Raw genomic sequence first — 54,476 nt, 5'->3', positions numbered from 1 at the left:
AGCTGGAACGAACTTCTCCTCGCCCGCGTCCTCACCGGCGTGGTGGCAGGCACCGCACCCGTGTTCCTCACGGGCTTCGTCTCAGGCCAGGGCCTGTTCCTCGCCCAGGTCTGCGCTGCCGCCGTGGTCATCTCCCTGCCGGTGCTGTTCGCCGGGTTCGCCGCCCAGGACAAGCTCGTCCAGGGACTCTCCCTCGGCGCAGTCAAGTAACGCAGCCCAATATCCCGGCCCCCGATTTCCCCAAAGGAGTACTTCGATGACAACGTCAACCACCCAGTCCCGCGTCCCGGGACACCCCGAACTGCCCACCACCATGCGCGCCAACATCCTCAAGAGCCAGGGCGACATGGCGATGGAGACCCTGCCCCTCCCGCAGCTCGATGCCGACCAGGTCCTGGTGCAGGTAGCCGCCGTCGGTGTGTGCGGCAGTGATGTCCACTACTACGAGCACGGCCGGATCGGCCCGTACGTGGTGGACCACCCGCTGATCCTGGGCCACGAACTCTCAGGCCGGATCGCCGCCGTCGGAAGCGCCGTCGACCCCGCCCGCGTCGGCAAGCGGGTCGCCGTCGAACCTCAACGGCCCTGCCGCAAGTGCAAGCAGTGCAAGGCCGGCCGCTATAACCTCTGCCCGGACATCGAGTTCTACGCCACCCCGCCGATCGACGGCGCGTTCGCCGAATACGTCACCATCCAGTCCGATTTCGCCTACGACATCCCGGACAGCGTCAGCGATGAGGCAGCCGCACTGATCGAACCGCTCTCCGTGGGGCTGTGGGCCTGCGAACGCGCCGGGATCAAACCCGGCAGCCGCGTCCTCATCGCAGGCGCCGGCCCCATCGGCATCATCGCCGCCCAGGCCGCCCGGGCCTTCGGCGCTACCGAAATCTACATCAGTGACATCGCCGAGGACCGGCTCGCGTTCGCCCTGGAACACGGGGCGACGCACGCGTTGAACGCGAAGACGGACAGCGTGGAAGGGCTCGACGTCGACGCGTTCATTGACGCTTCCGGCGCACCGCAGGCGGTCCGTTCCGGGATCAAGGCCGTGGGGCCGGCCGGCCGCGTGATCTTGGTCGGGCTGGGAGCGGACGACGTCGAACTGCCCGTCTCTTTCATCCAGAACCGCGAAATCTGGCTCTCCGGCGTGTTCCGCTACACGAACACCTGGCCGCTGGCGATCCAGCTGATCGCCGACGGCAAAGTGGACCTGGACATCCTGGTCACCGGCAAGTTCACCCTCGCCGAATCCGAGGAAGCGCTCAAAGCAGGCAAGCAGCCCGGCCAGCTCAAAGCCGTGGTTTACCCGGGCCGATGACCGCAATCACCGTGATCGGCGAATCCCTCGTCGACATCATCAGCGACTCGCGGCAGACCGGCCCCGCCCGGACCGGGACAGTCAAGTCGCACCCCGGCGGCAGCCCCCTCAATGTGGCAGTGGGGGCTGCCCGGCTGGGCCTTGAGACCAGCCTGGTGACCCACTTCGCGGACGACAGGTTCGGCCGGATGATTGAGGAGCACCTGCAGGCCAACGGCGTCGCCGTGATCGCAGGCGGCAGCGCGCCCACGTCAACGGCAACCGCCACGCTCGGCCCGGACGGGGCCGCCACGTATGACTTCGGGATCAGCTGGGACTTCAACGGCGCATCCCTGCCCGCCCTGTCCGCCGTCGAAGGTTCCACCCACGTCCACACCGGTTCCATCGCTTCCATGCTCGCCCCGGGGGACAAGGCCACCCTGGCGCTGGTGAACGCAGCTCGGGAATTCGCAACTGTCAGCTACGACCCGAACTGCCGGCCCGCCATCAGCCCGGACCTCGCCGCAGCCCGGACGAAGGTTGAACTGTTCGTGGCGGCCAGCGACATCGTCAAAGCCAGCGACGAGGACCTGTCCTGGCTCTACCCGGACCGGACTCCCGTGCAAACCCTGGCAGCATGGCTGGAGCTTGGCCCGGCCCTGGTGGCGCTGACGCGCGGCGCCTCCGGTCCTGTGGTTCTGACCCGGCGGGGGAGGGTGGAAATGCCCGCCGAAGACATCACCCTGATGGACACCGTAGGCGCCGGCGACTCGTTTATGGCCGCGCTCATCTCCGGCCTGGCCCAACTCCAAGCGCTAGGACGCGGCGGAAGGAAACGGCTCGAAGTCCTGGACCGGGAAGAACTGCATGCCCTCGTCGCCTACGCCAACCACGCCGCGGCCATCACCTGTTCCCGGCCGGGGGCCAACCCGCCGCACTCAGCGGAACTGGGTTCCTTGACCGGTTCCCTCACCGCACCGGAAGGTTAGACAATGCCTGCACTCGAATCCAGCGCACTTTCCACGCTCTCCTCATCCGTGGCGGTACCCGCCTATGACCGCTCCGGGTTGACGGCCGGCATCGTGCATTTCGGCGTGGGCGGTTTCCACCGCGCCCACCAGGCCATGTACCTGGACCGGCTGATGAACGCCGGCAAGGCACTCGACTGGGCCATCTGCGGAGTGGGTGTCCTGCCCGGCGATGCCCGCATGAAGCAGGTCATGGACAGTCAGGACTGCCTCTACACCCTGGTGGTGAAGAACCCGGACGGAACCCGGGAAGGAAGGGTCATCGGTTCTATCGTCGAGTACCTGTTCGCCCCCGAAGACCCTGAAGCCGTCATCGAGAAGATGGCTTCGGAGGCCATCCGGATTGTCTCGCTCACCGTCACCGAGGGAGGCTACAACTTTCACCACGTCACCGGGGAGTTCGACGCCGGCAACCCCGACGTCGTCCATGACCTCCAGCCCGGGAACCCTCCCCGGACGACATTCGGGCTGGTCACCGAAGCACTGGCACGGCGTCGTGAGCGGGGACTCGCCCCGTTCACCGTGATGTCCTGCGACAACATCCAGGGCAATGGCGACGTGGCCCGCAGGATGTTCACTGCCTTCGCAAACCTCAAGGACCCCGGGCTCGGCGCCTGGGTTGAGGAAAACGTGCCTTTCCCCAACAGCATGGTGGACCGCATCACCCCGGTGACCACCGACGCCGACCGAGGGGCCATCACCGAAGAATTCGGAATCGAGGACGCCTGGCCGGTGGTGTGCGAGCCCTTTGAACAGTGGGTCCTGGAAGACCACTTCAGCCTGGGCAGGCCGCCGTTCGAGGAGGCAGGCGTGCAACTGGTGGCAGACGTTGAACCGTACGAACTGATGAAGCTGCGCCTGCTCAACGCCAGCCACCAGGGCATGTGCTACTTCGGCTACCTCGCCGGGTACCGCTACGCCCACGAGGTGGCCCAGGACGAATTGTTCGCGCAGTTCCTGCTGGGCTACATGGACAAGGAAGCCACGCCCACGCTCCACCCCGTCCCCGGCATCGACCTCAATGCCTACAAACGGACCCTGATCGAGCGGTTCTCGAACGAACACGTAAGGGATACCCTGGCCCGGCTGTGCGCCGAAAGCTCCGACCGGATCCCCAAATGGCTGGTCCCGGTCATCCGCATCAATCTCGAACACGGGGGAGAGGTCCAACGCTCCGCCGCGATCGTGGCCAGCTGGGCACGCTATGACGAAGGCGTCGATGAACAGGGAAACCCGATCGACGTCGTCGACCGGCTGAAAGAGCCGCTGATGGCAGCCGCTGCACGGCAGCACGAGGATCCCCTCGCCTTCATTTCCAACCGGGACGTGTTCGGTGACCTGATCGACAGCCCGGTTTTCGTGGCCGCGTACACCAACGCGTTGATCGATCTGCACAGCAAAGGGGCCCGGGCTGCCCTCGAAGCGCTGAGGACCTGAAAGCAAAAACAGCAAAGGAAAGGGTGCCACCCCGCTTCGGGTGGCACCCTTCCTTTTGGTGAAGCTAAAGCCGACTAGTCCTTCTTGAAGGCGTCCTTGACCTTCTCGCCGGCCTGCTTCAGATCCGCTTTGCTCTGATCGGCTTTACCCTCTGCCTCCAGATTCGGATCGTCGCCTGCCCGTCCGGCAGCTTCCTTGCCCTTGCCGCCAAGCTTCTCGGCAGCATTCTCAATCTTGTCATCCAGACCCACGGTGACACTCCCTCCGATTGGTTGCCGCGGGCATCCGCCCGCCGCTTACCCTTTCATCGTAAACCGGAATCGGGCTAAATGGTAAGCATGCTGACTTAATCATTCGACGGCGGGAGGTCCCGCCGTCGTCCGCAGGCCGTAGTGGGTGCGGGGACCGGCTTGTTATGATTCCGACGACGGCAGTTGAGCCCCGAAGGAGGTCTCCAATGGCGAAGGGAAGCAGTATTCCCTGGACTCCTGCTGACCAGTCGTGGGTCAGGGAAAACCTTCGTGAGGCCATAGACCAGCTGGTGGAACTGGGCTACAGCGTGCGCGGCGGGGAGGGCGAGGACCCGGAACTCATTGATCCCGGCGGCTCGGCAGTGGAGACGTGGCGGGAGGACTACCCGTACGAGCAGCGGATGTCCCGCGAGGAGTACGAACTCGAGAAATACCGCCTGCAGGTGGAACTGCTGAAGTTCCAATATTGGGGCCAGGACCATGGCCTCAAGAACGTGATCGTCTTCGAGGGACGCGATGCCGCCGGCAAGGGCGGGACCATCAAGCGCTTCACCGAGCACCTCAATCCCCGCTCGGCCCGGACTGTGGCCTTGAGCAAACCCTCGGACCGCGAGCAGGGCCAATGGTACTTCCAGCGGTACGTCCAACACCTGCCCTCCGCGGGCGAGATCGTGCTGTTCGACCGTTCCTGGTACAACCGGGCGAACGTGGAACGGGTGATGGGCTTCTGCACCGAGGCCGAGTATGAAACATTCATGGGCGAGGCGCCGCTATTCGAGAAGATGCTGGTGGACTCCGGCATTCACCTCCATAAGTTCTGGTTCTCCGTGACCCGTCATGAGCAGCGCACCCGCTTCGCCATCCGCCAGATCGACCCGGTGCGGCGCTGGAAGCTTTCGCCGATGGACCTGGCTTCCCTGGACCGCTGGGAGGCCTACACGCAGGCCAAGGAGCAGACCTTCCTGCGCACAGACACCGACCACGCGCCGTGGATCACCATCAAGTCCAACGACAAGAAGCGCGGGCGGATCAATGCCATGCGCTGGTTCCTCAACCAGTTCGAGTACGACCACAAGGACACGTCCGTGGTCCATGACCCGGACCCGCTCATCGTGCGGCGCGGCCGCGAAGCCGTGGGCGACTGAGTCCGGCCGGCTACTGGGAAGCCGCCCGCAGCGGGCGTACGATCGGCCCATGATGGACGCCGAAGAAGCCGACCTGACGAGACGCCTCGCCCCGCTGGAACCGTTCCTGCGGGAACTCGGACAGCGGACGCTGCAAACCTACGAACATGCAGGGATCCTCGACGCCATCCCCGGCACTGTCTACCCGGTGGCGGACGCCCTTTTCACCCGGGATGGCGAGACCCTCACTTTTCATCCGCACGGTGCCGTCTACCTGAACGTCACTACCGGGGGAGACCTCCAGCTGGCCCTCCCCAGCGGAGCCGTTCCGCTGCAGGAGGGCATCATCAAGTACCTGCAGTTGGCCCATGAGCCGGACCTTGAGGATGCCAGGCCGGCGGAGGGAGCGACCGAATGGTTCCCGCCTCCGCGTTTTGTCCTGGTGGCCGAAACCTCCCGGCTGTACATCGCATCGGCAGGCTCCATCGTGCGCGCGAAAAACACCACCGGTTTAGTGCCCCTGGAACAGTACGTCAGCGAGAGGGCCCAACTGTTCGTCGAAGGCTTCCGGGCAGCAATTTGAATACTCGCGGCAGTGAATGCCCAGCCGCGTCCCCCAGCCTGAAATTCATCGGGAGTTCATTCGCCCGCGCGGTCGAATTACGCAGCGGCCGCCATGCGGAGCCCGCGGCGGCCGGCAGGATCCCGGTGCGTTAGGTCAATGGCGTTGCCGACGACGGACGCCAGCCCGCCGTGCGCAAAGGCCTGGCGTTGCAGGGTGGAACCCGTGCCGTGGCTGAGGATTCTCTGCAGTGATTCAGTGACGTAACCGGTGTCTCCGGCTTCATCCAGGGCGTCCCGAACGTGGTCGATGAGAGCAGTGAGGACAGTCCGCGCCGTCAGGGGCCGGTGTGTTGCCGGATGGAGCAACTGCCCCTGCACGCCAAAGCGGCTGGCCAGCCACGCCCCTTGGCGCAGTATTGCTGCGGGAACCATATCCGGCTGCTTCCCTGCCTGCCATTCCCTCGCCGCAGTCTCTACCAGTGCCCGCACCAAGGCAGCGATCATGACGGCGTCCCGTGCATCCAGGCACACATCGGACACCCGGATCTCCACTGTGGGGTGACGGGCTGAAAGGCGGGCATCGAAGTCCGGGTTGGCAACAACCCCGGTGACCGCGAGCTGTTGCACCAGCGAGTGGTAGGCGCTGGCCGAACCGAACACCTCAGCGGGTCCTGCGCTGGACCAGCGGTTCCAAGCCTGGGTACGGAAACTGGCATAGCCGCTGTCAGTGCCGTTCCAAAAAGGCGAATTGGAGCTCAGTGCCGTGAGCGAAGGCAGCCAGGCCCTGATCCGGTCAAGAACAGCGACGCCTTCCTCGTCCGAGCTGACGGACACATGGACGTGGTATCCGCAGGTCAGCTGCTCCCGGGCGGTCAAGGCAAACTTGTCCATGAGTGCGTCGTAGCGGTGGTTCCTCGTGGCTTGAGGGATGGTGGGCAGCGGTGACGTGGCCAGTGCCGCCAGCCTGGCTCCGATGCCTTGGGCCAGCAAGTCCGCATAGCTCCGGCCCGTCCTGATCTCTTCCGCAAGTTCACCCAGGCTGCTGTGGGGGCGGGTGATGACTTCGAGTTGTTCCTGCTGGAGTTCTGCAGCAAGTTCGGGAACACGTGAGGAGTTTCCGGCGGAGTGTTCGCCGGGATCGTGGAGGCTCAACAGCTCCCCGGCGAGCGGCAGGGCCCGGCCGCTTGCCGGGTCAACGATCAGGAATTCTTCTTCAACACCGAATGTACGCACGTGCTAAGTGTGTGGGACCGGAATGGGGCCAAAAGACCTGTTCATGTGCCGTCTACCTTGGAACCGCACCGTTGCCCAGCGCGACAGTGTTCACTGCGGCGCAACCTGCGCGTGGGCACGCGTTGGTCCGCGGCAGAAAGTCTGTTCACGCACCCTCCACACGTTAGGAATCCCCATGCGCCTGAACAGATTCAAGACCGCCACAGCCGTGGCCCTCATCGCAGCCGGCGTTGGCACCGCGGTCCTGCCCGCGAATGCTGCCGAAAACAACCCCGCCGCCTGTCCGGCCTTTACCTTCGGGGTCATCGGCGACATCCCCTACGGCGCAGCGGAGATCGCCAAGTTCCCCGCCCGCATCCAGGACATCAATGCAGACAGCGAGCTGAAATTTGTCGCCCACGTTGGCGATATCAAGAACGGGTCTTCAGCTGTTCTGACGAATACTTCGAACACATCCGCTCCGAGTTCGGCACCTTCGAGCACCCGCTGATCTTCACTCCCGGTGACAACGAGTGGGTGGACTGCCACCGGACAAACAACGGCGCCTACAACCCGTTGGAGCGCTTGGCCAAGCTGCGCGAAGTCTTCTTCAACGCACCCGGCAAGACCCTTGGCCAGACCATGCCGGTCAAGACCCAGGAAAACCTGGGACTGCCGGAGAACGTCCGCTTCACCCAGAACCGGGTGGCCTTCTCCGTGGTGAACGTCCAGGGCAGCAACAACTCGCTGCAGCCCTGGTCCGGCCTCGGTGAAACGGCCGCCACACCCGAGCAGTTGGCTGAAGTGGAGCACCGGACCGAGGCAGTTCTGGCCCAGGTGCGCGAAACCTTCTCCCATGCCACCCGCCGGAATGACAGGGCTGTGGTGCTGATGACCCAGGCCGACATGTTCGACCCGGCACTGCTCGACGCTGCCTTGGCCAACCCCGAGACCATGTCCGGATTCAGGGAGATCGTCCAGGCCGTCATTGACGAGACCAACCGCTTTGACGGTCCCGTGTACCTCATCAACGGCGACAGCCACGTCTTCGCCGAAAACCAGCCGCTGGCCGAAGGTTCACCCTGGCTTGAGGTCTACGGCGGCGGCGCCGGCGCTGATGACCTGCAGCGCATCACGGTGGACGGCTCCAATAACGCCACCAACTACGTCAGGTTCACCGTGGCCGGCAACAGCGCCGACGGTAGCGAGGCCCTGTCCTGGGACAAGGTCGCCTTCAGCGGCTGACAACAGATGGTAAGCGGACGACGGCGGCACGCGCCCGCCGTCGTCCGTCCACCTCGGGAATGGATCCCGACGCTTGAACGTTCAACTACTCATGGACTTTGGTATCTTCACTTTCGGCGAACTTTCCCGCAACGTCACCACGGGCAGCGCCCTGTCACCCCAGCAGCGGCTCAAAGAAGTGATCGAGCTGGCCAAGCTGGCGGACCAGGCAGGCCTCAGCTTCCTGGGGCTCGGCGAGCACCACCGGCGCGACTTCGCCGTCTCGGCTCCGGAAATCGTGCTGGCAGCCATCGCCCGGGAGACCACCAACCTCAGGCTCAGCACCGCCGTCACGGTGCTGTCCACGCAGGACCCCGTCCGGCTGTTTGAACAGTTCGCCACCCTTGACCTGATCAGTGACGGACGCGCCGAGATCATTGCCGGCCGCGGGGCCTTCATCGAGTCCTACCCGCTGTTCGGCCACAGCACCGAAGACTACGACGGCCTGTTCGACGAGAAACTGCGGATGCTCCTGGAACTGCGCGACAACGCCACGCTGACCTGGAACGGGGACCTCACCCAGAGCATTCCGGGCATGGACATCGCGCCGCGTCCGGTGCAGGACAAGCTGCCCGTGTGGGTTGGAGTGGGCGGAACCCCGGCAAGCTTCGCCCGGGCCGGACGGCTTGGCCTTCCCCTGTTCGTTGCGCTGCTTTCCGGACCGGAAAGGTTCCGCCGCCTCGCAGAGCTGTACCGGCACAGAGCGGACGAGGCAGGCCATGATTCCGCAGCCCTGCAAATAGGCGTGGGCGGCCATTTTTACGCCGCAGCCACCTCGCAGCAGGCGCGGGACACCTTCTACCCGCACTACCGCGCCTACTTCGAGCAGAACATGCCCCGGCCCGTGGACCACTTTCCGCGCTCCACCTTTGATGACTGGAGCGAACCGGGCGGTGGCCTGCTGGTGGGAAGCCCGCAACAGATTACCGAGAAGCTCCTCGAAATCCACCAGACCCTGGGCAACAGCCGGTACATGGCACAGATCGGCCTGGGCGGGCTGCCGTTCGCTGAGACCGCCCGGTCCATCGAACTGCTCGCCACCGAAATCATGCCGGCTGTGAACCGCGGAATCGGCGCTGCCTGAGACAAGCAAGTGCCGGAGCCCGGGTCTGGTCTGACGCGCCTGCCGGTCCTACAATCGGGGATGGACGCAGCCGGCCCAGGCACCCCCGGATACGCCCTTCGGGGGAGCTGTTGACCATGCCCCAGAGGTGCCGGCAAAGGATGCGAAAATGACTGATATCCAAGGGCTTATCAACTCCCTGGCGCCTGAAGTCCTGGCAAGACTCCAGGAGCGCGGGCCGGACCAGCACCTGGATCCGGACACACTCGATGCTTTTGACCGGGCAGCCGGTGGCCCCGGGGAGGGCCGCGGCTACTACGTTGTCCGCGGCAGCCTGACGCCTTTGGAACGCCGTGAATACCACCTGCGCGATGACGTGGCGGCGGCAATTTTTGCTCCCTCATCCCTCGAAGGCGTCAACGGAGTGGACGCCTAAGAACAGGGTCGCTGCCGCCATGCGTCCGCCGCGCACATGACGGCGGCGGCCGTAGGCTGGTACCGATATGACGGTGATTGGGGAGGAAGACATGGCCGAGACCACAACGGCAGGGCTGCTGGACGAAGTGATGGCCGAGCTTGCCACGCTCGAAGACCCGAAAATGCGCGAAGCCAATGAGAAGCGCGGCGACGACCACGGGGTGAACCTGTCCAAGCTCCGCGCTGTGGCCAAGCGGCTGAAGACCCAGCAGGATCTCGCCCTTGCCCTCTGGGCGACGGACAACACCGCGGCGAGGCTGCTTGCGCTGCTGGTCTGCCGGCCCAAAGCCTTCGAGCGTGGCCAGCTTAACACCATGCTGCGCGAGTCGCGGGCCCCGAAGGTGCACGACTGGCTGGTGAACTACGTGGTGAAGAACAGCCCGCACGCTGAAGAGCTGCGCGTTTCCTGGACGGTGGACCCGGATCCGGTGGTCGCGAGCGCCGGTTGGGCACTCACCAGCGAGCGGGTTGCCAAGAAGCCCGAAGGGCTCGACCTCCCGGCTCTGCTGAACACTATCGAGGCGGAGATGAAGGACGCTCCGGACCGGCTGCAGTGGGCGATGAACCACACTTTGGCCTTCATTGGGATCGAGCACGCGGGCTACCGGGCCCGCGCGCTCGATATCGGAGAGCGCCTGGAGGTCCTCAAGGACTATCCGACGCCGCCGAACTGCACCTCGCCGTTTGCGCCGAGCTGGATCAATGAAATGGTGAGCCGCCAGGAAAACGGCACCGGCAGCCGCCGCAGCTAGCAGTTACCCGCGGACGCTGACAGTGAAGGTGTTGGGGCCGCTGCAGTGGACTGCGATATGGCCCTTGGGTGTGTTGGACCTGACGGAGAGATCGTTCACAATGCCCTCGAGAGTGTGGTCGATGGCGGACCGGTCCCAGATTTTCAGCGTTACGGAGTTCGTGTTTTCAAACGTCATTGTCGGTACTTTCGCTCATGCAGTTGACGGCCCCCTGTTCGTCGTTGAAGGAGCCGCATCCTCGTCGGTGAGGATTGCTGATTTCGGTAGTGCGGGAGTGACCCCTAGATCATGGTTCAGGGTGGCCGCCGGAGTTGGCAACCAAAACGGCCAAAGTGTGAGCGAATACACGTCCCTTCGGCCCGGGGCGCAGTTACATTACGGCGGCCGCGTAAAGGTTCCGGCGGACCGAAAACCAGGCCGTTGACAACCGTGGCCGACCGGCATAATCTACAACCAAATGGTTGCAGATCAGCTCAGTGATGCCGACGTCGACCGCCTCTTCCAGGCGCTGGCGGACGCCACACGGCGGGACATTGTCCGGCGGGTGACCGGGGACGGGTATTCCGTCTCGGGCCTTGCTGCCCTGTACACCATGAGCTTCGCCGCCGTCCAGAAACACGTGGCGGTGCTGGAGCGTGCTTCCCTGGTGACCAAGGAGAAGCACGGACGGGAGCAGATCGTGCGGGGAAACCACGAAGGACTGGAGAAGGCCCGGCGGCTGCTCGACGAGTATGAAGCGATCTGGCGGCAGCGCGCTGAGCGGATCGCTGACATTCTGGCTGAAGAATAGGAAGGTTGCGCAATGCCTGTTATCAGTTCCACCAAGAATCTCGAGGCACTCAGCTTCACCCTCGTGGCGGAGTTCGACGCCGGCGTCGAACGCGTCTGGCAGATCTGGGAGGATCCCCGCCAGCTGGAGCGCTGGTGGGGTCCGCCCAACTATCCGGCCACGTTTGACCGGTTCGACTTCCAGCCCGGCGGACAAGCGGACTATTACATGACTACACCTGAGGGGGACAAGCCCCGCGGCTGGTGGCGGTTCACCGCAATCGAGGCGCCGCGGAAGCTTGAGTTCGACGATGGCTTCTCCGATGCTGACGGCGCCCCGCAGAACGAATTGGGCAGCTCTCATGCCACCGTGAACCTGGAAGACCTCGGCGGCCGCACCAGGATGACCATCCTGTCCACATTCGAATCCGAAGAGCAGATGGAGGAGATGGTCCAGATGGGCATGGAGGAAGGCATGAAGGAAGCTGTCGGCCAGATCGACGCGATCCTCGCCGAACACGCCCATCAGGTTGGCTAACAGGCCTGATTGAGCGCCGGGCCGCCCGGAATGGACGTCACGGAGTGCAGGAAGGAAGTCGTCGGAGGCTGGGGGCATCGGCGTAGAGTTCAGCTGTGAGCACCACAGACCTTGAATCCGCGACGCCGTTCGACGTCGTCGTGATGGGGGAGATCCTCGTGGAGGTGGCCACCGACGTCGCCTTCGCCCACGGCGTGCCGGCCCAGCTCGGCATTTCCGGCGACGCCCTGAACGTGGCCGCCGCAGCGGCGGCAGCCGGCGCCCGCGTCGGCCTGCTGTCAGTATTGACCGACGACGACCTTGGCCAGGCGATCGCCGCCCGGATCGCGGAACTCGGCATCTCCACCCGCCTCGTGAAGTTCCGGACCGGGCAGCAGGGCGTGTACCTGGTGCACTCCGATCCGGAAGGCCAGCGCGAGTTCTCCTACGCCCGCAGCGGCAGCGTCGGATCCAGCCTCGGCCCCGACGACGTCGATCCCGCAGTGTTCGCGGCCGCCGGCGCCGTGGTGGCCGGCGGGATCGCGTGCGCCATTTCCGAATCGTCCCGCGCTGCGGTCCTCAAGGCCGCCGCGGTGTCCAAACGCTTTGTGTTCGATCCCAACTTCCGCCCCCGGCTCACCTCCGTGGAAGACGCGACGGCGGCGCTCCTGCAACTCGCGCCGCGGAGCTACCTGGTGACACCGTCCTTTCCCGGCGAAACATCAGCCCTCCTGGGCACCTCCACGCCGGCGGAGGCGGCTGCAAAGCTCCTGGGCCTCGGCGCAGGGAACGTTGCCGTGACCTGCGGGGCAGAAGGGATCCAGCTCGACGGCGAAGGCCTGGACAGCACCTGGATCAGCTCCATCCCTGCCCCAGCTGTGGTGGACCAGACCGGCGCGGGCGACGCCTTCGTCGGAACCCTCACCGCCCGGATGGTCCTCGGCGACACGCTCCCCGTGGCTGCACGGTACGGTGCCGCCGCAGCGTCCCTGGTAGTGGGTGGCAAGGGCGGAACCGGTTTCATCCCCACCTTCGAACAGACCAGCGCGCACCTGAGAAATGAGATCAACCATGGCTGACGCCACCAGCGTCCTGAACGTTTCGCCCGTCATCCCCGTGGTGACCATCGATGACCCGCGGCACGCTGTTCCGGTGGCCAGGGCACTGGCCGACGGCGGCGTCCGCATCATCGAGCTCACGCTCCGCACCAAGAGCGCACTGACGTCGCTGAAGCTTATTGCTGAAGAAGTCCCTGAGATCCTGGTCGGGGCCGGAACCGTGCTGACTCCGGCCCAGGCAGACGCCGTTGTGGCCGCGGGGGCGCAGTTCATCGTCAGCCCGGGGGTCACTCCGGCCCTGCTGGACCACCTGCTGACCGTCGGTGTGCCGGTACTTCCCGGCGTTGCCACGGTGGGGGAGGTCATGCAGGTCCTGGAACGGGGCCTGACCGCCATGAAGTTCTTCCCGGCCGGGCCGGCTGGCGGGCCGGACTACCTTGCCGCGATCGGGGCGCCCATCCCGCAGGTGCAGTTCTGCCCGACAGGAGGGGTCAGCATCGCCACGGCACCCAAGTACCTGGCACTGCCGAACGTCTCCTGCGTCGGCGGCAGCTGGCTTACCCCGCGTGCAGCCTTCGAGAACGAGGACTGGCGCGAAATCACCCAGCTCGCGCGGCTCACAGCCTCACTGGCGACCAACTGAGGGGTCCCGGAGGCAGATGACCATGGCAGCCGGCCGGGAAATACCGGCGGGCGGCTTACCTGTTCTTAGTCCTTCGGCTGGTGGGCCGGTGTCTCGTGGTCATTGGGGTCAGGCTCTTCCTCAACGTGACCGTCGTGGACCCGTCGCAGGGAAGCGCCCTCAACATCCGCGGGGACGGGAGGATCCTTCTCGTCATCAGCTGTCATGGGACCAAGTGTAGTGTCGCGAGGCCTCGGGGAGGGGCCCCACAATTCTCGCTTCAGGCACCAGCACAAGTTCGCTCAGCTGTTGGATCGCGAGATCAGCCCGGCCGTCGAGCAGCGCCAATGCCGTGGGTCTGGCGTCAATTATGGTGGCCTTTGCCTTCACCTGTCCGGCGATCCCCAGGCCGGGGCGCTGCCAGGACGCCGGCCGAGACCAGATCCGCCAGTGAACCGGTGATGCCCGCCATGACATCCGGCCGGGCGCCTGACTCGATCCTCGTCAGCAGCCGGAAGGTGGGCTCATAGAATTTATGAAGCGAGGGCAATAGCCCACCCCTGGGTAGCGTCCTGCCCTTCCCGGCACGCCCCTATGCTGGGGGGATGAACTCTCCCGACCAGCAGCCCGACGCCGAAAAGTCCCGTGGCCTGGCCGTGGCCATCCTGAACATTTCCTTCGAAGTGCGCCGCAAATCCCACGAGGGCACCGGCGTCCTGCCGCTCTCCAGCGGGCTGCTGGACATCGTCAGGGTGGTGGAGAGGTACCCCGGTATCACGGTGGCTGATCTGGCCGCCCGCCTGGGCCGCCAGCTCAGCAACGTCAGCGCGCAACTCCGCGAACTCGTGGCCCTGGGGCTGGTCACGCGCACGCGCGACGCTTCGGACAAGCGCTATGTGGTGCTGCATCCCACGCCGGAGGCTATGCGGATCAGGACCGTTCTCGAAGGGGCTTGGGCCGAGGCGCTGGCATCGGCCGGTGACAGGCTGCTGCCGGGGGAGCGGGCCCAGCTTGCGGCCAGCCTGCCCGCACTGGAACGGCTGGCCGACATCCTCGCCGAACCCGAATAACCAAAAGCCCCGCCCCCAACCCAACCCAACCCGCGAGAGTGGAGGGTGGCGTTCACGAAAGTAGTTATACTTGTATAAGTATTACTACTTCAAGAAGGTTGGAAACGCGTGGCGACACAGTTGGCGAGTGCGGACTCGAAGCAGGAGATATCGGCAAAAGGCCGGTGGTGGGCACTGGTCTTCCTCGCCCTGGCCCAGTTCATGGTGGTGCTGGATGGCACCATCGTGAACCTGGCCCTGCCGCGCCTCCAAGTTGAAATGGGTATCAGCGACTCCACGCGGTCCTGGGTTGTCACGGCCTACGCCCTCACGTTCGGGGCTCTCCTCCTGCTCGGCGGGCGCATCGCGGATTTCTGGGGCCGCAAGCGCACCTTCGTCGTCGCGGCTGCTAGCTTCGCCGTGGCATCGCTGATCGGCGGCATCGCGCAGGAGGCCTGGGAACTGATCGGCGCACGCGCCCTCCAGGGTCTATTCGCCGCGCTCCTTGCCCCTGCGGCACTGGCACTGCTGACCGTTTCCTTCCCGGGCGGCAAGGACCGCGGCACGGCCTTCGCCATCTTCGGTTCCATCAGCGGCGTGGGTGCCGCGGCGGGCGTACTGCTGGGCGGCTTCCTCACCGACTACGTGTCCTGGCGCTGGTGCTTCTTCGTGAACGTACCCATCGCCATCCTCGCCATGGTTGGCGTCATGGCCAAGGTGCGCGAAAGCAAAGCTGAGGGCCCCTCCAAATACGACTGGCCCGGCGTCGTGCTCGCAGCGCTTGGCCTGGGCTCGCTGGTGTACGGCTTCACCAATGCCGAACACGGCTGGGATGCACCGGAGGCGTGGGGCTTCATCGCCGCCGGCGTGGTGATGATGGTGCTGTTCGTCGCGGTCGAAAAGCGGGTCCAGCACCCGCTTCTTCCACTGCGCGTGGCCACCGAACGCAACCGTGCAGCCGCGTTCCTGGCGTCATTCCTGGCCGGCGCCGTGCTGATCGGCGGCATCCTGCTCATCAACTACTACATCCAGATTGTGCTGGGCTTCGCGCCGTTCATCGCCGGGATCGCCTCCCTGCCCATGACCGTCGTCCTGATCGTGACTGCGGCTGTGGTGGCCAAGAACCTGCCCAAACTCGGCGCGAAGATCCCCACCGCCGTCGGGCCGGTCTTTATGGCTGCCGCCATGCTGTGGCTGACACAGGTCAGCGCTGACGGCACCTACGCCCTGAACATGCTGCCTGCGCTCATCCTGATGGGCGTGGGCCTGGGCATGGTGTTTGTGCCCATGCAGAACCTGGCGCTGTTCGGCATTGACGAGCACGACGCCGGCGTGGCCAGCGCGCTGGTGAACGCAACCCAGCAGATCGGCGGCTCCCTGGGCATCGCCCTCTTCAGCACCATTGCGGCCGCGGCCACCGCTGCCGCCGGCGGAAGCACCATGGCGGCGCTTTCCACCGGATACTCCGCGGTGTTTCTGTGGGCAGCCGGCGTGGCCATCCTGATCACGCCCCTGGCGCTCCTGCTGATCACCATCACCAAAAAGACATTCAGCGGCACCGACGAACACCAGCCCATCCACCTGGGCTGAGCCGCCCCTGCGGTGACGCACAAATGCAGAAAGACGCCGACGGCGGGGACCTCCCGCCGTCGGCGTCTTGCTGTTTAGCCCCGGGGCTGCCCGGGTGTCAGTGCGTCAGGTCCTTGCCCTTCGTCTCAGGGATGGTGAAGACAAACGCGATGCTGATGAACAGCAGGAGCACGGCATAGACGTTGAACAGGTTCGCCTGTCCGATCGAGCCGAGCCAGGCCTGCAGGTACGGTGCGGTGCCGCCGAAGGCCGCAACGCAGATGGAGTAGGGGATGCCGACTCCGACTGTGCGGATCTTGGTGGGGAACAGTTCCGCGTACACAGCCGGGACGATCGCGGCGCTTCCGGCGATGAAGAACAGCATCACGGACATGGTGACCGCGAGCTGCCACGGGGAATCCTTCAGCAGCCAGGTCATGGGGAAGTGGAACAGTGCTGCACCCGCGGCGCTCATGATCATGACGGGCTTGCGGCCGATCCGGTCCGAGAGCCGGCCCCAGAACGGGAGAGCGGCAATGAACAGGATATTGGCGATGACGCTGGCCCAGAGGGCTTCGCCGCGGTCCATCTTCAGCACTGATGCGGCGTAGCTTGGCGTCACGACGCCCCAGATGTAGTAGCTCACAGTCAGGCCGACGGTCAGGCCGATTACCTGCAGCGCCTGCTTGCGGTGCTTGTAGATCTGCGGCCACAGCGGATCGTGCTTTTCCTTGGGCGATTCTGCCTCGAACGCAGCGGTTTCCTTCATCCGGGCCCGCATAAAGAGAGCGTAGAGGCCCATGGCCCCGCCGATCAGGAAGGGAATGCGCCAGCCCCAGGCGTTCATGTCGCCCTTGCTGAGGACGTTGGACAGGACGGCTCCGAGTATGGTTCCTGCGAGGATGCCGACGGTGCCGGAGGTGTAGATGAGCGTTGCCCAGAAGCCGCGCTTTTCCTTGGGTGCCATTTCCGAGAGGTAGGTCTGCGACGACGGCAGCTCACCGCCATGGGCGAGGCCCTGGATCAGGCGTGCCACCAGCAGCAGGACCGAGGCAAAGGCTCCGACAGCCTCGAAGGTGGGCGCGATGCCGATCAGCAGGCTGCCCAGCGCAGCCAGCCCCACCGCGAAGGTCATCGATGTTTTGCGGCCAATCCGGTCCCCGATCCAGCCGAACACAAAGCCACCGAACGGGCGGGCCACGAAGCCGACGGCGAAGATGGCCAGGGTGGCCAGGAACGCCGACGCCGGGTCTTCCTTGCTGAACAGGGCGCTCGCGATGAAGGGCGAGAACGTTGCGTAGATGGCCCAGTCGTACCACTCAACGGCGTTGCCGATCCCGGTGCCGATGAGGGTGCGCATGTGGGACTTGTGGACCTGGACTTCGGCTGGGACGCCTGCTGTTGTGGTCATGATGTTCTCCAGTGGTGAAAGGAAATCAGTTGGCGGCCGAGGCCAGGGCTGCGATGCGGGAGACGGCCAGCTCTGTGTAGAGGGCTGTTCCGTCGGACAGGACGCCGTCGTCGAACAGGGCGTACGGGGAGTGGTTGAAAGCCGTGGTGGTGTGGTCGGCGCCCGGGGCCACGGCACTGAGGCCGATGAAGGTCCCGGGTACTTCGGCCAGAACCCTGGAGAAGTCCTCGGAGCCGCTGAGCGGGGTGGCCCAGCGGGAGAGGCGCGAGCTTCCAAAGAGGCCCTCGATTGTCTTCTCGGCGGTCCGTGTTTCATCCTCGTCATTGATGGTGGCTGGATACTCGTGGCGGTAGTCGACATCCACCTCCAGGCCGTGTGCCGCGGCGATGCCTTTGAGCAGCATGGGAACGGCGGCCATCATCCGCTCCCGGGCAGACTCCGAGAATGTGCGGACGGTGGCTTCGATGCGTGCAGATTCCGGGATGATGTTGCGCTTTGTGCCGGCCTGAAGGACGCCCACAGTCAGGACCACCGGATCGAACACGTTGAACTGGCGGGTGATCATGACCTGCAGGGCGGTGACCATTTCCGCGGCCGCAGTGACAGGATCCTTGGCCACATGCGGGGCGGAGCCGTGGCCGCCTGCGCCAAGGACGGTGACGGTCAGTGCATCCGAGGCGCTGAGCATCACACCAGATTTGGTAGCGAAGCGGCCGTGCGGCTCCAGGGCGGAAAACACGTGCATTCCGTAGGCGGCATCGGCCCGGCGTCCGGCCGCGTCCAGCACACCCTCGCGGATCATGTGTGATGCGCCGTCCCAGCCTTCCTCGCCCGGCTGGAACATCAGGACGACGTCGCCGGCCAGCTGGTCCCGGCGCTCGGCCAGGAGGGTAGCGGCTCCGGCCAGCATCGCGGTGTGGAGGTCATGGCCGCAGGCATGCATGGCGCCGTCGGTCTTCGATGAAAACACTGCGCCGGTGCGCTCCTGGACGGGCAGGCCGTCCATGTCCGCGCGGAGGAGGACAGTGGGCTTGGCCGCCGAAGCGTGCGGCGCGCTGCCGCGCAGGACCGCAGTAACCGACGTCGTGCTCTTGCCCAGGGCTATTTCGAACGGGAGGCCTTCGAGCGCCTTGAGAACCTTTTCCTGGGTCCGGGGCAGCTGGAGTCCGATCTCCGGATCCTGGTGCAGCTCGTGGCGCAGCCGGACAATATCGTCCTGCAGTTCCCTGGCGTCGGCGGTGATTGACATCTGCGCTCCCTCTGGACCGTGGGTCCGTTGATGGTCTGCTGTCCATTGTGGGGTGACCTGCTTCACAGCTCGTGAAGGTGCTGGAAAAAATCAAAAGTATGCTTAGAAACGCAGGAATCATTCACTGTCAGGAAGGCGGGACCGAAGTGATGCTCAGCGAAGACGACCTGGCCCTGATCAACGTGATGCAGGTTTCGCCGCGGATCAGCTGGGCGGACGCTGCGGAGGTGCTGGGGGTGCACGCCACCACGCTGGCGGCCCGCTGGGACAGGCTGAGATCGGCGGGTGCGGCCTGGACAACGGCGCATCTGATCGGCGACCCCAAACAGATGTGCCTGGCGCTGGTGGATGTGGACTGTGAGATGCGCCTACGCGCCGAGGTCACCGCCGGGCTTGCCGCCATCCCGGACGTGGTTACCGTTGAGGAGGCTGCCAGCAACAGGGACCTCATGCTGACGGTCATTTCGCCCACCCTGGAACAGTTCACGGATCACGTGCTGCCGCGGTTCAAGGAAATCCCGGGGTTGCTCAAGTACCGGACGTCGCTGGGAACCCGCCTGCATTCCGCCGGCCATACGTGGCGGCTCAACGCCCTGGACAACGCGCAGCAAAACGCCCTGCGGGCCCTTGTTGGCCAGGAAAGCGCCGGTTCGGCAGGGCCACGGACTGGGGCTCCCTTGCCGCCGAGCCATCTGGACCTGATTCCGTTCCTGGCGCGCGATGGGCGGGCCAGTGCCGCTGACATTGCCCGGAGCCTGGGCCGCAGTCCGGCCACCGTCCAGCGGCAGCTGAACCGGGTGGTTTCCAGCGGCCTGCTGACGTTCCGCTGTGACATTGCGCAGAACCTGTCCGGCTACCCGGTGAGCTGCCAGTGGTTCGCCAATGTGCCGCCGGGCCAGCATGAGGCTGCCGCCGCGGAGCTCCGCGGCCTGCGGACTGTCCGGCTCAATGCGTCCACCAGCGGGAGGACAAATTTCGTGATCCTGATGTGGCTGAAGTCCCTGGCCGATGTGATGACTGCTGAACTGGCCCTCCAGCAGCGCATTCCTGAGATCGAGCTCGTGGAAAGCGCCGTGATCCTGAGCAGGGCCAAGCGGATGGGCTGGATGCTGAACCCGGACTCGACCGCCACCGGGGAAGTGGTGGTAGCGGACACCGGGGTTCCGTCGCTGGCGCTTGGCTGAGTTAGCAGGCACCCGACGGCACCCCGTTGAAACCCGGAGTGTGGTTCTGAATACTGGAAGACAGGCTCGAATTCAGACTCGGAGGCGGTGGTTGGCAAATGGGAGGGGCAGGCGAGTTCAAGCGGCGCATGGAGCGGGCAGCGGAAATCCGCTCCTACCGGGGAGCCGGGATCAGCGCCGCGGAAGAGGCGGAGCTCGACGCCGCCGAGGAAAACGAGCGGCAGAAGCGCCGGAAAGTGGACGACGCCAAAAGGGCCGAGTACCTGATCCGCGACGCCATGGCGCAGGGCAAATTCGACAACCTCAAGTACGCCGGAAAACCCATCCCCGGCCTTGGGGAGGCCTTCGATCCTGACTGGTGGGTCAAAGGGCTGATCCAGCGGGAAAACATCAGCGGTCTCGGTCCCAAAGCCATCCTGCTCCGCACCGAGGACGCCGAACTTGACGCGCGCCTTGATGCCCAGTTCACCGAGAAGCAGGTCCGCGACATCCTCGCGGACTTCAATAACCGGGTGATCGACGCCCGTCGGCAGCTCCAGGGCGGCCCGCCGGTCATCACCAAGACCCGCGACGTCGAAGCCGAAGTGGCACTGTGGCAGGAACGCCGTGCTGCGGGGCGGAAGGCCGAGGCGCCGCAACCGGAACCGGAGACCCGGCGGAGGTGGTGGCAACGGGTGTGGCGCGGCACCGCTTAGGCGCGGCACCGCTTAGGCGCGGCACCACTTAGGTGAATCACTCACTTAGGCGAACCAGCACTTAGGCGTGCCATGACACAGGCGGGCGGACGACGGCGGACGCGTCCCGCCGTCGTACCTCACCGCCTGCCCGGCGGGGAGCCGTTCTGCGGCGGAATGCCTGGAATCTCCGGTGGTGACGGCGGCTCGGGCTCGGGTTCAGGCTCGGGCTCGGGCTCGGGAGCAGGTGGCTCAGGCGGCGGCGGAGGAGGAGGGGCCGGCGCCGGCGGAGGTTCCGGTGCAGGAGCAGGTGGGGGAACAGGGGCCGGCGCAGGCGCTGGGGCAGGCCTGGGCACGGGTGGACCAACGGACCTCGGCGCCGCCGGTGTGGGGGTTGGGCTCGGTGCCGACATGGACGGGGGCGGCGGCGGGAACGGGTTGGCCGGATACAGTTTCGCCACCTGCACCATGTAATTGGCCCACTGAGGCCCGGCAATCATGTAGCCGTCCAGCCGTGGATAGAACGTTCCGTTGATGGTGACGTTCTGGCCCGGGCGTTTCTGCCCTTCCAGGGCATCACCGAAGAATGAAGCCGTGGCCAGGCCCGAGGTGTACCCGGCCACCCAGGTGGCGCCGTTGTTGTTGGACGTGCCGGTCTTGGCGGCCACGGGCACCAAGGTGTGGACCTTGGGGTTGATCCAGACACCGGATCCCACCTTCATGACGTCCTGAAGGACCGCGTTGACCCCGCGCGCCACGTCCGGTTTCACGGCGTCACGGCACTCCGGGGCCTGCGCAGGAAGGGTCCCGCCGTTGACGTCCTTGACCTCCAGCAGGGCAATCGGTGTGCAGTAGCGGCCATCGTTGGCGAAGGTTGCAAAGGCATTGGCCAGATGCAGCGGAGCCACCCCGATAGCGCCCAGGAGGTTGCCCAGTTGGTGCATGTTGATCTGGGCGCCGTCCAGCCCGCTGTGCAGGCCCACGGCGTCCACCATCTTCTGGATGCCGCAGAAGTCCAGCTGTGCGGCCGAGGCGAAGGTGGCCGTGTTGATGGAGTTGTAGAGTCCGTAGTTCACCGGCATGGGCCGGTAGTAACCTTCATCGGCGTTCTGCAGGTCATCGGCGGCGCCCAGTTCCGGGTTGTTCTGCGCCGTGCTGTAGGCGCCCAGGACCTTCCCGCAGCTGGACCGCCACGGGAATCCCAGCGGGTAGACCCGGCGGGAGGCGTCCACCACGGCGGTCATCGATTTACCTTCGTTCAGCCACTCCGCAAAGGTGAACGGCTTCATGGTGGACCCGGGCTGGAATCCTCCCGCGCCGTTGAGATCATTGCCCTGCGGGTCCCTGGCATCCACATTGAAGTTCAGCTGGGTATCGAATTTCCCCTCCTCAGGGAGGAACACGGTGTTCTGTGCCATCGCCAGGATCCGGCCGGTTCCGGGCTGCACTGTCACCAGCGCGGCAGCCCACTTGTCAGGATTCGCTCCCGCGGTGCCGTCAACCTGTGCCTGCGCCGCACCCTGCAGCCGGCTGTCCAGCGTGGTCTTGATGGTCAGGCCGCCGCGGTAGAGGAGGCGTTCCCGGTCGATCAGGCTGCTCCCGAAGGCCGGGTTATTCAGGATGAGGTGTGAGATGTAATCGCAGAAGTACGGTGCCATGGCCGCGTTGGCACAGCCCTGCCTTGCCGGGTTGAGTTTGAGCTCAATGGGCGTCGCCACGGCCTCATCGTGCTGGGCCTGGGTGATGTTGCGCAGGGCGAGCATTTCCCCGAGGACCTGGTTCCGGCGGGCCATCGATTTCTCCGGGTTGACGGCCGGGTTATAGAAGCTGGGGCTGTTCACCAGTCCTGCCAGCAGGGCCGCCTGCGGCAACGTGAGGTCCTTGGCAGTTGAGCTAAAGAAGTACCGGGAGGCCGCCTCAATGCCGTAGGCGTCCCGGTTGAAGAAGACGATGTTCAGGTAGCCCTCAAGGATCTGGTCCTTGCTGAACTGTTTCTCCAACGCGATGGCCAGCTTCATTTCGCGGAGTTTGTCGCCCACGCTCTTCTGGCCGCTGAGAATCACCTCATCCGGACGGTCCTTGGACACGAAGGATTCGTTGATCACGTTGGTGACGTACTGCTGGGTGATGGTGGACGCACCCTGGCGCCCGCTGGTGGTCAGGTTGGAGATGGCCGCCCGGAGGATACCCTGCGGATCGATGCCGGCGTGCTCGTAGTAACGGCTGTCCTCGATGGCCACGATGGCATCGCGGACGTAGGGGGACATCTGGTCCAGCGGCACCTTTACACGGTTTTCCGCAAAGAACGTGGCGATGAGTTGGTCGTCCGAGGTCAGGACTTTCGTAGATTGCGACGGCGGCGCCACCGTGAGTTCCTCCGGCAGTTTGTCGAAGAAAGTGATGGAGTTGGTCACCCCGTACCCCACTGCCGCAACCGCCGGCGCAATCAGGGTGGCCGCCAATACGCCACATAGTGCGCTCGCAGTGAAGTACCCCAGCACCCTTCCCAGGGCCGCTGTCACGCGGTGGCCGCGCTTCCTCTTCGTTTTCTGCGCCATGTTCCAGCCCTTAGCTAGCGACGTGTGAACAGGATACGCCGCGGGACCTGCTTCCTCCAGATGCTGGATCAAGTGATGCCAAGCCGAGATTCTCCCGGGCAAATTACCGGTTTCCTCTTGTCGAACGATACTTACCGATATATCGTTAAGTATCGGTGAAGATGTCACCGACAGGATTCAGAAGGTTGAATCCGTCCCGTGTGAAAGGAAAATGCACCATGAAGGGCATTCACGACGAAAAGAATTTGGAACCTGAGTTCGGGCGCGGACGTTTCGGCCGCGGCCGGGGGCACCGCGGACCGCACGGTCACCGCGGCGGAGGCCTCGGTCCAGGCTTTGGACCCGGCGGCTTCGGCCCGGGGTTTGGTCCCGGAGGCGGCTTTGGTCCCGGCTTCGGACCAGGGCCGCGGCGGGCCAGCAGGGGCGATGTCAGGTGGGCGATCCTCTCGCTCCTGGCCGAAGCTCCGTCCAACGGGTATGGCCTGATCAAGACCATCGCGGAAAAGACCTCGGGGGCATGGCGGCCCAGTCCGGGCTCCATTTACCCAACGCTCCAGCAGTTGGTGGATGAGGAACTGATCGAACCGATCGGCGAGGGCCGGCGGACCGACTTCACCCTCACTGATGCCGGCACGGCGTACGTCGCCGAGCATGCCGAGCAGCTGGAGAACGCATGGAACACCGAGGCGGAGGGGTCCGGACCGGCGTTTCACCAGAGCGTCGGGAAGCTGATGGGCGTCCTGCATCAGTTCCGGACGGCCGCTACCGAAGAGCAGAGGGCCGCCGCAGTGGAGAAGCTGGACGAGACGCGCCGTGCGCTTTACCGGATACTGGCCGACTGAGCCTGGCGTTGCCGGACAGCCGCACTGTGGCCGGCAGGAGTCACCAGGGTGCTGATCCAGCAATGGACTCCTGACGGCACCCAACCACCGGTAGCATCTTGACCATGCCCACTGTGTTCGACATGGCAGGTCCCATCCTGGAAATGCTGACCTGGCTGACCCTGCCTGCGGGGCTTGCCCTGCTCTTTTACGCGGGCATCCTCCGGCGGTTTGTGCACCCGTGGACTGTTGCTGAGGCGGTGGTCTACGCGGACGCCAGCGGGACGGGCTTCCGCTGGTTTGACCGCAAGTTCCAGGTGCACCACGCGCCGATGTCTCCCCACGACATCAAGAACCTTGCCGTTGGCGATACCCTGCCCATTTACTACCACCCCAAGCGCCCCACCCAGTGGCAGACCGCAGCGCCCGAAACGGCGGGGCGCACCGCCGTCGTGCTTGGCCGTGTCCTCACGGGGATCGGTGCGGTGGCGCTGATCGCAGGCTTCTTCCTGCCGATGTTCTGACCGCCGATGTCCGTGCTTCCGGGTAGGGCCATCCGGCACTATCGCTGAGCAGGGCCCCTCCCTAGCGTGAGGCCCATGGCTGCTGGACCCAACGCGGGGTTAGACGGACCCGCCTCTGACGCAATGCTGAAGCTGGGCCGTTTTTTCACGAAATGGGACCAGACCGACGACGGCAGGGCGGTGTTCAGGGAAGGTGGCCGCAAAGGCGATATCTTCTACCGCGACCGCTGGAGCCATGACAAGGTGGTCCGGTCCACGCACGGAGTGAACTGCACCGGCTCCTGCTCCTGGAAGGTGTACGTCAAGGACGGCATCATCACCTGGGAATCCCAGCAGACGGATTACCCGTCGGTGGGCCCGGACAGTCCTGAATACGAACCACGGGGCTGTCCACGCGGGGCAGCCTTTTCCTGGTATACCTACTCACCCACCCGCGTCCGATTCCCCTACGCCCGCGGCGTCCTGGTGGAGATGTACCGCGAGGCGAAGGCCCGGCTGGGGGATCCGGTGCTCGCTTTCGCCGAGATCGCAGCGGACCCGGAGCGGCGGCGCCGCTACCAGCAGGCCCGCGGCAAAGGCGGACTGGTCCGTGTCTCGTGGCAGGAGGCGATCGAGATTGCTGCCGCCGCCCACGTGAACACCATCAAGACCTACGGGCCGGACCGCTGCGCAGGCTTCTCCCCGATCCCGGCAATGTCCATGGTTTCGCACGCCGTGGGCACCCGTTTCATCCAGCTGATCGGCGGGGTGATGACGTCCTTCTACGACTGGTATGCGGACCTGCCCGTTGCGAGCCCGCAGGTTTTCGGGGACCAGACCGACGTCCCGGAATCGGGGGACTGGTGGGATGCGCGCTATCTGATGATGTGGGGCTCCAACGTCCCCGTCACCCGGACCCCGGACGCGCACTGGATGGCCGAGGTCCGGTACCGCGGCACCAAGGTGGTCACGGTAAGCCCGGACTACGCGGACAACACCAAGTTCGCCGACGAATGGCTCCCCGCCCAGGCCGGCACCGACGCCGCGCTCGCCATGGCCATGGGCCACGTCATGCTCAAGGAATTCTTCGTCGACCGCGAGGTGCCGTTCTTCACCGACTACGTCCGCCAGTACACGGACCTGCCGTTCCTGGTCAGGCTGGTGAAGACCGACGACGGCGCGCTGACGCCGTCGAAATTCCTCACCGCGGTTGATCTCCCGGCAGAGTCCGGGGCTGAGGACGCGGCGTTCCGCACCGTGCTGTTCGACAAAAAATCGGGGCGTCCCGCTGTCCCGAACGGGTCCATGGGGTTCCGTTATTCGGGCAGCGGCGAGGGGAAGTGGAACCTGGACCTTGAGGGGATCGATCCCGCACTGTCCCTGCGGGAAGTATCCGGCCAGAGCGCGGAGATCCTGCTCCCGTGCTTCGAGCAGGCTGACGGCACCGGCAGTGTGCTCCGCCGTGGTGTGCCTGTCCTTGAGGTGGAGGGACAGTTGGTCACCACGGTTTTTGACCTGATGCTGGCCCAGTACGGCGTGGGCCGCGAGGGGCTGCCGGGGGAGTGGGCAGCCGGCTACGAGGACGCCGCCACGCCCTACACCCCGGCCTGGCAGGAGGAAATCACGTCCGTTCCCGCGCAGGCCTGCATCCGGGTGGCGCGCGAATTTGCCCGGAACGCCGAGCAGTCCAAGGGCCGGTCCATGATCATCATGGGCGCCGGCATCTGCCAGTGGTTCCACGGCGATACCACCTACCGGGCCGTGCTGGCGCTGGTGATGCTGACGGGCTGCATGGGCCGCAACGGAGGCGGTTGGGCGCATTACGTGGGGCAGGAAAAGACCAGGCCGGTCACCGGCTGGCTCTCGCTGGCCAATGCGCTGGACTGGTCACGGCCGCCGCGGACCATGATCGGCACCGGTTACTGGTACATGCACACGGACCAGTGGCGGCAGGACGGCTACTCCGCCGACGCCCTCAAATCCCCGCTCTCCACCGGCGCGCTTGACGGCCTGCACACCGCGGACGCGCTGGCACAGTCCGCGCGGCTGGGCTGGATGCCGTTCTATCCCCAGTTCGACCGCAACCCGCTGGACCTCGCAGATGAGGCGGAGGCCGCCGTCGCCGCCGGGACCGCCAAGGACACGCCAAGCTACATCGCGGACGCGCTCAAGAACCGCACCCTGAACCCGGCCATCGAGGACGTGGACGCCCCGGAGAACTGGCCGCGGACCCTGGTGCTCTGGCGCTCCAACCTGTTCGGGTCCTCCGCGAAAGGCAACGAGTACTTCCTCCGGAACCTCCTTGGCACCCACAACAACGTCCTGGGCAAGGACCATGCCGAGGGGCTCAAGCCAACCAATGTGAAGTGGCATGAGCAGGCGCCGGAAGGAAAGCTGGACCTGCTGGTCTCCGCCGACTTCCGGATGACGTCCACCACGCTGCTCTCCGACGTCGTGTTCCCCGCGGCCACCTGGTACGAGAAGCACGATCTGTCCTCCACCGACATGCACCCGTTTGTGCACGCCTTCAGCCCGGCGATCGACCCGCCGTGGGAGACCAAAACGGACTTCGACACCTTCCACCTGCTGGCTCGCGAATTCTCCCGACTCGCCAAAACCCATCTGGGCGTCAGACGGGACCTGGTCAGCGTGCCTCTGCAGCATGACACTCCGGGCCAGCTCGCCCAGCCCGGCGGTGTGGTGCGCGACTGGCGGGAGACGGACATCGCCGGCGTCCCCGGCCAGAACATGCCCATCTTTTCGGTGGTGGAGCGGGACTACACGGCCATCGCGGACAAACTCGCCGCCGTCGGACCGCTGGCAGACAAACTCGGCTTCACCGTCAAGAACGTCACCTACAAACTCGCCGGCCCGCTGGACCGGCTCAGCCGCTCCAACGGTGTGATGCTCGGCGGCGCAGCGGACGGACGGCCCGCGATGGACACCGACGCGAAAATGGCGGAGGCCATCCTGGCGTTCTCCGGGACCACCAACGGCGCGCTGTCCGTGCAGGGCTTCAAGGACCTGGAAGTCCGGACCGGCCGGAAACTCGCCGACCTGTCCGAAGGCTCCGAGGAAAAGTTCATCACCTTCGCCCAGACCCAGGCCGGCCCGGTCCCCGTCATCACGTCGCCGGAATGGTCAGGATCTGAGACAGGCGGCCGCCGCTACGCCCCGTTCACCATCAACATCGAACGGCTCAAGCCTTTCCACACCCTGACCGGCCGGATGCATTTCTTCCTCGACCACGACTGGATGACCGACATCGGCGAGGGGCTGCCGATCTACCGGCCGCCCCTGGACATGCACCGGCTCTTCGGCGAGCCCAAACTTGGCCGGGACGGGCAGCTGGAGGTGGTGGTCCGCTACCTGACGCCGCACTCCAAGTGGTCCATCCACTCCGAATACCAGGACAACCTGCTGATGCTTTCGCTCTCCCGCGGCGGGCCGACAGTCTGGATGAGCCCCGCCGACGCCGAGTCCATCAAGGTCAGGGACAACGACTGGGTGGAATGCCTGAACATCAACGGCGTCCTGGTGGCCCGGGCGATCGTCAGCCACCGGATGCCGGCGGGCATTGTCTACGTCCACCACGCCCAGGAACGCACCATTGACGTGCCGAAGTCCGAGGCCACCGGACGGCGCGGCGGCATCCACAACTCCGTGACCCGGCTACTGGTCAAACCCTCGCACCTGATCGGCGGCTATGCCCAACAGGCCTACGCGTTCAACTACCTTGGCCCCACCGGGAACCAGCGCGACATGGTTGCCACCGTCCGCCGTCGTTCCCAGGAGGTGCAGTACTGATGCGTGTTATGGCTCAAATGGGCATGGTCATGAATCTGGACAAATGCATCGGCTGCCACACCTGTTCGGTGACCTGCAAGCAGGCCTGGACCAACCGTGCCGGCACCGAATATGTCTGGTTCAACAACGTGGAAACCCGCCCCGGCCAGGGGTACCCGCGCCGCTACGAGGACCAGGAAAAGTGGCAGGGCGGCTGGGTGCTGAACAAGCGCGGCAAGCTGGTGCTGAAGGCCGGTGGCCGGGTGAAAAAGCTGTTCGGGATCTTCGCCAGCCCGGTCCAGCCTGAGCTCAAGGACTACTACGAGCCGTGGACCTACGATTACAAAACCCTCGTGGACGCCCCGCTGGGCGACGACTTCCCGGTGGCCCGGCCCAAGTCCCTGATCACCGGCGAGGACACCAAGATCACCTGGTCCGCGAACTGGGACGATGACCTGGGCGGTTCCACCGAGTACGGCCACCTGGACCCGATCGTGGAGAAGGTCAGGCGGGAATCCGAGGACAAGATCAAGTTCGCCTACGAGCAGACCTTCATGTTCTACCTGCCGCGGATCTGCGAACACTGCCTGAACCCGTCCTGCATGGCATCCTGCCCCTCCGGCGCCATCTACAAGCGGGTGGAGGACGGCATTGTGCTGGTGGACCAGGACAAATGCCGCGGCTGGCGGCAGTGCGTCACCGGCTGCCCTTACAAGAAGATCTACTTCAACCACAAGACCGGCAAGGCCGAGAAGTGCACGTTCTGCTACCCACGGGTGGAGGTGGGCCTGCCAACGGTCTGTTCGGAGACCTGCGTGGGCAGGCTTCGGTACCTGGGGCTGTTTCTGTACGACGCCGACGCCGTCACCGCGGCAGCCTCGGTCACCGACCCGCAGGAACTCTACGACGCCCAGATGGACGTGCTGCTGGATCCGAACGATCCGGAAGTCCAGGCCGAAGCCCGGGCCCAGAACATCCCCGAGGACTGGATCGACGCCGCCCAGCGTTCCCCGGTCTACGCCCTCGCCAAGGTCTACAAGGTGGCGCTGCCGCTGCACCCCGAATACCGGACCATGCCCATGGTCTGGTACGTGCCGCCGCTCTCACCGGTGGTGGATCTGCTCCGGGACCAGGGGCACGACGGCGAGGACCACGGCAACCTCTTCGGCGCCATCGACGCACTCCGGATCCCGGTGGAATACCTCGCGGAACTGTTCACCGCCGGGGATGCGGACAGGGTCACTGCCGTGCTGAAGAAGCTCGCGGCGATGCGCTCCTTCATGCGCGGCATCAGCCTCGGCAACGACCCCGACGACTCCATCCCGGAGGCGGTGGGGATGGACAGCCAGACCATGTACGAGATGTACCGCCTGATGGCCATCGCCAAATACGACGAACGCTACGTGATCCCCAAGGCCCACGTGGAACAGGCCCACGACCTCGAGGAAATGGGTTGCTCACTGGATTTCGACGGCGGGCCGGGCATGCAGGATTCCTCGCCCTTTGGTGAAGCCAGCGGCAGGCCCGTCCCGGTTGCGGTGGAGACGTTCAACGCGCTCAAGGACAGGCAGACCTCCGGCACGGCACCCGGCGAGACGTCCCTGCGCGGCAGGGTGAACCTGCTGAACTGGGACGGCACCGGGGCTCCGGCGGGGCTGTTTCCGGAAAAGACGCTCTTCCCGGACAAGGGGCCCGAACCGGGCACCCTGGCGGCGGCCGAGGACCAGCCGTGAGCCGCCGCCAACAGGTCCTCTACCTCGCCGCCGCCTGGTGCCTGTCCTACCCGGATGAAGAACTGATCGGCCGGGTCCCGCTGATGCGTGCTTCGCTGGCTGAGTTCCCGGGTGCAGTCCGTGACTTCGACGGCGTCCTGGACCTTCTCGAGTCTTCGGAACCAATGGACATTCAGGCCTATTACGTGCGCGAGTTCGATCTTGGCCGCCGCCACGCACTGCACCTGAGCTACTGGACGGACGGGGACACCCGGCGCCGCGGCGAAGTCCTGGGCAGCTTCAAAAAGACCTACCGGCAGAGCGACATCCTGGTGGACACCCACGGCGAACTGCCGGACTACCTGCCGATGGTCCTGGAGTACGCCGCCCTGGTGGACATGAAGGCCGGCCGTGAGCTCCTGATCCGGTACCGGGCGAGCCTTGAAATGCTCAGGTTCGGACTGCTCCGTGACGATCTTCCGCATGCCCGGATCCTGCAGGCCATCTGCGACACCCTGCCCGGGAAATCGCCGGCTGATGAACAGGCCGTCATGCGGATGGCCGGCTACGGCCCACCCACCGAAGCGGTGGGGCTGGACCCCTACGATCCGCGCCTGCTGCCCGTGAAGGGGGCCTGATAATGCTGACCTTCGAGACAGAGCCCGGCGCCGCCGTCGAACTTACCGCCTGGGACACCATCCTCTGGGGTGTCCTGCCGTACGTCATGGTGGTGGTGCTGGTGGGTGGCCTCATCTGGCGGTACAGATACGACCAGTTCGGCTGGACCACCAGGTCCTCGCAGCTTTACGAATCCCGGCTGCTGCGAATCGCCTCGCCGCTGTTCCACTTCGGCCTTCTGGCCGTGATCGCCGGGCACTTCTTCGGGCTGGTCATCCCCATGGCGTGGACTCAGGCCGTGGGAATGAGCCAGGACCTTTACCACTTCAACGCCCTGTTCGTGGGCGGGATTGCCGGGGTAGGCACTTTGGGCGGCATCCTCCTGCTGATCTACCGCCGCCGCACCACCGGGCCGGTCTTTATGGCCACCACGAAGAACGACAAGGCGATGTACGTGGTGCTGACCGCCGCCATCGTGTTCGGGCTCTGGACCACCCTGGCCAGCGTCTTTGAGGGCGAGCACGGACACAACTACCGCGAGACCGTGGCGCCCTGGTTCCGGTCCCTGTTCGTTTTCCAGCCGGACATCGCTGCAATGGCCGCAGCACCGTTCTCTTTCCACCTGCACACCCTGGTGGGCATGGCGCTGTTCGTTATCTGGCCGTTCACCCGGCTGGTCCATGCCTTCACCGCGCCGCTGCATTACCTGTTCCGGCCGTACATCGTTTACCGCTCCCGGGACCGGGACCAGGCGCGCGGGCGGGTGCCCACGCGGCGCAAAGAGGGAGCCTCCGCGGGCCGCACTACCGGTACAGCTGCGCGCCGCGGCTGGTCGGCCGTCGGCACGCGGGACAAAGACACGCGGAACCGCTGACCACCATGCCCGCGGACAGGGAGAACCCGGACGGGGAGAACCCGGACAGAGAAAAGAGGATTACCGTGGCCGGATCCGCCGCCGCAGCATCGTCTGCTCCAGCCCCTCCGGTACCTGCGGGCCGGACGCTGAATCTTGTACTCGCCACGTCAGCGTCAGTTGTGGGGTTCTGGGCCTGGAATTCGGTGGCGACGCTGGGTTCGTTTTACACGCAGAACCTCCAGCTCAACCCGGCTGCCACAGGCGTGCTGGTGGCCATGCCGGTGTTCGTCGGCTCGCTGGGCCGGATCGTCGTCGGCACCCTGACCGACAGGTACGGCGGCCGGGCGATGTTCACGTTCGTGCTGCTCGCCTCCATCCTGCCGATCCTGCTGGTGTCCGTTGGCGGTCTTCTGAACTCCTTCGCGCTGGTGCTGGCCGCCGGCCTGGTGCTCGGGGTCGCGGGGACCGTCTTCGCCGTCGGGATTCCCTTCGTCAGCGCCTGGTATGAGCCGTCCCGGCGCGGGTTCGCCACCGGCGTCTTCGGTGCAGGGATGGGCGGAACGGCGCTGGCCGCGTTCCTGAACCCCCGGCTGGTGGCATGGATCGGATACTTCCCCACGCACCTGCTGATCGCCGGAATCCTTGCCGGGATGGCGGCCCTGGTCTGGTTCCTGATGAAGGAATCGCCGGGCTGGACCCGCAGCAACGCCCCGGTTTTGCCCAAGCTCCTGGATGCCGCCAAAACACCCGTCACCTGGAAAATGTGCTTCCTCTACGCCGTGGTCTTCGGTGGCTTCGTTTCCTTCGCCACGTACCTGCCCACCTACCTGCGCGATGTCTACAGCTTCGATCCCAGCGGCGCCGGCGCACGCACTGCAGGCTTTGCACTTGCTGCCGTGCTGGCCCGGCCGCTGGGCGGTGTCCTGGCGGACAAATTCGGTTCCAAGCCCGTGGTGCTGGCGTCACTGACGGGGGTTGCCGTGCTCGCCTGGGTGGTCAACCTGCAGCCCGACGGCGAGGTCCCCGCCGGCCTGACGTTCGTGGCCATGGCGGCGGCGCTGGGGTTGGGCGCCGGAGGGGTGTTCGCCTGGGTGGGGGTGCTCGCGCCTCCCGGCAAGGTGGGCAGCATCAGCGGCGTGGTCAGCGCCGCGGGCGGCCTGGGCGGCTACTTCCCGCCGCTGGTGATGGGTGCCACGTACGACGCCGCCACCCACAGCTACTCCATCGGCCTGTTGCTCCTGGTTGCCACCGCTCTGGTGGCTTTGGTCTTCACCGCCGTGGTCCTGCGGGGTCCGTCGAAGACCGTCCACGTTGCCAAGGCATGACGCGGTGACGGCCTAACCGGCCAGCACCACAGCGATCCCCAGCGCCCCCAACGCAATTCCGGCAAAGGCGGTCCACAGCACTGCGGAGGTATCGGCGTCGGCCTTTTCCTCCCTGATTCCCCGTGCGCTGGCCCGGTACCGGCGCCGCTGCGTCAGGTAAATAGCGGCGGCAGCGCCGGCCGACACGGCAAAGAGGAACAGGATCGGCAGGCCGTGGTGGGGGAGCCAGCGCAGGAAAATGGCGCTGACGGTGACAAGGGCCAGCATGGTGCGGCCCCAGGCCAGCGTGGTCCGTTCCGGCTGGAGGCCGGGATCGCCGTGGGCGGCAGTGGTGGACACGTCTCAGCGCCAGAGGATGGACACGACCACGACGGCGGCGGCCAGTGCCCCCGCACCGGCCAGCAGCGGCACAATCAGCGGCAGCGGCAACGGCGTGCTGTTCCGCATGCTCCGCTCAACGCGGATCCAGCGCACCGCCGCTCCGCCGCTCAGCAGCATGCCGAGCAGAAGCAGCAGCACTGCCAGGACCTTGCGGACCGGCTCCGCAAACAGGTCCGAGGTGAAGGCTTCAATGGCGATGCCTCCCGCGAGGAGCGCCAGCGAGGTGCGGATCCAGGCGAGGAACGTGCGTTCGTTGGCGAGGGTGAAGCGCGGGTCCGGTTCCGTCCCGCCGGGCAGCAGCCGTTCGGCAAGTTTCCCGCGCGACGGCGGTGTGGGGCCTTCGGGCGGAGTCTGGTTGCTGGGCACGGGGCCAGCTTAGCCGCTGGGGCTACGCGGCCCGGTTCAGCGCAGCCTTGGCGGCCAGGTGTTCGCCGATGGGCAGGGCGGCGGTGGCGGCGGGGGAGGGCGCGTTCAGCACGTGGATCATCCGGTCCGTCTCCACCAGCAGGAAATCATGGATCAGGGTCCCGTCCCGGCGGACAGCTTGGGCGCGGATGCCTGCCTCGTAGGGGAGGAGGTCCGCTTTGGCCAGGCCCGGGGCGTACTTCTGGCACTCCTTCAGGTAGCTGCCCTTGACCAGCGAGTTCCGGACTTCGCGGACCGCGGTGGCGGCGTGGGCGCGGGCCACCCGCCACAGACCCGGGAAGCGCACGTATTGCGCCACGTCCCGGACATTCACTGAGAATTTCGGGTAGCCCTCGCGGGAGAGGCCCAGCACTGCGTTGGGCCCCACGGTGATGGTGCCGGCCACGGTGGGGGTGAGGTGGACGCCCAGGAAGGGGAGGGCAGGATCGGGCACGGGATAGATCAGGTGCCTGACGTAATCGGACTTGGCCACGGGCAGCTCGAAGTATTCGCCCCGGAACGGGATGATCTGGACATCGATGTCCAACCCAGCCAGCTGGGCCAACCGGTCCGACTGCAGGCCTGCACAGACCACCAGCCGGCCGCAGCTGTAGGTTTCCTCGGCAGTGCCCACCTCAACGCGGTCCGAATGCTCGGCAATGGCTGCGACCCTGGCCCCGGTGATGACTTCACCGCCGGCGGCCGTCACAAGCTCCGCTAGTTTTTCCGCCACCGCCGCGTAGTCCACAATTCCGGTGCTGGGGATGAACAGGGCTCCCAGCCCGGCGATGTTGGGTTCACGGCGGCGCAGTTCGGCCTGGTCCAGCCGCTCGCAGTCCAGGCCGTGAATGGCCGCCCGGTCCTCCAAAGCTGCCAGCCGCTCCGATTCCAGCGCGGTGGTGGCCACCAGCAGCTTCCCGGGTTCCCGGTACGGCAGGCCGTGCTCCCGGCAGAAGGCCTTGGTCTGCTCCGCACCAGCTTTGCTGAACCGCGCTTTCAGGCTGCCCGGGGCGTAGTAGATGCCTGAATGAATGACGCCGCTGTTGTGTCCGGTCTGGTGCGAGGCCAGCCTGTCGGCGGCTTCGAGCAGGACCAGGGAGGCGCCCGGATCCTTCTGCAGCAGCTGATAGGCCGTGGCCAGTCCCACAATGCCGCCGCCAACCACGCAGTAATCCGAGTGCTTCATCCTCAGATTCTCCTGTACGGCTGTGGGCTGGGCCAGCTTTTCAACATTCCGGTCAGGGGTGCTCGGGAATGCGGGCAGCCCCGAAGAGGTTGGCCCTGACATGCAACGCATCGGATTTCTTTCGTTCGGCCATTGGGGGCCCGGCCAGGGTTCCCGCACCAGGACTGCCGGGGAGGCCCTGCTGCAGGGCATCGAACTGGCTGTCGCGGCCGAGGAAATCGGCATCGACGGCGCCTTCTTCCGGGTGCATCACTTCGCTCGCCAGCAGGCCTCCCCGTTCCCGCTCCTGGCAGCCATCGCAGCGCGGACCAGCCGGATCGAACTCGGTACCGGCGTCATCGACATGCGCTACGAGAACCCTCTGTACATGGCGGAGGAGGCTGCCGCGACTGATCTGATCAGCGGGGGACGGCTGCAGCTGGGCATCAGCCGGGGGTCACCTGAGCCGGCACGCAACGGAGCCGCGGCATTCGGGTACATACCGGAGGAGGGGGAAACTGATGCGGACATGGCCCGCCGGCACACGGCCCAATTCCGGCAGGCCATCAGCGGCGCCGGCGTGGCCGAGGCCGAGCCGCGGTACGCCGGGGGCGGCCGCGGCCTCCTGCCGGTCCAGCCGCAGTCGCCGGGCCTTGCAGAAAGGATCTGGTGGGGCGCCGGAAGCCGGAACACCGCTGTGTGGGCGGCCGGACTGGGGATGAACCTGATGAGTTCCACCCTGCTCACCGAGGACACCGGCGTGCCCTTTGATCAGCTTCAGGCAGAGCAGATCCAGCTCTTCCGCGAGGCGTGGACCGCGGCCGGGCATCCCCACCAGCCGCGGGTCTCGGTCAGCCGCAGCGTCCTGCCCATCGCAGACGAGGAAGACAGCCGCTATTTCGCCGGCAGCGCCCTGCGGGATGTCCGGGACCAAGTGGGGATCATCGACGGCGTGACAGCCCGCTTCGGCAAGAGCTACGTGGGCGAACCTGGTGCGCTGGCGGAGCAACTCGCAGCCGACGCCGCCGTGCAGGCTGCGGATACTTTGCTCCTCACCGTGCCCAACCAGCTTGGCGTCGATTTCAACGCAAAGATGCTCGGAAACATCGCCCGCCACATCGCGCCTGCCTTGGGCTGGGCGCCTGCCGGATAGGCCGGACAGGGATCCGCTTCGTCACGCTGAAAACTCCGCTGGGTGATCCGCGCCCGAGGGAATATTCTTAGAGGGCCGGGCGAATCGTTGCCGGGCGCCACCATGGCCAGAGAGGCACCCATGTCCGAGAAGCTCCACCTCGACCCTGAAGACGATTTCCCGGACGACCTCAGCAGCCTTCCCGACGGGGAGCTGCAGGTTCTGGACAGCCAGGTCCAGCGCCAGCTTGATTACGAGTACGTGAGGGAAGGTGAGCCGAACCCCGAGACTGAGTTCAGGCACCATGACCTGGACGCAGAATTCCACGAGCGGGACAACCGCTGAGATATCATCAGCATGCTTACTGTTTGGGTAAGGTAGGAACGAATCTTCAGTCACAGCCGTTAGGCTTGTAGCGGCTGGGGGTCAGTATGCCACTACTACACAGCGTGACTGCGGAACGGTCAGGAGAGAGAAATATGGCTCGCGCCGCTATAGGTTTAACTGCATGATCCGGCTACGCCAGCTGGCCCAGGCTGCCACGGTACTGACCACACCCCTTTCGCCCGAAGATATTCTGGCGCTCTTCAACCCTGTCTTCTCGGCGCGCCAGCTGCGCGGCGTGGTGACCCGCGTTGTCCAGGAGACGGCCCAGTCCGCCACCATCTTCTTCCGCCCCGGCCGCGGCTGGCACTCCCACCTGGCCGGCCAGTGGGCGCGCATCGGCGTCGAGCTTGACGGCGTCAGGCACTGGCGCTCGTATTCCCTGAGCGCCCCCGCCGGCACGGACCCTGCCATCACCGTTACGGACGTCGGGGCCGTGTCCGGGACGCTCGTCCGCACCACCAAGCCGGGCGATGTCCTCTTCCTTGCGCCTCCGCAGGGTGATTTCATCCTGCCTGAGCACCCCCGGCCCCTGCTGATGGTCACCGCGGGAAGCGGCATCACTCCGGTGATGTCCATGATCCGCACGCTTGTCCCGCGGCGCCCCGACGCCGACGTCGTCCTTGTCCATTCCGCACGGACACCCGGCGACAGCCTCTTCCGCGAGGAACTGGCCGAGCTGGCTGACCAGTTCCCGAACTTCCGGCTGGCCCACTGGTACACCGGCGAGCAGGGCCGCATGGACCTGACCAACACCGCCGAGCTGGACGTGATCTGCCCGGACTGGAAAGAACGGGCCGCCTACGCGTGCGGGCCGGACAGTTTCCTGGACGACGCCGAGGCGTTGTGGAAGCAGGCTTCCCTCACCGCCGGTGCCCCGGGGTCCGATGTTGCAGTCGCGGGCGATCCCGGAAACCTGATGATCGAACGGTTCAACACCGCCTTCGCCGGCGGTGTGGGGCACGACGGCGGCCTGGTCACCTTTGAAGCATCGGACCGGGAAGTCGAGGCCGACGGCGATACTCCGCTGCTCGACGTCGGTGAGGACAACGGGGTGCTGATGCCCAGCGGCTGCCGCATGGGCATCTGCCACAGTTGCCTCACACCGCTACTGGCCGGACAAGTCCGTGACCTTCGCACCAACGAGGTCCACGGCGAACCCGGCGAACTAATCCAAACGTGTGTCTCGGCAGCCGCCGGACCCGTCAACCTCGAAATCTGAGGAGCAATCACCGCATGTCAGTAGTTTCAGCAGCAAAAGCCACCTCCACCGGCACGTCAAGGACGCGCCCCGGGGCACTGGCAGAGTCCGGCAGTCCTTCGGTCCGCCCGCCCGCAGCAGCCCACCTGACCGACGAGCAGGTCGCGGAGATGGGCCGGGAGCTCGATGCCATCCGCGACGAGATCCTCGCCAAACGCGGTGCCACGGATGCCGCCTACATCCGGCGGGTCATCAAGGTCCAGCGCGGCCTGGAGATTTCGGGCCGGGCAGCGCTCCTGGTCAGCAAGAACAAGGCAGCGTGGGTCACCGGCACCACGCTCCTGAGCCTGGCCAAGATCCTCGAAAACATGGAAATCGGGCACAACGTACTCCATGGCCAGTGGGACTGGATGCGGGACCCGGACATCCACTCCACCACCTGGGAGTGGGACTTCGTCACGCCGTCGCGTTCGTGGCAGCACACCCACAATGACCTGCACCACCGCTGGACCAATGTGGTGGGCAAGGACAACGACGTCGGATACAACCTCCTGCGCATGGACGAGGCCCAGCCGTGGGTGCCCATGAACCTGGGCAACCCGCTCTACAACGCGATCCTTGCGCCCCTCTTCGAGTGGGGCATCGCCATCTACGACCTCGAGCTCACCGAGTTCAAGGAGGGCAAGAAGTCCAAGGAAGCCATGCTCAAGGACCTCAAGGCCCTGGGCAAGAAGGTTGTCACCCAGTTCACGAAGGACTACGCGGCCACCCCGGCAGTGGCCATGCTCACCGGCTCCGGCAAGCAGGCGCTCTACGGGACCCTCACCGCCAACGCCGTCCGCAACGTCTGGGCACACGCCGTCATCTTCTGCGGCCACTTCCCGGAAGGAACGGACACGTTCACCGAGGAAATGGTGGAAGGTGAAACGCGCGGTGACTGGTACGTCCGCCAGATGATCGGGTCCGCCAACATCTCCGGCTCCAAGTTCATGCACCTGATGACCGGTAACCTCTCACATCAGATCGAGCACCACCTCTTCCCGGACCTGCCCTCCAACCGGTACGCCGAAGTGGCTCCCCGGGTCCAGGAAATCTGCCAGCGGTACGGCCTGAAATACACCACTGGGCCCATCTGGAAGCAGGTTGGTTCCACCTGGGCAAAGGTCTTCAAGCTGGCGCTGCCGCCCAAGGCCGCGAAGGCCTGATCCAAAACAGCACAGCAACAAAAAGTGGAATGGCCGGGCGTAATGCCTGGCCATTCCACTTTTTTGTCGTTTAGGGATTACCAGCGAACCGCTTTTCAGTCAGCTGCTCAAGGCGGCGAGGGCTTTGCGCAGGCGGCTGCCGGCATCGTCAGCGACCTCTTTGACGGCATGCGACGCGCTGAGCTGGACCATGGTCTGCGGGTCGATGGCCTCAATAGTCGTGGTTGCCGCACCCTCGCTGCGGCGTACCACGACGTTGCAGGGCAGGAGGGCGCCGATCTCGGGCTCCGCAGCGAGTGCGCGGCTTGCCAGGGCCGGGTTGCATGCCCCAAGGATGACGTAGTCGCCGACGGCGTCAGCGGCTTCCGCCCCAAGCTTGGCATCGAAGGTGGAACGCACATCAATTTCGGTCAGGATTCCAAACCCCTGGGCTGATAGTGCGTCCCGGGTGCGGTCCAGGGCTTCGGCCCACGGAAGATCAATGGTCGTGCTGAGTGTGTACGTCATGGTTCTCCTTGGGCGGTTTCAGTGCGGGTGGTCAGGCGAGGGAGAGGAAGAGCTTCTCCAGTTCCTTCTTATCCATGGTGGTGTCTTCGCGGACGATGCACTGCTCCAGGCCGCTGGCGATGATGGCAAAACCGGCCCGGTCCAGGGCCTTGGAGACGGCTGCAAGCTGCGTGACGATGTCCTTGCAGTCGCGGCCCTCCTCCAGCATCCGCGTGACGGCGGCAAGTTGTCCCTGGGCGCGCTTAAGCCTGTTGATCACGGGTGTCAGTTCAGTTGAATCAAGTTGCATGGGGTCTCCAAGGGTCGTATTCCTTGGCTCAAGTGTATACCCGCCGGGGTGTTTTGCGTACCCCGGGGGGTATCTGTAATACTCGGTGGGGTATTCATCCTTACGTCGAGAGGCCACTAATGACTTCCCCATCCACAGCCGTCACCGCGCTTGCACCGGAAACCCTGCGCAGCTGGATCACCGAGCACCAGGACCTCGTGGTAATTGACGTCCGGTCCGCCGCCGAATTCGAGTCCATGCACATTCGTGGCTCCTATAACGTGCCGCTGCCGCTGCTGTCCGAGCACACCGACGAACTCGCCGCCCGCCTGGGCAGCCGGGTGGTCCTCGTTTGCCAGTCCGGGGCCCGGGCAGAGCAGGCCCGCCAGCGCCTCGGCAAGGTCGGCATTGAAACGGCCCACGTGCTTACCGGCGGCGCGCCGGCCTTTGCAGTAGCCGGCGGCGACGTCGTCAAAGGCAGGGACCGCTGGGACCTGGAACGGCAGGTCCGCCTCGCCGCTGGATCACTCGGGGTTCTGGGCCTGGCAGGCGGCAAGTTCGTCTCCCCGAAGATCCGCACCCTTGCCGGCCTGATCGGGACGGGACTGACCTTCTCCGCCGCCACCAACACGTGCGCCATGGGCCAGGCCATCTCGGCAATGCCGTGGAACAAGGCCGCCAAGGAGCCCACCCGCGAAAGTGCCATCCTTGCCCTGCCGGTCAGTGCCGGCGTCAACTCCGATGTGAACGCCGAGGCCAAAGCCTAATGACCCTCACCCTGCTCCTCGTTCTTGCGCTGTCGGTGGTCATCGGGCTCTCGCTCGGTGTCCTCGGCGGCGGCGGATCGATCCTGACCGTGCCGATCCTGGTCTACGTGGCAGGGTTCGATGCCAAGGAAGCCATTGCGGCCTCCCTGTTCGTCGTCGGCGTCACCTCGGCCGTGAGTGTGTTCAGCCACGCCCGCGGGGGCAGGGTGATGTGGCGGACCGGGCTGATCTTCGGCGCGGCTGGCATGGCCGGCGCGTTCGTCGGCGGCCTGCTCGGCGGCCATATCCCCGGCCAGATCCTGCTCATCGCCTTCGCCGTCATGATGGTGGCCACCTCCGTGGCCATGCTTCGCGGCCGGAAGAAAAAGTCCGACGCCGATGCGCCCGTCAAGCATGAACTGCCCCTGGGCAGGGTGTTGCTTGACGGCGCCGTCGTGGGGCTGGTGACCGGCCTCGTCGGCGCGGGCGGCGGATTCCTCGTGGTTCCCGCCCTGGCGCTCCTGGGTGGCCTGCCGATGTCGATTGCCGTGGGTACATCGCTAGTGGTCATCGCCATGAAGTCCTTTGCCGGACTCGCCGGATACCTCACAACAGTCCAGCTGGACTGGGGCATCACCCTCGGTGTAACCGCGGCAGCGATCGCAGGCACCCTGATCGGTTCCAGGCTTGCCGGCCGCATCCCGGAAGCCGCTCTTCGGAAGGCCTTCGGCTGGTTTGTCCTGGCGATGGGAACCTTCGTGCTCATCCAGCAGGCCCCGGCTGATCTCCGGTGGTTCATTGCGGCCGGTGTTGGCACCTTGGCCGCCGCTACAGCGGGTGTCTGCTGGTTCTTCATCACCTCCTGCCCGCTGCGCAACCGAAGTGGCCGCCGCAGCAACGTCCCCACACCGGCCTGACCCGCCCGTACCACCACCCCTTCAACAAAGGAGAACCACATGGGACTTATCAGCTCCCTGAAGAAAGCCTTCGGCAAGCCCTACAAGACCGTCTCGGTAGCCGGGGCCAAGGAACTCCTGGCCTCCGGAGCAACGCTGATCGATGTCCGTTCCGCCCAGGAGTGGCGGTCCGGGCGGGCGCCGCAGGCCAAGCATGTCCCGCTGGACAGGCTTCAGGCCGGCACGGCCGGGATCCAGAAGACCCGGCCCGTGATCGCTATGTGCCAGTCCGGCGTACGGTCCGCTTCCGCTGCCCGATTGCTTGCTGAAAAGGGCTATGAGGCGTACTCACTCCGCGGCGGCATGGCGGCCTGGCGCCAGGCCGGCGAACCCGTCCGCTAATTCATTCGAAGGAGAAAACCATGGCTGAAATCACCATTACCGAAACCCACCAGCGCCGCGCCTCGTCCACGATTCTCGACGTCCGTGAGGACTTCGAGGTGTCCGAAGGAATGATCCCAGGAGCCCTGCACATCCCCATGGGCCAGCTGCAGGAACGGCTGTCCGAACTGGACCCTGCCGTCCCCGTCATTGCGGTCTGCCGCAGCGGGAACCGTTCCGCCCGGGGCGCCGACGCCCTGAATGGTGCGGGCTTCACTGCCGACACCATGACCGGCGGCATGATCGCGTGGACCCGCGCAGGCCTCCCCACGACCTGAGCCCCTCCAGTCCAACCAACAACCACAAAAGACAGCCCCGAAAGGACACGAAAGACGATGGCAACCATCGACATCACCGAACAGGGCTTCGCCGAGACCCTGGAGAACAACGAGATCGTCTTCGTTGACTTCTGGGCCGCCTGGTGCGGCCCGTGCCGCATGTTCGCCCCCACCTACGGGAACGCCGCGGAACGGCACCCGGACATCACCTTCGCCAAGGTGGACACCGAAGCCGAACAGGCCCTCGCCGCCGCAGCGAACATCACCTCCATCCCCACCCTGATGGCCTTCAAGGACAAGACCCTGGTCTTTTCCCAGCCCGGAGCCCTCAATGCCACTGGCCTGGAAGAGGTCATCCAGGAAGTGAAGAACCTGGACATGACCAAAGTCAGGGCAGCTGCAGCCCAGCAGCCGGCCTGACGGGAAGACCACCACTTGCGGGATACCCCCTAGGGTATTAAAATTGGTATCAGAAAACACTTTTCCTCCACCCCTTTCACGAAGGAGAGCGCCAGATGCTTATCGAGCGCATTTACGATGAAGACCTCGCCCAGGCCAGCTACCTGATCGGCTGCCAGGCAAAAGGTGAAGCCATTGTTGTTGACGGCCGCCGCGACATCGCGGTCTACCAGGAACTGGCCGAGAAGAACGGCATGAAGATCGTGGCTGTCACTGAGACCCACATCCACGCGGACTACCTCTCCGGCACCCGCGAACTGGCGGCTGCCACCGGTGCCAGGATCTACGTCTCGGGTGAAGGCGGCCCGGACTGGCAGTATGGGTTCGACGGCGAGCGTCTTTTTGACGGCGACACGATCACCCTGGGCAACATCAGCATCCAGGCCGTGCACACCCCGGGCCATACCCCGGAACACCTGTCCTTCCTCATCACCGACGGCGCGTTCAGCGACCTGCCCGGCTACCTGCTCTCCGGCGACTTCGTCTTCTCGGGTGACCTGGGCCGCCCGGACCTGCTCGACGAGGCTGCCGGCGGAATCGATACCCGCTTTGTGGGAGCCAAGCAGCTCTTCGCCAGCCTGCGGGACAAGTTCCTGACCCTGCCGGACTACGTCCAGGTCCACCCGGCGCACGGCGCGGGCAGCGCCTGCGGCAAGGCCCTCGGCGCCATCCCGTCCAGCACTGTTGGCTACGAGCGCCTCTACGCCTGGTGGGGCCCCTACCTCGCCGCCAATGACGAGCAGGGCTTCATCGACGAACTCCTCGAGGGCCAGCCCGACGCCCACGCCTACTTCGGCCGCATGAAGCGCGAAAACCGTGAAGGCCCGGCCGTTATGGGCGAGCGCACGCCGCTGCCGGAGCTGGACAATGCAGAAGTTGCCAAGGACCTCGCCGCGGACAAAGTCACCTTCATCGACACCCGCTCCAACAGCAAAGTCCATGAAGGAACCGTCACCCGCTCCCTGAACGTCCCCGCCGGCAAGTCGGTGGCCAGCTACGGCGCCTGGGTGGTTAATCCCGAAACAGACAAGAACCCGCTGGTGCTACTGGCCGCTGATCAGGAGCAGGCCCAGGACATGTGGGACCACCTCATCCGCGTCGGCATCGACAACGTGGCCGGCTACGTCACGAGCCTCGAGGGCCTGCCGCTGTCTACGCCGAAGCTCATCCAGCCCGCCGATCTGGCAGACTTCGATGCTGCAATGGTCCTGGACGTCCGCAACCGCACCGAGCACGCCGACGGGCACATCCCCGGATCCCACCAGCTCAGCGGCGGCCGGGTCATGTGGCACCTGGATGAACTCCCCGCCGAAGGCGCCATCGTCACCTACTGCCAAAGCGGTGTCCGGAACTCCGTAGCTGCCAGCGCGCTGCGCCGCGCCGGGTACGACGTCGTCGAGCTTGACGGCAGCTACGCGGGCTGGAACGCCTGGCGGCAGGCACGCCAGTCCGTGCCCAGCAGCTAAGCAAAGCAGCAATGACCTTGATTGCACTGGGACTGCGCCAGAACCTGGCGCAGTTCCTGCTGCTGGTGGCGGTCAACGCTCTTGTAGGCGGCACACTGGGGCAGGAACGAATGGTGCTGCCGCTGCTGGCCGGGCAGGTCTTCCACCTTGACCTTTACACCAGTGCCCTGACGTACATTTTGGCGTTCGGTGTGGCCAAAGCGGCCACCAACTACTTCGCAGGAACGTTGTCGGACCGGTACGGCCGCAAACCGGTCCTGGTTGCCGGCTGGCTGATTGCCCTGCCCGTCCCGTTCCTGCTGATCTTCGGGCCTTCCTGGGGCTGGATCGTCGCAGCCAACGTGGTGCTGGGCATCAGCCAGGGCCTGACCTGGTCCACTACGGTGATGATGAAAATGGACCTTGTGGGGCCCGAACGACGCGGACTGGCCATGGGCCTCAATGAGGCGGCAGGCTACCTCGGAGTTGCCGGCACTGCGCTGGCCACCGGCTACATCGCCTCCACCTACGGGCTGCGGCCGGGACCGTTCCTCCTCGGGGCTGCCTTCATCGCCGTCGGACTTGGGTTGTCCGTCCTGACCATCCGCGAAACGCACCACCATGCCAAAGCCGAAGCAGCCGCCCACGTCTCCGTCCACGCCGGAACGGAAGCCGGGCTGAGCAGCCGCGAGGTTTTCACCCTGACCAGCTTCCGCGACAAGTCACTGTCCTCAGTCAGCCAGGCTGGCATGGTGAACAACCTCAACGACGGCCTGGCCTGGGGTCTGTTTCCAGTGCTGTTCGCCACCGCAGGGCTCAGCCTGGAGCGCATCGGCATCCTCGCCGCCGTCTACCCTGCCGTTTGGGGCGCAGGGCAGCTGGTCACCGGCGCATTGTCGGACCGGATCGGCCGCAAGCCACTGATCGTCGGCGGCATGATGGTGCAGGCCGCAGCACTGGCAATGGTGGCTGCGGGCCAGGACTTCGGAATCTGGCTGGCCGCTGCCATTCTGCTCGGTGCCGGCACGGCCATGGTCTACCCCACCCTGCTCGCGGCGATCGGCGACGTGGCGCACCCGCAGTGGCGGGCACGCTCAGTGGGGATCTACCGGTTGTGGCGCGACGGCGGGTTCGCCGTCGGTGCCCTTCTGTCCGGGATCATTGCCGATGCCTACGGCATCCCGGCAGCCGTGGGCGTTGTCGCGGCACTCACGGCGGCGTCCGGCGTCGTCGTGGCAGTACGCATGCGCGGCAGGGACCACCACCCTGCCCCGTAGGCAGGGGAGATCCGGCTTAAGCCGCCTGTTTCTTCAGGAACGCGAGCAGGGCCTCATTGACCTCTGCGGCGTGTGTCAGCAGCAGGCCGTGCGGGGCGCCGTCGATCTCCACATAATCAGCGGACGGCAGGGCCTTGGCAAACCTGCGGCCGGTGGCGTCGATGGGGAGGATCTTGTCTGCGCTGCCCTGCAGGATGAGCGTGGGAACATCGATCTTTGGAATGTCGGCGCGGAAGTCCGTCAGCCACGTGGGTTGGGCGGCCACCAGTGCGGTGGCTCCTGCGGCGGTCGCGACGTTCCAGCTGGCATCCAGGGCTTCCTGGCTGAGCCGCGGGGTGCCCAGGAATGCCTCGGCGTTGTAGAAGTTCTTGAAGAACTCCCGCAGGAATGCGAAAGGGTCTGCCGTGACTGCCTTGGCGAGGCCGTCAAAGACCTCCTGCGGGACACCGTCAGGGTTGTCCTCTGTTTTCAGCAGGAACGGCTCCAACGGACCAAGGAAAGCAGCACGGGCAACCCGGGCCGAACCGTAGGTGCTGATGTAGCGGGCTACTTCGCCGGTGCCCATCGAGAAGCCCACCAACACCACGTTGTTGAGGTCCAGGGTGTCCAGGAGGGTCTTGAGGTCCGCCGCGAACGTGTCGTATTCGTAGCCTTTGGTGGTCTTGCTGGATTTTCCGAACCCGCGGCGGTCGTAGGTGATGACCCGGTAGCCGGCGTCCAGGAGGGCTGTGGTCTGCTTTTGCCAGGAGGCACCGTCCAGCGGGTAGCCGTGGATCAGGACAACGGGCTGGCCACTGCCGTGGTCCTCGTAGTAGAGCTCAATCTCGGTGCTGTTCTCGGTTCCAACGGTGACGAATGCCATCTCGGCGGTCCTTTCGAAGCTTCGGAATCAGGTTCCGGGCGCAGAGCAATGTCCACACCCGGCATCCCTTACTCTAGGGAACGCCCGGCGCGGCACCAAGGACATGGCTACTGCGAAGGTTGCGGAAGGACGCAGTCCACCTGTGGATTCACTCCCATGTAATTCAGCGGCCCGGCGACGATGGTGATGGCCACCGTCCCCGCTTCGGCGCAGGAGCCCGGCGCCCCGCCGAAGTAGCCGCGCTGCCAGGCGGCCAGTCCGCCGATGATCAGCCAGATGACAATCAGTGCTCCGAGAAACTTCATGGTTTCCTCCAATGGCTGCGGCCGCCTGTGCGTCCAATTATGCGCCGTTAACCGGAATCCAGACAGCACCCCGCACCCCCACCCACCCCCACACCCGGGACGCTCTCTCACTCGATGTCGCTTATTTCCCGACGCTCTCTCACTTTCTTGAAGAAAGTGAGAGAGCGTCGGTCAAAAACGTGCAGGGAGTGAGAGAGCGTCGGTTGGGGGGGGTCAGCGGCGGGGGCCGAAGCCGCCTCCGCCGCCCATGCCCTCGGCGGTGTACTCGCCGGCGGTCACGGTGCTGACCTGATCGGCTCCGTCCAGGGATCCTTCACCGATGCCGGCGCTGACCGTGGCGGTGCCGCCGGTGTAGACGGTGTACGACTCACCCTCGGTGATTGCTGCCGAGGAGAACACCAGCGACGCCGTGGCCTTGGTGGTGACGAACGCTGCTACCACGGTGCCTGCGGAGTCCGCGATCTGCACCACGGTGCCTGCCGGTACGGTTGATCCGAGCGTCACCTGCACGCCGGACTGTGTGGAGGACGTGCCTGGGGTGACCACCATGCCCGCGCTTCCGGCGGCCGCCACGGTGCCGCCGGTGACGGTGAGTTCGCCGTTGACGTCCAGGGCCCCGTTGCCGGAGTTGGTGGGGCCGTTGACGACGACGGTGCCGCCGGAGATGGTGGCGTTGCCGTTGGAGTCCAGGCCATCGCCCTGGGCGTTGATGGTCAGGGAGCCACCGCTGATTTCCACGGTGTAGTCGCCCACCGCCATCCCGCCGCCGCCCGTCCCGCCTCCGGTGGTGGCGGTGGAGGACCCGCCCGAGGCGTTCACGCCGTCGTCGTTCGCGGTGATGTTGGCCGTTCCGCCGGTGACCACGATGTGCCGGGCCTCCAGGCCCTCCTCCGATTCCTCAACCGTGGTGGCGCCGGCCGCGATGGTCAGCGTGTTGAAGGCCTTGATGCCGTCATCCACGGCGCTGACGTTCAGGGTGCCGCCGTTGATGAGCACCCAGCCGCGGCCTTCGTCCTCCTCGTTGTCCGATTTGAAGCCGTCATCGCCGGCGGTGACCTGGTAGGCGCCGTCCAGCAGCACGGCGTAGTCCTTGCCCACGATGCCGTCGTCCGTGGCGTCCACGGTGACGTTGCCGGCGGCCAGCACCAGGCCGTCCTTGGAGGAGATGCCGTCATTGAAGTTGCCTTCCACAGTCAGTGACCCCGTGCCGGCGATGGTGAGATCGGCCTGGGAGTAGAGGGCGGCGTTCGGGGCATCCTCGGCGGTGTTGGCGTAGGTGGAGGCGTCTTTGAGCGCGTTGGACGTGCTGTCTTCCAGAAACACGATGGCCTCGTTCGCGCTCTGAACCACCAACGGCGAGCCCGTGGAGCTGGAGATTTCCGCGCCGTCGAGGATGATGCGGACCACGTCCTCTTCACCGGCGGCCACCACCACCTCGCCGTCGGTCACTGACCCGCTGAGCCGGTAGGTGCCGGCCGCGCCGATGGTGACTGTGTCGCCGTCGACCGTGACAGCGTCCGACGTCGAGCCGGCGGCCACACTCGATGCACCGTCCGCCAGGGTGACGGCTACTTCGGCCGCCGCATCCCAGGTGAGGTCATCGGCGTCGTAGTGCGTATCGGCGGCGAGGGTGTCCAGCGACACTGCGGCCTGCGCCGTGCCGGAAGTGGCCGAGTTGCCGGACGTGAAGCCGCTGGAGGTGGTGCCCGTGATGGACGTTCCCGTGGTGGTCGGAGCGGTGGCGCAGCCGGCCAGGCCGATGGTGAGGGCGAGGGCAGTGACGGAGAGGGCAGAGCGGAAGCGGTTCATGGTGTTCCTTTGAAGTCTGTGGGGGTGGGGGTGTCAGGCGGCGGGGCGGAGGTTCATGGAGCGGCGGAGGGTGCGGTTCCAGCGGTTGGCGGGCAGGTCCGGGCACAGGGCCGCCATGCCGGTGGCGAACTTGGAGATCCGGGAGGGGCGGACCCCGTGGGCCCAGAGGTGCTGGTCCAGCGGGCCGGCGGCCGAGCCGGATTTGGTTTCCAGGATCACCGCGCCGTCCAGCATCCAGGCGTGCCCGCCGGGGCGTTGCCAGGTGACGCCGGTATCGATGGTGGCGCGGCTGCCGGATTCCGGCAGGTAGAGCGTGGTGCGGTGGTAGCGCGTCTCGAGCACCGGCCCGAGGGATCCGGCGGGCGCTCCGCCCACCGCCGCGGCGAGGGTCTCGTGGACGTAGTCCAGGCCTTCGTCCGTCAGCCGTGCACGGTCCGCAAGATCGTAGGGGATGCGTTCCTTGACCGTTGCTTCACGGGCGCCTTCGGTCTTGACCTCCAGGAAGCTGATGGCGCTGTCCACATACGTCCTGGTCCGCACCTTGTAGCGGCGGCGCCGGCCGTGGGCGGCCAGGAGATAGCTGTCCAGTTCCGCGGTGTCGAAGTAGACGGAGTCGTAGGCGAAGTTGATGGAACCGTCCATCTCCAGAACCCGGACCTCGGCCTCAAAGGTGGCCAGGAGCTCCTGCGCCAACGTCTCGGGAACCACGTACTTGCGGTCCACCCGGGTCTGCAGCGCGGCTTCTGCGTTCAGCTCTTCGAGGCCCACAGTGGGCAGCCGGCGGAGGATGCTCACGACGCCGGTGCTTGCGGGGGCGCTCATGCCGCACCTGCCGATGCGTGGACGGGTGCAGCCGGGTTGGTGGGGGAGGCCGGGATCGTTTCGATCGCCGGCGGCTCGGCCGCCGCAATGCGGGCGGCAGGGTTGTAGGCGAAGCGGACATCGACGATGGTCTTGTCGTTCACCAGGTCGAGTTCAACGATGGTGGCCGAGTGGACCTTGCCGTGCAGGACCTCCTCGAGCCGGGCGTGGAGTGCGCCGTCCTCTGCGAGGGCACGGTCCAGAATCACCGTCTGGTGCCGGTGGGCCGGCAGGACGCGGGGGTGGTCACCGATGAACATCACCAGGAGGATCAGGCCCATCAATGAGGCGGTCAGCCAGACGGGCTCGATGCCGAGGCCGGCGATCAGGCCGAGGGCCAGTGCCGAGAAGTAGTAGGCCACTTCGTGCTGGGCCAGCTCGGTGGAACGGAGCCGGATGATGGACAGCACGCCGAAGAGGCCGAGTCCCAGGCCGAGTCCGGCTGAAGAACCGGACAGCGCCGTGGCGACTGCGAGGACCCCCACGTTCATGCCCAGGTAGGACACCACCAGGTCGCGGCGCCGGTGGCGGCGGAGGTAGAGGACGAACGTGAGGATGCTGATGGCCGCGAGGTCTGCGGCGATGAAAATGAGGGAAGTCATCGGATTCTCCGGAATCTGTTGGTGGGCTGATATTCACGATCCACGGCCAAGCTGTGCTGGTGCTGTGACGGACCCTAGGCACGAATATGAGGGTTGATGGATAGGATCAACCACGTGCTCCGACTCAAACGCCTTGCGGTCTTCTGCGTGTTCGCGATTTGCGTCATCACCGCGTTGTCATTCTGGGCACTCCGGGAATCCGGCGCGGACGTCCGCGGGGCTCTGCTTCCTCCGCCCCGCTCGGAGGCGAAACTCGAAACGCCCGCCACCGGCGTTATCCCTGCAGTGAACATCATCCGGAACGCGGACGCCCAGTGGGTTGTCCTGGCAGCCGCGCAAACCGGCATACCCGCCCGGGCGCTGCAGGCCTACGTGCGCGCGGCCGGCGCCGCCAATCAATCCGCTCCGGGGTGTGGAATCGGTTGGAATACCGTCGCGGCGATCGGCTTCGTCGAATCCGCCCACGGAGCCTACGGCGGCGGAAGCCTGACCGAAGCAGGCCAGGCGAGTGGACCACTGGTGGGCCCCAGCCTGGACGGCAACGGATTCGCTGCAATCGCTGATACCGACGGCGGCGCCTTGGACGGCGACGCCAGCTGGGACCGCGCCGTCGGGCCCATGCAGTTCATCCCCTCCACCTGGCGGCTCGCCGGACGGGACGGGAACGGCGATGGAAGGGCGGATCCTTTCAACATCGACGATGCCGCGCTCAGCGCGGCCGGCTACTTATGCGCCCGCGGAGGCGATCTCACCACCGCCAACGGCTGGAATCGGGCTGTCTACGCTTACAACCAGTCCGATTCCTACGTGGACCAGGTGCGCGGCCAGGCCACGTCCTATGCTGGGAAGACGGGAATCACCGGATAGGGCGGACGGGCTGCTGCCCGGCGCGGCCGGCGTCGCGGGCTTCATCCCGTGACTTGCCTCCGGCCGGCGAAAAAAGGAACCGCTGCTGCACCGCATAGCTGACGGCCAGGAGGGTAATTTCGGTGAGAATCTTCGCTGGCAGTGCCGCCACCATGAGCGCATCCAGGGCGTAGATGAGGCCGTAATTGGCGGCCAGCAGCACGATAACCAGGCTGAAGTAGCGCAGCCCGGCGGCCGCTGCCGGCTTGTCCCTGCCGTGCTCGAACACCACCCTCCGGTTCACCAGGAAGTTCACGGCGGAGCTCACGGCCCTTGCCCCTACCACCGCCAGCAGCAGCGAGTCGGTGACCAGAGTCAGGAGCAGGAACACCAGCGTGTCCACCAGGAACGCTGCGAAGGACGAGGCGAGGAATTTGAGCAGGGGTGCATAGATGCGGACCGAGTCTGCCACGGGCCGGAAGTGGGAGCCCGCGTTGTGGTTCAGGTAGACGGTGGCAATGTCCACGGTGCGGATGGCGTAACCGGCCTGCTTTGCTTCCAGCAGCAGGTTCAGCTCGTACTCGTACCGTTCCCCGCGGATTGAACGCAGCCACGGGAGCATGGCCGCCGGATACCCGCGCAGGCCCGTCTGGGTATCGGAAATGCGCTCGCCGGTGGCCAGGGTGAACAGCAGGCGGGTGGCGCTGTTGCCGAACCTGCTGCGTGCCGGGACGCTGCCGGTAAAGTTCCGGGTCCCCAGCACCATGGCCGCCGAGCCGGGCCGCACAGCGGCCGCCACACTGAGGATGTCCACGATGGTGTGCTGGCCGTCGCTGTCCGCGCAGACCACGTTCTGCCCGGGGAGGTGGTCCGCGATGAACCCGAAGCCGGTCTTGAGCGCGAAGCCCTTTCCCCGGTTGCGGGCGTACCCGATCACGTGGCACCCAAGGGCCTTGACGCCGTCGAACACGTCCTTGTACTCCGGCCCGCTGCCGTCATCCACCACCACCACGGTGGCCCACGGCTCGGCGTCGCGGATGGAACGGATCAGGGCGGGCAGCTGCAGGTCCGGCTCATAGGCCGGGATCAGGATGATCACGGCCCCTACTTCGCGATGTAGAGGATGTCGGAGGTGCCGCGTTCCTTGTTCTCGCCCAGGGGGTTGTTGACCAGCCCGCCGTTGAAGTACATGGTGGAGGATCCGCCGCCGTCGAGGTTGTACGCCGTGCTGGCGCCGAGGCTCTGCATGATCTCCGCCAGGCCGGTCATGGTGACGCCGGCGCTGTAGCCGGGGCTGCGGCCGTCCACCACCACAAACACGAGGTGGTTCCCGTCGATGATGCCGACGGCGGTGCGCGGCTGCTCGCCCTGGATCGAGTGGTTGCCGAAGTTGGTGTCCACCTCCACATCCTCGATGCCCTCAGCAACCTCGCCGTCCTCCAGCAGGGACGGGCCGAAGGAGAGGGTGTTCCAGACGCCGTCGGCGAGGAGCTGCTCGGCAGTGGTGGCGGTTTCGTCGTACACCTTCACGGTGCCGTCGGTGTAGAAGGCCAGGCCCTGACGGGCACCTTCATCGCGGAAGACCACGCCGTTGCGGATCACGATTCCGGTGTCCCGGAAGCCGTAGTAATCGCCGTTGATGGCGAAAACCGCGTTGTTCGCCTCGGCTATGGCTGAGGTGGTTTCGGTGATGTTCTCGCCGAAGCTGTCCTCGGCGAACGCTGACTGGAGGGTGGTGGCATCCTCGAGCACGACGTCGGCAACGTAGTAGGTGACGGTGCTGTCGCCGGTGCCGGTGGTCACCGTGGAGATGTTGATGTTTGAGGAATCGGAGACGTAGGAGGTGTCTGTGGCGACTGCGGTGGTGCTGGTGGAATCGGTGGTGGTTTCTGCCTTGGTGCCGGACCCGCCCGTACCTGTCTGGCTGGCCTCGTAGGCGGAAACATCAGAAATCGCAACATGTCGGACCACAAAACGGTCCAGAGCCCAGGCTGTGGCTCCGCCTGCTGAAAGCGTGAGGGCAACTGCCCCTGCGACGACGGCGCGCCGTACCCGGCCGGCCTTGCGTTCTCTGTTCTTGTGAGGAGTCATGCATCATTTCTAGGCAGCCAGGCTTTCGCTCCGGTTTGCCGAGGATGTGCTGAGCCTGTGAAAGGGTGGGGAGCATGGTCATGGCGGACAGGAACGTGCGGCTGCTGACGGTGGGGCACGGAACCGCCGGCCAGGCCGAGTTGACCGAGCTGCTGTCCGCCTCGGGAGTCGAGGCCCTGGTTGATGTCCGCATCGCCCCCGGCAGCCGCAAGTTTCCGCATTTCGGCAAGGATCTTTTGGCAGAGTGGCTGCCCGCGGCAGGAGTGGAGTACCGCTGGGAGAAGCGGCTGGGCGGGTTCCGGAAGCTGCCGCCCGATTCGCCAGACGTGGCACTGCGCAATGACTCGTTCCGTGCCTACGCCGCCTACATGAGGTCACCCGAATTCCTGGCCGCCGTCGCTGAGCTGATCGCCCAGGCCGGGGAGCAATCCGTGGCGATCATGTGCAGCGAGACGGTGTGGTGGCGGTGCCACCGGCGGCTGATCGCTGACCACCTTGTGCTGCTCGACGGCGTTGACGTCCGGCACCTGATGCCCGGCGGGAAGCTCGCGCCACACCCGCCCACGTCCGGGGTGCGGCTTGTTGGGGACGAACTCGTCTACGACCAGCTGTAGCGTTGCTGTTTTACTGGCGCTGGTGCGCGGACGAATCCTGGCGGGTTGAGTCCCGGCGGGTTGAGTCCCGGCGGGCTGACTCCTGCCGTGCCGATTCCTGCCGGGCCGGGGCAGCCGGCGGGCACAGCCTGAGCGCGATTTCCTGAAGGTCCTTGGGGTGGAAAGGCTTCGTGAGATAAGCGGCCGCGCCTGAGGCCATCCCGGCGAGGATCTCATCTTCCTCAGATCTAGCCGTGAGGAAAAGCAGGGGAGCCTTGCTGAGGGCGCGGATGGCGCGGGCGGCGATGTGACCGTCCATGTCCGGCAGGCCCAGGTCAAGGGTGATGAGTGAAACTGAGGGATCAGCCGCTGCAACGATGCCCTCGGCGCCGTTTGCCACTGCGCGGACGTCAAAGCCGGCGCGGGTCAGCACCACTGTGACCAGCATGCGGATGTCGTCGTCGTCCTCAATGACCAGACAGACGAGTTTCTTTTCCATGAGCCCCCCGGAGCCGACTTTGAACCAGTGTAAAGGCTGGTGAGGCTCCCCGGTTTCACCCGTCGTAATGTGTCCGGACGGTGCCTTGTCCCAGGGCGCTGACCACGGAGGCAGCCACTTTGTGCAGCTTCGAATTTCGGGTGCTTGAGGCGGCCCTCAGGAGGTCGAAAGCTTCCTGCTGGCTGCAGCGGTTCTGCGCCATGATGATGCCCACGGCCATGTCGATCACCGTGCGGGACTCCAGGGTGGCCCGCAGGTTCGCCGCAGTGTCGCTGTAATGGGCGAAGCGGACGGCAAGCCGCAAAGCCAGGGAAGTCTGGCGAACGAAGTCCTCCGCGGATTCCCGAATGCTGCCGTCGAAGCGGCGGGGACGCGCGGAATACAGGAGCAGGGCCGCTTTCGTTTCGCCTTGGAGCTGGTACGGAATTGCCAGGACGGAGCGGATCCGGTGGCCGGTGACCGCATCAGAGTATGCGGGCCAGCGAGTGTCCTCGACGACGTCGGCGATGAGGACTGTCATCTGGTCCGAGGAAGCAGCCATGCCCGGGCTTTCGCTGGTCTGGTATTCGATCTGGCCAAGGGCCAGCGCAGCTGGTCCGCTGCTGGCAACCGTGGCCGCCTTGCGCTCGCGAAGGAGGGCGATGCCGCACAGCACTTCGTCAGCGGGAGCCGAAAGATTCCGGGCTGCAACCCGTGCGAGCTCGTTCAGGAACTCCTCAACATCGGCGCTGTTGAGAAGTTCCTCATGCAGGTGCTCGGTGATTGATGTAGCTGTATTTGCAGTTGACTCGCCGGCCACGGTTCTTGGTGCCATTCGCTCAGGTCAAAACGAGCCGGCAACACCCCGCAACCCGCCGCAGAGGCTGGAAGACGCGGAGGCCGCTGGTTCGGACGAACTCTCCAACGGCCTGCTGCTAAACCGATATCCAGAAGTATATACAAGCCGGAGGCGCCTGAAATGCAATGGGTCGGCCCGGCCCGGCGCTCTCCCCAGGCTGGTGTTGTGTGAGGCTTGTAGGCAGAATGAAGCACACGTTGGCGCTGCCGGC

The 54,476-nt window shown here is 65.6% G+C and carries 60 protein-coding genes (1 of these 60 running past the window's edge); 39 read left to right on the top strand and 21 right to left on the bottom strand.

The annotated features are described in order from the left end of the window. The 4 genes in view from ACP7AX_RS12025 to ACP7AX_RS12010 are tightly spaced (at most 46 nt apart) and all read left to right on the top strand, a layout consistent with a single transcriptional unit that may run on beyond the window. Positions 1–210, top strand: partial view of a carbohydrate ABC transporter permease gene (locus ACP7AX_RS12025; protein WP_426226656.1) — the final stretch only. Its footprint begins 711 nt before the window's first position; the window shows 210 of its 921 coding nt (coding positions 712–921); the start codon falls outside the window, past its left edge; its stop codon occupies positions 208–210. A gap of 46 nt (positions 211–256) precedes the next feature. Continuing rightward, entirely contained in the window at positions 257–1,318 is a 1,062-nt protein-coding gene (locus ACP7AX_RS12020) for an NAD(P)-dependent alcohol dehydrogenase (RefSeq protein ID WP_426226655.1), read from the top strand. Next, on the top strand, positions 1,315–2,286 hold the full coding sequence (locus tag ACP7AX_RS12015; RefSeq protein ID WP_426226654.1) for a carbohydrate kinase family protein: 972 nt from the start codon (positions 1,315–1,317) through the stop codon (positions 2,284–2,286). Before ACP7AX_RS12020 ends, ACP7AX_RS12015 begins: the two co-directional genes overlap by 4 nt. A 3-nt stretch (positions 2,287–2,289) precedes the next feature. Further along, positions 2,290–3,762, top strand: a complete 1,473-nt coding sequence (locus ACP7AX_RS12010) for a mannitol dehydrogenase family protein (protein ID WP_426226653.1) — start codon at positions 2,290–2,292, stop codon at positions 3,760–3,762. Between the two features lie 74 nt (positions 3,763–3,836). Here ACP7AX_RS12010 and ACP7AX_RS12005 read toward each other — a convergent pair whose 3' ends face one another. Further along, positions 3,837–4,013, bottom strand: a complete 177-nt coding sequence (locus ACP7AX_RS12005) for a CsbD family protein (RefSeq protein WP_131684355.1) — start codon at positions 4,011–4,013, stop codon at positions 3,837–3,839. 206 nt (positions 4,014–4,219) lie between these two features. Between ACP7AX_RS12005 and ppk2 the strand changes: the two genes are divergently transcribed. Together ppk2 and ACP7AX_RS11995 are read left to right on the top strand one after the other, a co-directional pair. After that, on the top strand, positions 4,220–5,158 hold the full coding sequence (gene ppk2, locus ACP7AX_RS12000) for a polyphosphate kinase 2 (RefSeq protein ID WP_131684356.1): 939 nt from the start codon (positions 4,220–4,222) through the stop codon (positions 5,156–5,158). 49 nt (positions 5,159–5,207) lie between these two features. Beyond that, the gene (locus tag ACP7AX_RS11995) at positions 5,208–5,720 is read left to right on the top strand and encodes a hypothetical protein (protein WP_426226652.1); all 513 of its coding nucleotides are present in this window, start codon (positions 5,208–5,210) and stop codon (positions 5,718–5,720) included. Positions 5,721–5,797: 77 nt separating this feature from the next. Here the strand turns inward: ACP7AX_RS11995 and ACP7AX_RS11990 are convergent, their stop codons facing one another. Then, on the bottom strand, positions 5,798–6,934 hold the full coding sequence (locus ACP7AX_RS11990; RefSeq protein WP_426226651.1) for a glutamate--cysteine ligase: 1,137 nt from the start codon (positions 6,932–6,934) through the stop codon (positions 5,798–5,800). A gap of 175 nt (positions 6,935–7,109) precedes the next feature. On the opposite strand from ACP7AX_RS11990, the gene ACP7AX_RS11985 reads away from it, so the two are divergent. The 5 genes from ACP7AX_RS11985 (at position 7,110) to ACP7AX_RS11965 (ending at position 10,489) form a co-directional block, all read left to right on the top strand. Continuing rightward, positions 7,110–7,424: a hypothetical protein gene (locus tag ACP7AX_RS11985; protein ID WP_426226650.1), complete on the top strand. Its 315-nt coding sequence runs from the start codon at positions 7,110–7,112 to the stop codon at positions 7,422–7,424. A gap of 26 nt (positions 7,425–7,450) precedes the next feature. Next, a complete protein-coding gene (locus ACP7AX_RS11980) occupies positions 7,451–8,158 on the top strand; it encodes a hypothetical protein (protein ID WP_426226649.1) in 708 nt (235 codons plus the stop codon). A 73-nt stretch (positions 8,159–8,231) separates the two neighbouring features. Continuing rightward, positions 8,232–9,281 (top strand): LLM class flavin-dependent oxidoreductase, encoded by a 1,050-nt coding sequence (locus ACP7AX_RS11975; RefSeq protein ID WP_426226648.1) that lies wholly within the window; start codon positions 8,232–8,234, stop codon positions 9,279–9,281. Between the two features lie 148 nt (positions 9,282–9,429). Further along, positions 9,430–9,696, top strand: a complete 267-nt coding sequence (locus tag ACP7AX_RS11970; protein WP_426226647.1) for a hypothetical protein — start codon at positions 9,430–9,432, stop codon at positions 9,694–9,696. A gap of 91 nt (positions 9,697–9,787) precedes the next feature. Continuing rightward, positions 9,788–10,489 (top strand): DNA alkylation repair protein, encoded by a 702-nt coding sequence (locus ACP7AX_RS11965; protein WP_426226646.1) that lies wholly within the window; start codon positions 9,788–9,790, stop codon positions 10,487–10,489. Between the two features lie 3 nt (positions 10,490–10,492). On the opposite strand, the gene ACP7AX_RS11960 is transcribed toward ACP7AX_RS11965, so the two are convergent. Then, entirely contained in the window at positions 10,493–10,666 is a 174-nt protein-coding gene (locus tag ACP7AX_RS11960) for a hypothetical protein (protein WP_426226645.1), read from the bottom strand. Positions 10,667–10,946: 280 nt separating this feature from the next. Between ACP7AX_RS11960 and ACP7AX_RS11955 the strand changes: the two genes are divergently transcribed. From ACP7AX_RS11955 to eda, 4 genes are all read left to right on the top strand, one after another. After that, positions 10,947–11,279: an ArsR/SmtB family transcription factor gene (locus ACP7AX_RS11955; RefSeq protein ID WP_426226644.1), complete on the top strand. Its 333-nt coding sequence runs from the start codon at positions 10,947–10,949 to the stop codon at positions 11,277–11,279. Positions 11,280–11,291: 12 nt separating this feature from the next. After that, positions 11,292–11,795, top strand: coding sequence for an SRPBCC family protein (locus ACP7AX_RS11950; RefSeq protein ID WP_426226643.1), 504 nt, complete (start codon positions 11,292–11,294; stop codon positions 11,793–11,795). Between the two features lie 143 nt (positions 11,796–11,938). Beyond that, positions 11,939–12,853, top strand: coding sequence for a PfkB family carbohydrate kinase (locus tag ACP7AX_RS11945; RefSeq protein ID WP_426226678.1), 915 nt, complete (start codon positions 11,939–11,941; stop codon positions 12,851–12,853). Continuing rightward, positions 12,846–13,475, top strand: coding sequence for a bifunctional 4-hydroxy-2-oxoglutarate aldolase/2-dehydro-3-deoxy-phosphogluconate aldolase (eda, locus tag ACP7AX_RS11940; RefSeq protein WP_426226642.1), 630 nt, complete (start codon positions 12,846–12,848; stop codon positions 13,473–13,475). Before ACP7AX_RS11945 ends, eda begins: the two co-directional genes overlap by 8 nt. Positions 13,476–13,540: 65 nt before the next feature. Here eda and ACP7AX_RS11935 read toward each other — a convergent pair whose 3' ends face one another. Continuing rightward, the gene (locus ACP7AX_RS11935; protein ID WP_426226641.1) at positions 13,541–13,681 is read right to left on the bottom strand and encodes a hypothetical protein; all 141 of its coding nucleotides are present in this window, start codon (positions 13,679–13,681) and stop codon (positions 13,541–13,543) included. A gap of 378 nt (positions 13,682–14,059) precedes the next feature. Between ACP7AX_RS11935 and ACP7AX_RS11930 the strand changes: the two genes are divergently transcribed. Both ACP7AX_RS11930 and ACP7AX_RS11925 read left to right on the top strand, forming a co-directional pair. Further along, positions 14,060–14,524: a MarR family winged helix-turn-helix transcriptional regulator gene (locus ACP7AX_RS11930; RefSeq protein WP_426226640.1), complete on the top strand. Its 465-nt coding sequence runs from the start codon at positions 14,060–14,062 to the stop codon at positions 14,522–14,524. A 108-nt stretch (positions 14,525–14,632) separates the two neighbouring features. Beyond that, entirely contained in the window at positions 14,633–16,093 is a 1,461-nt protein-coding gene (locus tag ACP7AX_RS11925; protein ID WP_426226639.1) for an MFS transporter, read from the top strand. Between the two features lie 97 nt (positions 16,094–16,190). On the opposite strand, the gene ACP7AX_RS11920 is transcribed toward ACP7AX_RS11925, so the two are convergent. Together ACP7AX_RS11920 and ACP7AX_RS11915 are read right to left on the bottom strand one after the other, a co-directional pair. Next, positions 16,191–17,483 carry an MFS transporter gene (locus tag ACP7AX_RS11920; protein WP_426226638.1) on the bottom strand — a complete coding sequence of 431 codons (1,293 nt, stop codon included), beginning with the start codon at positions 17,481–17,483 and terminating at the stop codon, positions 16,191–16,193. A 25-nt stretch (positions 17,484–17,508) separates the two neighbouring features. Further along, positions 17,509–18,732, bottom strand: a complete 1,224-nt coding sequence (locus ACP7AX_RS11915) for a M20 metallopeptidase family protein (RefSeq protein ID WP_426226637.1) — start codon at positions 18,730–18,732, stop codon at positions 17,509–17,511. 98 nt (positions 18,733–18,830) lie between these two features. On the opposite strand from ACP7AX_RS11915, the gene ACP7AX_RS11910 reads away from it, so the two are divergent. Beyond that, complete coding sequence (locus tag ACP7AX_RS11910) at positions 18,831–19,916, top strand: Lrp/AsnC family transcriptional regulator (protein ID WP_426226636.1); 1,086 nt, start codon at positions 18,831–18,833, stop codon at positions 19,914–19,916. Between the two features lie 98 nt (positions 19,917–20,014). Next, positions 20,015–20,611, top strand: a complete 597-nt coding sequence (locus tag ACP7AX_RS11905; RefSeq protein WP_426226635.1) for a DUF1992 domain-containing protein — start codon at positions 20,015–20,017, stop codon at positions 20,609–20,611. 119 nt (positions 20,612–20,730) lie between these two features. Here ACP7AX_RS11905 and ACP7AX_RS11900 read toward each other — a convergent pair whose 3' ends face one another. Continuing rightward, positions 20,731–23,148 carry a transglycosylase domain-containing protein gene (locus ACP7AX_RS11900; RefSeq protein ID WP_426226634.1) on the bottom strand — a complete coding sequence of 806 codons (2,418 nt, stop codon included), beginning with the start codon at positions 23,146–23,148 and terminating at the stop codon, positions 20,731–20,733. Positions 23,149–23,366: 218 nt separating this feature from the next. Between ACP7AX_RS11900 and ACP7AX_RS11895 the strand changes: the two genes are divergently transcribed. The 7 genes from ACP7AX_RS11895 (at position 23,367) to ACP7AX_RS11865 (ending at position 32,769) form a co-directional block, all read left to right on the top strand. Beyond that, a complete protein-coding gene (locus tag ACP7AX_RS11895; RefSeq protein WP_426226633.1) occupies positions 23,367–23,990 on the top strand; it encodes a PadR family transcriptional regulator in 624 nt (207 codons plus the stop codon). 104 nt (positions 23,991–24,094) lie between these two features. Continuing rightward, entirely contained in the window at positions 24,095–24,493 is a 399-nt protein-coding gene (locus tag ACP7AX_RS11890) for a hypothetical protein (RefSeq protein ID WP_426226632.1), read from the top strand. 75 nt (positions 24,494–24,568) lie between these two features. Further along, positions 24,569–28,279 (top strand): nitrate reductase subunit alpha, encoded by a 3,711-nt coding sequence (locus ACP7AX_RS11885; protein ID WP_426226631.1) that lies wholly within the window; start codon positions 24,569–24,571, stop codon positions 28,277–28,279. After that, entirely contained in the window at positions 28,279–29,991 is a 1,713-nt protein-coding gene (gene narH, locus ACP7AX_RS11880; RefSeq protein ID WP_131684375.1) for a nitrate reductase subunit beta, read from the top strand. The genes ACP7AX_RS11885 and narH overlap by 1 nt, the downstream gene beginning before the upstream one ends. Next, a complete protein-coding gene (narJ, locus tag ACP7AX_RS11875) occupies positions 29,988–30,608 on the top strand; it encodes a nitrate reductase molybdenum cofactor assembly chaperone (protein WP_426226630.1) in 621 nt (206 codons plus the stop codon). The genes narH and narJ overlap by 4 nt, the downstream gene beginning before the upstream one ends. Positions 30,609–30,610: 2 nt before the next feature. After that, positions 30,611–31,462, top strand: coding sequence for a respiratory nitrate reductase subunit gamma (gene narI / locus ACP7AX_RS11870; RefSeq protein WP_426226629.1), 852 nt, complete (start codon positions 30,611–30,613; stop codon positions 31,460–31,462). 65 nt (positions 31,463–31,527) lie between these two features. Next, positions 31,528–32,769 carry an MFS transporter gene (locus ACP7AX_RS11865; protein ID WP_426226628.1) on the top strand — a complete coding sequence of 414 codons (1,242 nt, stop codon included), beginning with the start codon at positions 31,528–31,530 and terminating at the stop codon, positions 32,767–32,769. Between the two features lie 12 nt (positions 32,770–32,781). Here the strand turns inward: ACP7AX_RS11865 and ACP7AX_RS11860 are convergent, their stop codons facing one another. Genes ACP7AX_RS11860 through lhgO form a run of 3 tightly spaced genes read right to left on the bottom strand, consistent with a single transcriptional unit; the run spans position 32,782 to position 34,741 of the window. Continuing rightward, complete coding sequence (locus ACP7AX_RS11860; protein WP_131684379.1) at positions 32,782–33,108, bottom strand: DUF202 domain-containing protein; 327 nt, start codon at positions 33,106–33,108, stop codon at positions 32,782–32,784. Positions 33,109–33,111: 3 nt separating this feature from the next. Beyond that, complete coding sequence (locus ACP7AX_RS11855; RefSeq protein ID WP_131684380.1) at positions 33,112–33,516, bottom strand: DUF202 domain-containing protein; 405 nt, start codon at positions 33,514–33,516, stop codon at positions 33,112–33,114. A gap of 22 nt (positions 33,517–33,538) precedes the next feature. Next, positions 33,539–34,741: an L-2-hydroxyglutarate oxidase gene (gene lhgO / locus ACP7AX_RS11850; RefSeq protein ID WP_426226627.1), complete on the bottom strand. Its 1,203-nt coding sequence runs from the start codon at positions 34,739–34,741 to the stop codon at positions 33,539–33,541. A 100-nt stretch (positions 34,742–34,841) separates the two neighbouring features. Here lhgO and ACP7AX_RS11845 point away from each other — a divergent pair, with 100 nt between their 5' ends. From ACP7AX_RS11845 to ACP7AX_RS11830, 4 genes are all read left to right on the top strand, one after another. Then, complete coding sequence (locus tag ACP7AX_RS11845) at positions 34,842–35,873, top strand: LLM class flavin-dependent oxidoreductase (RefSeq protein ID WP_426226626.1); 1,032 nt, start codon at positions 34,842–34,844, stop codon at positions 35,871–35,873. A 120-nt stretch (positions 35,874–35,993) separates the two neighbouring features. Then, the gene (locus ACP7AX_RS11840) at positions 35,994–36,197 is read left to right on the top strand and encodes a hypothetical protein (RefSeq protein WP_131684383.1); all 204 of its coding nucleotides are present in this window, start codon (positions 35,994–35,996) and stop codon (positions 36,195–36,197) included. A gap of 163 nt (positions 36,198–36,360) precedes the next feature. Further along, a complete protein-coding gene (locus ACP7AX_RS11835; RefSeq protein WP_131684384.1) occupies positions 36,361–37,458 on the top strand; it encodes a 2Fe-2S iron-sulfur cluster-binding protein in 1,098 nt (365 codons plus the stop codon). Positions 37,459–37,472: 14 nt separating this feature from the next. After that, on the top strand, positions 37,473–38,642 hold the full coding sequence (locus ACP7AX_RS11830; RefSeq protein WP_426226625.1) for a fatty acid desaturase family protein: 1,170 nt from the start codon (positions 37,473–37,475) through the stop codon (positions 38,640–38,642). Between the two features lie 99 nt (positions 38,643–38,741). Here the strand turns inward: ACP7AX_RS11830 and ACP7AX_RS11825 are convergent, their stop codons facing one another. Both ACP7AX_RS11825 and ACP7AX_RS11820 read right to left on the bottom strand, forming a co-directional pair. Beyond that, positions 38,742–39,149: a DUF302 domain-containing protein gene (locus ACP7AX_RS11825; RefSeq protein WP_426226624.1), complete on the bottom strand. Its 408-nt coding sequence runs from the start codon at positions 39,147–39,149 to the stop codon at positions 38,742–38,744. A gap of 31 nt (positions 39,150–39,180) precedes the next feature. Further along, on the bottom strand, positions 39,181–39,438 hold the full coding sequence (locus tag ACP7AX_RS11820; protein ID WP_131684393.1) for a metal-sensing transcriptional repressor: 258 nt from the start codon (positions 39,436–39,438) through the stop codon (positions 39,181–39,183). 119 nt (positions 39,439–39,557) lie between these two features. Here ACP7AX_RS11820 and ACP7AX_RS11815 point away from each other — a divergent pair, with 119 nt between their 5' ends. The 7 genes from ACP7AX_RS11815 (at position 39,558) to ACP7AX_RS11785 (ending at position 44,959) form a co-directional block, all read left to right on the top strand. Continuing rightward, positions 39,558–40,184 carry a rhodanese-like domain-containing protein gene (locus tag ACP7AX_RS11815; protein ID WP_426226623.1) on the top strand — a complete coding sequence of 209 codons (627 nt, stop codon included), beginning with the start codon at positions 39,558–39,560 and terminating at the stop codon, positions 40,182–40,184. Next, positions 40,184–41,080 (top strand): sulfite exporter TauE/SafE family protein, encoded by an 897-nt coding sequence (locus tag ACP7AX_RS11810; protein WP_426226622.1) that lies wholly within the window; start codon positions 40,184–40,186, stop codon positions 41,078–41,080. Before ACP7AX_RS11815 ends, ACP7AX_RS11810 begins: the two co-directional genes overlap by 1 nt. A 39-nt stretch (positions 41,081–41,119) precedes the next feature. After that, positions 41,120–41,461, top strand: a complete 342-nt coding sequence (locus ACP7AX_RS11805) for a rhodanese-like domain-containing protein (protein WP_131684396.1) — start codon at positions 41,120–41,122, stop codon at positions 41,459–41,461. Positions 41,462–41,481: 20 nt separating this feature from the next. After that, positions 41,482–41,778 carry a rhodanese-like domain-containing protein gene (locus ACP7AX_RS11800; protein ID WP_131684397.1) on the top strand — a complete coding sequence of 99 codons (297 nt, stop codon included), beginning with the start codon at positions 41,482–41,484 and terminating at the stop codon, positions 41,776–41,778. 57 nt (positions 41,779–41,835) lie between these two features. After that, positions 41,836–42,198, top strand: a complete 363-nt coding sequence (trxA, locus tag ACP7AX_RS11795; RefSeq protein ID WP_131684398.1) for a thioredoxin — start codon at positions 41,836–41,838, stop codon at positions 42,196–42,198. 95 nt (positions 42,199–42,293) lie between these two features. Next, positions 42,294–43,703: an MBL fold metallo-hydrolase gene (locus tag ACP7AX_RS11790; protein WP_426226621.1), complete on the top strand. Its 1,410-nt coding sequence runs from the start codon at positions 42,294–42,296 to the stop codon at positions 43,701–43,703. A gap of 11 nt (positions 43,704–43,714) precedes the next feature. After that, positions 43,715–44,959, top strand: a complete 1,245-nt coding sequence (locus ACP7AX_RS11785) for an MFS transporter (protein WP_426226620.1) — start codon at positions 43,715–43,717, stop codon at positions 44,957–44,959. Between the two features lie 16 nt (positions 44,960–44,975). On the opposite strand, the gene ACP7AX_RS11780 is transcribed toward ACP7AX_RS11785, so the two are convergent. From ACP7AX_RS11780 to ACP7AX_RS11760, 5 genes are all read right to left on the bottom strand, one after another. Continuing rightward, entirely contained in the window at positions 44,976–45,821 is an 846-nt protein-coding gene (locus tag ACP7AX_RS11780) for an alpha/beta fold hydrolase (RefSeq protein WP_426226619.1), read from the bottom strand. A 107-nt stretch (positions 45,822–45,928) separates the two neighbouring features. After that, a complete protein-coding gene (locus ACP7AX_RS11775; RefSeq protein WP_131684401.1) occupies positions 45,929–46,126 on the bottom strand; it encodes a hypothetical protein in 198 nt (65 codons plus the stop codon). A 213-nt stretch (positions 46,127–46,339) separates the two neighbouring features. Beyond that, on the bottom strand, positions 46,340–47,935 hold the full coding sequence (locus ACP7AX_RS11770) for a carbohydrate-binding domain-containing protein (protein ID WP_426226618.1): 1,596 nt from the start codon (positions 47,933–47,935) through the stop codon (positions 46,340–46,342). Positions 47,936–47,968: 33 nt separating this feature from the next. After that, the gene (locus tag ACP7AX_RS11765; RefSeq protein ID WP_426226617.1) at positions 47,969–48,757 is read right to left on the bottom strand and encodes a polyphosphate polymerase domain-containing protein; all 789 of its coding nucleotides are present in this window, start codon (positions 48,755–48,757) and stop codon (positions 47,969–47,971) included. Beyond that, positions 48,754–49,398, bottom strand: a complete 645-nt coding sequence (locus ACP7AX_RS11760; protein WP_131684404.1) for a DUF4956 domain-containing protein — start codon at positions 49,396–49,398, stop codon at positions 48,754–48,756. The genes ACP7AX_RS11765 and ACP7AX_RS11760 overlap by 4 nt, the downstream gene beginning before the upstream one ends. A 114-nt stretch (positions 49,399–49,512) precedes the next feature. On the opposite strand from ACP7AX_RS11760, the gene ACP7AX_RS11755 reads away from it, so the two are divergent. Continuing rightward, positions 49,513–50,265 carry a lytic transglycosylase domain-containing protein gene (locus tag ACP7AX_RS11755; protein WP_426226616.1) on the top strand — a complete coding sequence of 251 codons (753 nt, stop codon included), beginning with the start codon at positions 49,513–49,515 and terminating at the stop codon, positions 50,263–50,265. Here the strand turns inward: ACP7AX_RS11755 and ACP7AX_RS11750 are convergent. Next, on the bottom strand, positions 50,255–51,343 hold the full coding sequence (locus tag ACP7AX_RS11750) for a GtrA family protein (RefSeq protein WP_426226615.1): 1,089 nt from the start codon (positions 51,341–51,343) through the stop codon (positions 50,255–50,257). The genes ACP7AX_RS11755 and ACP7AX_RS11750 overlap by 11 nt on opposite strands. A gap of 5 nt (positions 51,344–51,348) precedes the next feature. Next, positions 51,349–52,335, bottom strand: a complete 987-nt coding sequence (locus ACP7AX_RS11745) for a phosphodiester glycosidase family protein (RefSeq protein ID WP_426226614.1) — start codon at positions 52,333–52,335, stop codon at positions 51,349–51,351. Between the two features lie 80 nt (positions 52,336–52,415). Here ACP7AX_RS11745 and ACP7AX_RS11740 point away from each other — a divergent pair, with 80 nt between their 5' ends. Then, a complete protein-coding gene (locus ACP7AX_RS11740) occupies positions 52,416–52,949 on the top strand; it encodes a DUF488 family protein (RefSeq protein ID WP_426226613.1) in 534 nt (177 codons plus the stop codon). A gap of 10 nt (positions 52,950–52,959) precedes the next feature. On the opposite strand, the gene ACP7AX_RS11735 is transcribed toward ACP7AX_RS11740, so the two are convergent. Together ACP7AX_RS11735 and ACP7AX_RS11730 are read right to left on the bottom strand one after the other, a co-directional pair. Then, the gene (locus tag ACP7AX_RS11735) at positions 52,960–53,427 is read right to left on the bottom strand and encodes a response regulator transcription factor (protein WP_426226612.1); all 468 of its coding nucleotides are present in this window, start codon (positions 53,425–53,427) and stop codon (positions 52,960–52,962) included. A 55-nt stretch (positions 53,428–53,482) separates the two neighbouring features. After that, complete coding sequence (locus tag ACP7AX_RS11730; RefSeq protein ID WP_426226677.1) at positions 53,483–54,226, bottom strand: ANTAR domain-containing protein; 744 nt, start codon at positions 54,224–54,226, stop codon at positions 53,483–53,485. Positions 54,227–54,476: the final 250 nt, after the last annotated feature.

Source organism: Pseudarthrobacter sp. DSP2-3-2b1 (genome assembly GCF_049895945.1).
Taxonomy (GTDB): Bacteria; Actinomycetota; Actinomycetes; order Actinomycetales; family Micrococcaceae; genus Arthrobacter.
This window is presented reverse-complemented; position numbering and strand designations above follow the sequence as displayed.

What these genes read in the sequence shown, in the direction of transcription:
- ACP7AX_RS12020 (WP_426226655.1), top strand. Translation starts at nt 257, where the DNA reads ATGACAACGTCAACCACCCAGTCCCGCGTCCCGGGACACCCCGAACTG.
- ACP7AX_RS12015 (WP_426226654.1), top strand. Translation starts at nt 1,315, where the DNA reads ATGACCGCAATCACCGTGATCGGCGAATCCCTCGTCGACATCATCAGC.
- ACP7AX_RS12010 (WP_426226653.1), top strand. Translation starts at nt 2,290, where the DNA reads ATGCCTGCACTCGAATCCAGCGCACTTTCCACGCTCTCCTCATCCGTG.
- ppk2 (WP_131684356.1), top strand. Translation starts at nt 4,220, where the DNA reads ATGGCGAAGGGAAGCAGTATTCCCTGGACTCCTGCTGACCAGTCGTGG.
- ACP7AX_RS11995 (WP_426226652.1), top strand. Translation starts at nt 5,208, where the DNA reads ATGATGGACGCCGAAGAAGCCGACCTGACGAGACGCCTCGCCCCGCTG.
- ACP7AX_RS11985 (WP_426226650.1), top strand. Translation starts at nt 7,110, where the DNA reads ATGCGCCTGAACAGATTCAAGACCGCCACAGCCGTGGCCCTCATCGCA.
- ACP7AX_RS11970 (WP_426226647.1), top strand. Translation starts at nt 9,430, where the DNA reads ATGACTGATATCCAAGGGCTTATCAACTCCCTGGCGCCTGAAGTCCTG.
- ACP7AX_RS11965 (WP_426226646.1), top strand. Translation starts at nt 9,788, where the DNA reads ATGGCCGAGACCACAACGGCAGGGCTGCTGGACGAAGTGATGGCCGAG.
- ACP7AX_RS11960 (WP_426226645.1), bottom strand. Translation starts at nt 10,666, where the DNA reads ATGACGTTTGAAAACACGAACTCCGTAACGCTGAAAATCTGGGACCGG.
- ACP7AX_RS11955 (WP_426226644.1), top strand. Translation starts at nt 10,947, where the DNA reads ATGGTTGCAGATCAGCTCAGTGATGCCGACGTCGACCGCCTCTTCCAG.
- ACP7AX_RS11950 (WP_426226643.1), top strand. Translation starts at nt 11,292, where the DNA reads ATGCCTGTTATCAGTTCCACCAAGAATCTCGAGGCACTCAGCTTCACC.
- ACP7AX_RS11945 (WP_426226678.1), top strand. Translation starts at nt 11,939, where the DNA reads ATGGGGGAGATCCTCGTGGAGGTGGCCACCGACGTCGCCTTCGCCCAC.
- eda (WP_426226642.1), top strand. Translation starts at nt 12,846, where the DNA reads ATGGCTGACGCCACCAGCGTCCTGAACGTTTCGCCCGTCATCCCCGTG.
- ACP7AX_RS11935 (WP_426226641.1), bottom strand. Translation starts at nt 13,681, where the DNA reads ATGACAGCTGATGACGAGAAGGATCCTCCCGTCCCCGCGGATGTTGAG.
- ACP7AX_RS11930 (WP_426226640.1), top strand. Translation starts at nt 14,060, where the DNA reads ATGAACTCTCCCGACCAGCAGCCCGACGCCGAAAAGTCCCGTGGCCTG.
- ACP7AX_RS11920 (WP_426226638.1), bottom strand. Translation starts at nt 17,483, where the DNA reads ATGACCACAACAGCAGGCGTCCCAGCCGAAGTCCAGGTCCACAAGTCC.
- ACP7AX_RS11915 (WP_426226637.1), bottom strand. Translation starts at nt 18,732, where the DNA reads ATGTCAATCACCGCCGACGCCAGGGAACTGCAGGACGATATTGTCCGG.
- ACP7AX_RS11910 (WP_426226636.1), top strand. Translation starts at nt 18,831, where the DNA reads ATGCTTAGAAACGCAGGAATCATTCACTGTCAGGAAGGCGGGACCGAA.
- ACP7AX_RS11905 (WP_426226635.1), top strand. Translation starts at nt 20,015, where the DNA reads ATGGGAGGGGCAGGCGAGTTCAAGCGGCGCATGGAGCGGGCAGCGGAA.
- ACP7AX_RS11900 (WP_426226634.1), bottom strand. Translation starts at nt 23,148, where the DNA reads ATGGCGCAGAAAACGAAGAGGAAGCGCGGCCACCGCGTGACAGCGGCC.
- ACP7AX_RS11895 (WP_426226633.1), top strand. Translation starts at nt 23,367, where the DNA reads ATGAAGGGCATTCACGACGAAAAGAATTTGGAACCTGAGTTCGGGCGC.
- ACP7AX_RS11890 (WP_426226632.1), top strand. Translation starts at nt 24,095, where the DNA reads ATGCCCACTGTGTTCGACATGGCAGGTCCCATCCTGGAAATGCTGACC.
- ACP7AX_RS11885 (WP_426226631.1), top strand. Translation starts at nt 24,569, where the DNA reads ATGGCTGCTGGACCCAACGCGGGGTTAGACGGACCCGCCTCTGACGCA.
- narH (WP_131684375.1), top strand. Translation starts at nt 28,279, where the DNA reads ATGCGTGTTATGGCTCAAATGGGCATGGTCATGAATCTGGACAAATGC.
- narI (WP_426226629.1), top strand. Translation starts at nt 30,611, where the DNA reads ATGCTGACCTTCGAGACAGAGCCCGGCGCCGCCGTCGAACTTACCGCC.
- lhgO (WP_426226627.1), bottom strand. Translation starts at nt 34,741, where the DNA reads ATGAAGCACTCGGATTACTGCGTGGTTGGCGGCGGCATTGTGGGACTG.
- ACP7AX_RS11845 (WP_426226626.1), top strand. Translation starts at nt 34,842, where the DNA reads ATGCAACGCATCGGATTTCTTTCGTTCGGCCATTGGGGGCCCGGCCAG.
- ACP7AX_RS11840 (WP_131684383.1), top strand. Translation starts at nt 35,994, where the DNA reads ATGTCCGAGAAGCTCCACCTCGACCCTGAAGACGATTTCCCGGACGAC.
- ACP7AX_RS11835 (WP_131684384.1), top strand. Translation starts at nt 36,361, where the DNA reads ATGATCCGGCTACGCCAGCTGGCCCAGGCTGCCACGGTACTGACCACA.
- ACP7AX_RS11830 (WP_426226625.1), top strand. Translation starts at nt 37,473, where the DNA reads ATGTCAGTAGTTTCAGCAGCAAAAGCCACCTCCACCGGCACGTCAAGG.
- ACP7AX_RS11825 (WP_426226624.1), bottom strand. Translation starts at nt 39,149, where the DNA reads ATGACGTACACACTCAGCACGACCATTGATCTTCCGTGGGCCGAAGCC.
- ACP7AX_RS11820 (WP_131684393.1), bottom strand. Translation starts at nt 39,438, where the DNA reads ATGCAACTTGATTCAACTGAACTGACACCCGTGATCAACAGGCTTAAG.
- ACP7AX_RS11815 (WP_426226623.1), top strand. Translation starts at nt 39,558, where the DNA reads ATGACTTCCCCATCCACAGCCGTCACCGCGCTTGCACCGGAAACCCTG.
- ACP7AX_RS11810 (WP_426226622.1), top strand. Translation starts at nt 40,184, where the DNA reads ATGACCCTCACCCTGCTCCTCGTTCTTGCGCTGTCGGTGGTCATCGGG.
- ACP7AX_RS11805 (WP_131684396.1), top strand. Translation starts at nt 41,120, where the DNA reads ATGGGACTTATCAGCTCCCTGAAGAAAGCCTTCGGCAAGCCCTACAAG.
- ACP7AX_RS11800 (WP_131684397.1), top strand. Translation starts at nt 41,482, where the DNA reads ATGGCTGAAATCACCATTACCGAAACCCACCAGCGCCGCGCCTCGTCC.
- trxA (WP_131684398.1), top strand. Translation starts at nt 41,836, where the DNA reads ATGGCAACCATCGACATCACCGAACAGGGCTTCGCCGAGACCCTGGAG.
- ACP7AX_RS11790 (WP_426226621.1), top strand. Translation starts at nt 42,294, where the DNA reads ATGCTTATCGAGCGCATTTACGATGAAGACCTCGCCCAGGCCAGCTAC.
- ACP7AX_RS11785 (WP_426226620.1), top strand. Translation starts at nt 43,715, where the DNA reads ATGACCTTGATTGCACTGGGACTGCGCCAGAACCTGGCGCAGTTCCTG.
- ACP7AX_RS11780 (WP_426226619.1), bottom strand. Translation starts at nt 45,821, where the DNA reads ATGGCATTCGTCACCGTTGGAACCGAGAACAGCACCGAGATTGAGCTC.
- ACP7AX_RS11775 (WP_131684401.1), bottom strand. Translation starts at nt 46,126, where the DNA reads ATGAAGTTTCTCGGAGCACTGATTGTCATCTGGCTGATCATCGGCGGA.
- ACP7AX_RS11770 (WP_426226618.1), bottom strand. Translation starts at nt 47,935, where the DNA reads ATGAACCGCTTCCGCTCTGCCCTCTCCGTCACTGCCCTCGCCCTCACC.
- ACP7AX_RS11765 (WP_426226617.1), bottom strand. Translation starts at nt 48,757, where the DNA reads ATGAGCGCCCCCGCAAGCACCGGCGTCGTGAGCATCCTCCGCCGGCTG.
- ACP7AX_RS11760 (WP_131684404.1), bottom strand. Translation starts at nt 49,398, where the DNA reads ATGACTTCCCTCATTTTCATCGCCGCAGACCTCGCGGCCATCAGCATC.
- ACP7AX_RS11745 (WP_426226614.1), bottom strand. Translation starts at nt 52,335, where the DNA reads ATGACTCCTCACAAGAACAGAGAACGCAAGGCCGGCCGGGTACGGCGC.
- ACP7AX_RS11740 (WP_426226613.1), top strand. Translation starts at nt 52,416, where the DNA reads ATGGCGGACAGGAACGTGCGGCTGCTGACGGTGGGGCACGGAACCGCC.
- ACP7AX_RS11735 (WP_426226612.1), bottom strand. Translation starts at nt 53,427, where the DNA reads ATGGAAAAGAAACTCGTCTGTCTGGTCATTGAGGACGACGACGACATC.